We start from the raw sequence: 54,173 nt of genomic DNA on the forward strand, positions 1-54,173 counted from the left end.
GCTGCGGGTGAAGGTGCTTATCGAGCAGCCGGACGGCGGCGTCATCATCCGCTCCCTCAACCGGGAAGAGTACCAGGACGAGCATCTCAGCTATCAGCAGCGCAAAGAGCAACTGGTGGTGCTCGGCCGCGTCTTCTGGTCATCTTCGTCCTGGTAACGGACCACAGCGTCGGGCGCCCAGGGCGCCCGGCGGTTATTTGAAGTCCACCACCATCTGTTGCTGAATGGACAACCCGCGGGTCGACTGCACGCAGCCGGCGATGTAGTCGGTGAAGCGCGGCGGTTTCGGCATGCCCAGCTTGAGGATTTTCTCGTTGCTGAAACGCACGTTGAGCATGGCGAACGATCCGTACAGGCGCATCGCTTTGAGCATCAGCCGCTCGTTGCACGGGCCGAAAATGTCTTTCAGCTGACGGCGCATTTTCACCAGCGCGTCATACGTCACCTGCGCATACTCATCGCCCACCGGCGCCTTTTCCAGCGCCGCCGCCATGGCGCGGTCGATTTCGGCAAAGCTGACGCTGCTCTCCTCACCGGCGGAGATATGATAAACGTCGTTCTCGAGCGTTTCGCTGTTCATCAACATCACCAACGCATCCGCACAGTAGTCCGCCGGGATCACATCGATATTGTCCTGCAGCGAACACATGAACTTGCGCAGCATCAGCGCCATGCCGAACACCCAGAAAATGCTGCTGGAAGGCTGGCAGCCCAAGCGAGTGTGGCCCACGACGATCGACGGACGGGCGATGGTCAGCGGCATGTGCGGGCAGCGCTGGCGCATCAGCTGTTCGATGGTGGATTTGGAACGCGTATATTCCACCAGGTGCTCGGCGTCTTCCTCAAACTCGCCGCTCTCCGACACCAGCGAACCCGGCTCCGGCGAACAGGACATGGCGGTACCGACGTGCAGGAAGCGTTTTAATCCCGGCACCTGCGCCATTCTTTCGGCAAAGGCCAGTGTGCCTTCTACGTTTACCTTCCAAATGAGCGGGTTATTACCGAAAGAAGCAACGGCCGCGCAGTTAATAACGTGCGTGACTTTGTTAATGCGTGCGTCAGTTAAAAAGTCGGCTGGCTCGGAAAGGTCGCCCAACAATATATTTTCTATCGTAATTTTAGACAGCAGATTCGCGTCGATATTAAATTTTTCCATATTCGCGCGAATACGGGCCAGCCCTTGCTGCGCATCGTCGGCGCGCACCAGTAAAAGATAATTAATAGACTGATTTTCAATCAATAATTTTTCAAGAACCGCACCACCGAGAAAGCCGGTAGCGCCGGTCAACAGCAGCGTTTTCATAATTGTCACCCACATTGGCATTGAATGTGGAAGATTGTATCTGCGGATAATTAAACAATTATTAAATAGAATTACGGCGCCCTTAAACACTTTTCTTAATATTATCTTAAGGAATCTTTTGAAACATCCATCATGGGTTTAGTAACAAAAGAGTCGGGACAAGATTACGATTAATCCCTGCTGTTTAAATACCATTGATGTAACCCCTGATTTAATTTAACGGTCAATGTTATTTCTCTTTTCGTCCGTGGAGGACTTATGACCTATAACCAAAAAATCTGGTTGGGGGTTTTGCTGCTATGCACCCTGTTTTGGGTGGCGGTGATCGGCGGCGCCTGTTCGCTGTATCAACGCGTGGATCGCTTTCAGGCACATCACGCAGAGAGCGAGTTCGCCGCCCGTCACGGCCAGGCGCCTTGCGCGCAACCCGGCGCTCAGGCGTCGACTGCCCCCCGGAATGGGTAGGGACAATATCCGCTAACGATCCTATTATGCCCTAAGGTTAACAGGGAGATAACGATGGCTCGAAAGCTGGATAGCTTACCGCAGGCGCAACGCGAGAAAATAGAAACCGATTTGCTGGCCATCAGCGTGATCTACAACGAACGCTACGGCATCGCCTCCACTCAGGCGGAAACAGAACAACAGGTCCCCGACCACCTGCTCCCCTACTTTCATCAACGGCTGAATTATTATCGCCGTGCGTAATTGCGCGCATTTCGCTAACCGCCGCTTGGCATCGCTCCCCACGCCGTTACAATAGAGGCATATTGTATCCGCCACTGAAGAGACGCGATTTTGAGCAGCAAGGCAACGGCCACATTTTACATTCACGATTACAAAACAATTAATTTAATATACTGATATTATTGATTTTTTATTTAAAAAAAATTCATGTGGTACGCAATTTTGTACACATCATTTTCTTCAATTCACCTCACGAAACCGGTTATTGCTTGACGTACACGAGTTCATCGAACAACATTACTGTATATGCATACAGTTACTCGGAGGTGCGAATGTTCGTAGCGCTGATTTTTGACCAACGTAATGTTAAAGGTTTGCCTGACGCGGCAGAGATAATCAAAGCAGAACTGACAAGACGGGTACATCGGGTGTTCCCTGATGCAGAGGTGAAAGTAAAGCCGATGCAAACGAACGGACTCATTAGCGACGCTAACAAAAGCGACAGAGAAAAGTTAAATCGGCTTCTTGAAGATATGTTTGAAGAGTCAGAACAATGGCTGATGAGTGACATCTATGGGTAGCATTACCCTCGCCGGGCGGCAGATTTTCGTTCTCAATGAGAATGACAGATACCCAGAGCCACAGCAGAACAGCCCACCTTTTTTCGCAATCCGCGAAGATGAAGAGGGCCAGCACTGGCTTTATGTTTTACATAAGGGAGGCTGGCCGCTCGTATCAGATGTGCCGTTTCAGACTCAAGGTAAAGCCGTTGATGCGGCCATAGCTTTTAATTTTGATGTGCTTTACAAGTGATAGGTGCTGCCCCTGCCGATGTTCAACCGTCCGAACAATACGAGGCCAGCAACGGGGCAGCAGATTTTAGATAGGGTCAACGTTCTCATTTTCAAGAGCTGCGGTTTCCTCCTCGGCTTCCGGTGCAACTTCAACCTCGCGCACAGGCATTTCCAGGCGCAGATCAATCCAACGCCCAGCCGGAATATCCATCGGATCACCGGCCACAATCGCGGCTGTGTCGATGTCAAAACGGCGTTTGCTGACCTTCACATAGATTGTGCCATCCTTGCCGGTGTTGGCTGAGACAAAGCACAGACGGTTGCCGTTCACGTCCTGCGGCACTTCGATGTTCCAGCCATCTTCCGCAAAACCTAAAGCGCCGGTGACTTTGTAAACGCCAACTGAAACACGCTCAGCTGATACTCCTTCCGCCTCACCGTTCACAGCCGCGCAACCAGAGAGTGAAAAACCGCCAGAAAGATAGTCGTCTTGCATTGACTCCGGAGAACTCGCCAACCTGGCGATCGGCGATGCTGCTTTCAGGAATCCGTTACCGTCTACGGTAGCGTTGTAATCTGACCAGGTATTTTTAATGGCGTAAGCTTTATATCCTAGAGGCTGCTCAGCCTGCCATTTGTAATCACCCATTGGTACAACATCCAACATGGGGCTTTCACGAATGCTGCTTAGCAGTGTTATATTTGGCACATTGAATGCCGGACCACAAACCCATAGCTCCCAACGTGAAATTGTATTGTTATATAGGGTGCCAAACTCAATATCACTTACTGAATTTGGTGTTAAACCTAGCGAGAGGATTTCAAGCCCGCGCGCATGTAACGACGTTATAGTTGACCCTCTGCCAGTAAAATACACATATTTAATGTCCATTCCTATAACGCCATAATTTCGACCTCCAATAACGGCAAAATGCACTGCGGTGGCTCCGGTTGAAGATATGGGGCATTCTGCAATTTTACAATAACGTCGCGCACCTATTGGACCATTAATTCGTGGAGGAACAATCTGACCATAACCACCATTTTTTATAGCGCTGGCAAGAGTTCCCGCCGCATTGTTTTCGCTAATTTTTGCCGCCGCTGCCGATGCCGCTGATTTATCTGCTGACAACGCTGCATCGGCACGCAGGCGATCGACCGTCTGCACAATTTCCGGTGTAATGTCATCTTCACCAGGGCGGCGCAAGAAGTCATTGAGCGTGCCGGGTAGGGAGTCGGTATAAACCTCTATCGTGCCTACTCGCTCCGGTTGTGCGCCATAAACTGACACAATCACCTCGTAGGCACCAGGCTCTACATTAAGCGAATAGCGGCCCGTATCATCGGTGACAGATTGCGACTTTGCCAAATTCAACACCGTGGATGATGTTTTCATTGAGCGCATAGTAATAGTTACGCCAGAACGAGAATCACCGTAAGGCCCCTTTAAAACTCCGCTGATTAATACCATTTAATAATCCCCATGCTTTTTATTTTTTCAGGTTATCCATTGCAGCTTCCAGTCGTTCTATTTTTTCCATCAACGCAAGAATCGCTTCGTGATGTAGTCCAGCTGAAACACCTGAACTGTCTGGGGCTAGAACGTCTTTTACAATCGTGCCGTCACTCAACTCCATGTCGCCGGAAATAAACACTGATTCTGGAAACACTTCTTGTATTTCTTGTGCAATAAAGCCAACACCTGCGCTTCCATTAGATTTAAGATTCCACATATAGCCGCGCAGCTTTTTCATTTTCCCAAGTGGGTCTTCTATGAGGCGAACATTATCCTTAATTCTTATATCTGAACTCTCTACCCATTTTCCGTTCGCAGCATAGGCATTCCCATCAGATGACATTGAAAATGCCACTACCAGCCCGCCTGTTGCATTTGCGATACGGTATCTGAACCCCCCAGTTCCCTGTCCTCGGTTATTGACGAATTCACTGACGCCATTGGAACCATCCCAGCCTATCGCCGTGCACGCATTCGATATGATGCTTCCCGTTCCCTGAATTCGTACTGCACTGGTAATCAGCCCGCCGGTTTTATTGTCTATGGTCCCCAGCCTCACATCATCACCAGCGGCAACAGTCCCTGATGTTGTGCCGATGTTTCTGGTCGCAGAGTTGCCAAGGCCAAGATTTGTGCGTGCAGTAGCAGCGTCTTTTGCTCCCGTGCCTCCCTGCGCAACTGTGATTGCTGTGCTCAATGCCTTCAGCTGGGTTATATCGTTGTTTAACCCTTTAGCGGCTTTATTTTCCAATGCAGCGGTAAAACTATTCCAGGCCGGGCCGGTGTAAGTGCTGCCGTCAGGTAACGTCACCGTAATGTTTCCGGTGCCGCTGAATACCTGTTGCCAGTTGTTTTTATCGAGGTTCAGCCCGCGTAGCGCTTTCGCCGTCTCTGCGGCCAGCTGGGCGGTGATGGTGTTCATCGCGTCGCGCGGTACGGCATACCATGCTGCACCCGCCTGCGTTGGGCCGTCATAGGCTTTAATCAGCGTCGCCTGTGTGGCGCTATCAACGGTTTTCACCGGTAGCGTATAGGTTACGCCGCCGACAACGCTCACGATGAAATCACCGGCTTTCAGCTCGGTATTGAACGCTGTCCCCGTACCTTTCACTACGGCGGAGTTGTTCGTTAGGGTAAGAGTGCCTGCGGGCATGATGCTCTCCTAAATCGTTGCATAAAAAAACCGGCTCAGTGGCCGGTTGTTAGAAGTAATGGGCTGCGTTTATAACCATGAGCGGCATCTGTGACGAGTACCATCGGTTTGAGGTATTCCACTGGGTCTGTATTTTTCTCCCTGATTCAGAACGCCAGAATTGGACGGCGCTGCCGTTAAACCGATAGCCGCAGCTGTAGTAGTTATAAACCCCGCCGCTACCTTGAGAATCGCCACGCATAAATGCATTAACGGCCAGGGGGATCATTGGCTTGGCTATCCCCGTATCGACCAAATCCTCTGGGTTCCTGCCGACATTAACCGAGCGACCATCCCAGACTAACGGCTCTGTATCGCTGGTGAATGTGTTATTACCGGCAGCGTTCTTAATCACCATTCCGTAACCGCGTGGCGTCGGTGGGTAATAACCGCTGTTCATAATGACCACTTTCACATTGGCTGTGGTTAACACCGCTTCACCCGAACCATTATCACGCGATACCGTTAATTCGTTATATTGCACAGCATGGTAAATAGAAACGCCGGGGTCATCGCACCGTACAAAGACAACCTTGGTATTATCGTTTTGAACGACTGGCAATGTCCATTTGCCGTTAATCGTCACTTCCCCTTTCCAGGCAACAAAACCCAGCCTGGACGAACTGTTAATGCTCATCCAGTCCACCGAGTTTTGAATCATTATTCCATACGTACCGGAAACTGATTGCGGCGGTTGAACCTGGTATATGCTGAACTCGGTAAAGAAGGCCTGCTGATTTGCATTGGTAAAATCAACAATTATCCTACTCCCATCAGTTCGCCATCCAGTAACCCCGCCGTAAGACGGGGGAGTTGTCTGACTGCCGAATATATACCCGGTCTGACCAACCAGAAATACCGGGTTCCCAGCGACGTAATCAGGCGGGGTGTAAACTTTTTGTTTATTGCCATCCGCCCAGGGTTCTTTATCGTTGACTAATAGTGAAATGCTATTAACCGCCGCCAGCTCTTTGCCATTCATCCACAGGCCATACGCCACGCTACAACCTCCCCATTCTCACCCGCAGATTACCGCCAGCGTCATAAACATTGATCTGGTCGCCGCGTATCTCCATGCGCCCGTTACCGTCGCCGCCGTTAATCTGGATTTGACCAGCCCCTGCGCCGCTTTTATCTAAGCGCCAACCACGAACGCCTGCAACATAATCATCTGACTGAATGAAACCACTGATTTTTGCATTCACAATGGCCCCATCCTTAATATGAGCAGTGTCAATGGATGCATATTGAATAAACGCATCACTAAGAAATGCTTGGCCATTAATCACTGCGAACGGCGAGTATTGCGTGTCGCCGCTGCCGCTCATCAGCACGAACTGATTGGCGTTAAATCCGATGCGCGTGATAACGGGTTTGCCGGTTTCCGCCAGCACGGCGATCGACATGCCCGCGTTGTAGAACACGCCGTTAACCCTCACACCAGCTTTCAGTGTGTGGATTGCCGTTGCGCCGTCGGCATCAACCGTGGCCGTCAGCTTGTCCTCCAGTACCGCTGTAACGTCATCAATTTGCGCCTGCACCTGCGTAGACAGTTCGGCCATTGCCAGATCGACTTCCGCAATCGTGGTTTTCACGATGAGGATGTCAGCCCGCACCGTGCCGTACTGCGCCCACTGGTGTTCAACCGTCGCGTTGTTGGCCAGCGCGTTCTGTAGTTCAGCCTCAATGTTTGTGTTTATATCACTGGTGAGGCGGTCGCCGTCCTTGTCGGTCAGGAACCCATCGCCAATGCTCTCCAGGTAGTCACCGGCGTTAGCGTTCGACTGCCCCTTAATCCAGCCAGTCCAGTCGCCTTGGTTGCCAGTACGGTCTTGCAGACGAGCGCGGAACCAGAACTCCTGCCCCGCCTTCAACCCGGTCATGGTGTGAGTGTGCAGCGGATACGGGATATCGGCCAGCAACATCGCGTTATTCCCGGCGGCGTTATCTGCATACTGAATTTCGGTTTTCAGCGTGTCCTCGGCCCCGTCTGGGAATCCCCAATCGAGCTGGATACCCCAAAGTAACGGAGAAGCCTTGAAGCCGACCGGCACCGGCGGCTTGCCTTCTTTCCCTTTCAGGTAGGTTTCCATCGACGTCGCCCAGACAGACGATACGTCACTGGCGTTGATGGCCCGCACGCGCACCAGGTAGCGCCCGGCGTAAATGCCTGGCACCTCGAATCCCAACGCAGACGTGCGCGGCATCGATACCCAGTTACCATTATCTTTCCGCCATTCCGCCTCATACGCTATCGCGTTATCCACTGCCCCCCAGGCGGCGCGCATGGTGGTAATGGCGATACCCTGGCTCACCGAGGAGTAGCTGTCGATGGTGATGTTTTTCGGCGGGGCTTGCACGCCAGGAGGAATAATTGATATCGGGCGATCGTCGATACGCGCGCCAGTATCGATACGAGCGTATTTGTTCGGGTCATGCTCGGTTGCATTAATGGTAAAGGTGTTGTCGCCATTGTCAGCGATACCCACCACGCGGTAGAGCTGCACCGCCAGATCGTCAGCGTCGATAGACCAGGCAGACTCCGGCACGGGTATCTCGCTATAGGCAGTGGTAACGGTCACCACGCGATCATTCACCGCCTGCACGGTGCGTGCCTGCGCTTTACCTGAAGGCAGGTTAACGATCAGGCGGTCGCCGACTTTAGCGCCTGGCTTTCTGTCCAGCTTCAACTTGCGACCGTCCACCGCACTGATACGGCCACCGATCACCCGACCGGCAACCATCTGATCGGCCACGCCGACGATATGCCCAGGCATGGGGATCATGCCATCGAGGCCAACAGAGAAAGTAACCGTGCGGTCTTTGCTGTTGGTCAGCAATGCCCAGCGGCCCCGGCGGTTTGCCTCGCTCTGGCGGGTACAACCGATCGCTGTCAGCTCGGTTTGGTTCACGTCGTACCGGCGCACCAGGTCGCTATCAAATACGGCCTCTATCGCATCGGCGTAGTGGTTCGCCGGATCAGACCAACTGACCATCGCGGTGCTGTAGCGGGTGCGCTCGCTGGCCGACGAATAGGTAAACTTGCCGTCGATAACGTTGGCACGAGTATAGGTGAAGTCCATATCGCGCGGCATATCCGCCAGGGCGACCATTTGGTTTTGTCCCCAATAGGTCATGCCACGGAAGATACCCGCCAGATCGCTCAGCACCGTCCAGGCATCCTCGCGGGATTGAATGTAAACGTTGCAGGTAAAGCGTGGCTCCATGCCATCACCGCCGCGACCATCTGGCACCGGCTGATCGCAATACTGCGCGATGCGGTACAGTTCAGACTCGGATACCTTGGTTGAGTCGATGCGATCGCCCAGGCCAAAACGGTCAGCCAGAATAATGTCGTAGAACACCCAGGCCGGATTATCGCTGTAGGCCCACTTAAAGCCCCCCGACCAAACGCCGGTATAGCTTCGCGTTTCCGGGTCATAATTGTCAGGCACGCGGATAACCCGTCCGCGAGGCGCACAGCTGATCTTCGGGATATTCGGAAACTGTTTGGAGTCGAACTCAACGTACAGCAGCGCTGTGTTTGGGTAACGCAGCTTGGCGTCGATAATTTCGGTCAGCGCCTCGATGTTCATACGGTCGGCGATCCGGGCGCTGTTGGCGTTAGGCGTCAACCGGCGAACGCGTACCTGCCAGCCCGTAGTGGCCTTCGGTAAGTTGATGCGGTGAGAACGCTCATACAGCGAGGTGGTTTTATCGTCGATTGCTGCCGTTAACATTTCCTGATAGCTGCCGCCATCGGTGGCCACATCAATGGCGTATTCGATGCGGTAGCCGTTAACGTCGCCGTTGTCCTCTTGCTTTTGCAGCATCGGCCAGCCAAAGCGCAGACGCACAGCGGAAAGCTGCAGGTTCGATACTGACCGCACCCACGGCGTGCCGCTTTTCAGTTCTGTGCCGACGGTGATCTCGTTTTCGACAGCAGGAATACCCTGGATATATTCCTGTGCCTGCGTTCCTGGGCGAAACTCCCAGCGGAAGCCGGGGAAATTTTCAGAGCCATCGGCATTAAGTACGGGGGTGCCGTCAGCAAAAATGTTTGTGCCATCCAGCCCACCGGCAAACTCTCCCTCTCCCAGGGCAAATAACATCTTCGCTCTGGCTATCGATTGAATGCTGTCCGGCGATTCTACCGGCGTGTGGCCACCGCCACCGCCGCCTTTGCGGCCTTTTATCGTTACATTGTCCATATTGCACCAATGAAAAAATCCGCGATAAGCGGCGTAGTGAATACACTGATCAAATATCAGGGTTTACGGATAAAATTAAGACACTATCTTGTAATGGCTCAGCCCACCCATGTAGAGGCATGGGTGTTTAAATCAGAGGATGGCTGATTAACTTCAGAGGAAAGATATGAAAGAATATAATTTCGAATCAATTAATACCGATGTACCATCAAATTCTGAGGACACAGCATTTGCTTTGGTTTCTGCATTTGTAGCCCTTGCATCAACCGTAGTTGGTGATTCAGAGGAAAAGAAAGAAGAGTTATTCAGCAAGCTAGATAAGTCGATTGAAAATAACCAAGGGGCAACAAGCCACGTTGAGCTTGCAAGAATTGCCAAGGCTACGAAAGCAATCCTAACCGCAAAACAGTAACTCCTTTTTTATCTACCCAATGTAGAATTTTATGTTCTGCCAGCGGTTTAGACTCCGCTGGCTTTTCCTTTCCATTTTCTCCAATATGGTTTTTTCTCATATATCCTCCTGCCTCTCAGTTTACTGTTGTTCTTCAGTGTAAATACCAGCAGAGATAATAGCTCCGCCTATCTCGCGTGTGCCGTATAGCACACCAACAGGATTACCCTGTGCCGTTGTGTTCACCGGCCCTCCAAAGGCATAACTCGGTTTGTTGTCCTGGTCTTGGCGCATGCGCAATCCGCCCATTTGAGGGGAGAGCATTTGGACAATGCCGCCGAGAGCCATTGCAGCGCCACTCATTGCCAACACTCCACCAAACGTACCAGTAGAGCCAAAAGCCGCCCATCCAGCAGGGCCGGTTAGCATCGCGGCCCCAATCAACGCGACACCTAAAATAGTTTGGAATAAGCCAGCGCGCTTACTACCAATCACGACGGGAACAAGGTGAATATCTTCAGACCCTTTGGTGAACGCCAGCTCATCCTGCCCTACATTACGTTTACCGACGAAAATAGAAAATGTCAGGCCGCGTTTGTGTGCTTCAAGCATATAGCGTTCAAAGCCGGGCAGGAGATTTTTCATGGCATCAATAGCCTTTGGTACATTGTGAGCACGATATTCAAATTTTTTTCCAAAGATGCCGACCATTGGGCCATGAAATCGTACTGTTCGCAATGGTATATCAATAAAAGACATAACGCCTCGACTTATTATTTTCAAGACCCTATAAGCAAGATTTAATCGCTTTTAAGGTAACTTTTATTCTTCGCTCAGGGAAAAGAATAGACTTTGTCCCTTCCCCATAATAAACAACTTCCGTTCCAGCATTACTTTTAATTAAATCGATAAACTCTAACCCCGCCAATGGAACTAAAGTCACTCCATTTTCTAAAGGTTTGACTGTTGTGTTAATTGCAGGCCCGTTATAAGTTTCACTGTCTAACTTTGGAATTAAACATGTTTCCATTTGCTCCAGAGATTTAGTGGTCGTAAAGGTTTGCGTTGGATTTTTTCTAATATCTGAATAATTCATCGCACACCCCGTCAAACCCAGTGCCACTAACCCAATCATTAAATTTCTCATAACCCTTTTCCTTAAGCTGAAAAGTGGAATGATAGCATCACATCAGTTCTTTGTGGCGCAGCACCTTCACAGTTCGCTCCTTCCAATAGCCACCGTAAGGCACCCGCTGGCTAAGCATGCCGTACATGTGGTGCAGTAGCATGCCGTCTTCGAGCAGAATACCGGCATGGTTCGCCACCGGTGCAGAAACCTGCATAATCACCATGTCACCCGGCATCGGTGGGCCGTCGAACTCCCGAAAACCGCAGTCGTGCCAGTTGTCCACGTAGAGATTTTCGCCCCGCTCCCACCACGGATAATCAACGCGGTAATCCTGGAGCGCTATGCCGTGCTCCTGCCGGAAATAGCTCATAATCAGCCCCCAGCAGTCGGTATGCCCCAGCACGAACTGGCGACCTATCAGCGGCAATTCCCCGCGCGGCATGATCGTTCTCAAGTCACCCTCCGGCCAGCTTGCAATCGCCCAGGGCAACTCCATCGCGTCGCACTGGGCTTTGTCCAGCTCGCTCGGCTGCGTGGTGGCATCCGGGTGACTGTGCACAATCATTGTGATCGTCCCCCACTCGGCAGCGGTCACATAATCCTCTGGTGACAGGTGAAACTGCTCGGTGGGATTATCTGCCAAATTACGGCAGGGAAAGTAACGCTCAACGCGGGATTTCTGCGCCACGATGCCGCAGCACTCGCGCGGATACTCTGCCTCGGCGTGCGCCATAATGGCCGCTATGGTTTTCTCTTTCATAACTCTACCTACTGCTTAATCAGCGCTGCGCCGGGGAAGCCGCCAAACGGTAAAGGCTCAGTCTCACCAAAACGTTTTTGGCAATCACTCAGCAGCCCACCGCACCGATCTTTACTTGGGTCATCCACCGGATTGCCCTTGTCGTCAAAGTATCGCGTGCCTGCGTAATCGCAGCCCTTACCGGTGCGATACAATCCACGCGAACACCAGGTGCACAGGCTGTGGATTTGGCGTGTCGGGATGCGCAATCCCCGCAGGTCTGCCGGGCTGGAGAGTTCGAACTCCACCGCCTCATCGCTCTCCGTCGCTTTGCGATCGATGTAGAACACCTGTAGCTTTTCCTGCACCGGGTCGGCCGTTGGGTTCCCTTCTGGAAAATTTCGGGCATCAAGGTAATGCACCAGCGTATCGTGGATCAGCACCTTGGCCTGTGCCATATCTTCAAACTGAAGGCAAATCGCAGTGATCAGGCCGTTGATATTGGCAACCGTCAATTTCGGCTCCGTGCTTTGGCTGTCGGAGGATATTTCCAGCCCCTCAACGGAAAACGGCCACGGCCCGTACTCCTTGTCCTGCCACCAGATCGATTTTGCTGGTAGTTTCGTTTCGTCCCCGCCAGCAGCGGCAAGCTCTTCCGGCGTATAGGGAAGCGTGTCGCTGTGAAAGCGCAGAATATCAGCGCCGAACTTTGTCCCGTCCACTTCAACAAGGCGAACGCGGTTGCCCGGCTCCAACTTCTGCAGGTCTGTATTCAACATGATTAATCTCGGTTAAACGTGGAAGGCCTCGGTGAACGTGGCCGTCAGTGAATAATTATCGCCGCCCATTGCAACAGGCTTATAGCCTTCGCAGCGGTATAGGCCGGGAACGTTGTTCGGTGGTGTCCACTGGAATGACTTCACCCCTTGATGATCTTCAAGAAAGGTGATGATAGACGTGATGTAGTTGTACTTACCGATAAAGGTCAAATCCCATGAGCGAATGATCGGGTTGATACCGTCACCGGAAACCTGCATATAGCCATCGCCGAACTGTGCTTTCCTGATACGAAATCGGGTATCACCGGCGGCATTGACGCGCGCCGGATAGTTGAATGTCTGAATGGCCATTACATCCCCTTGATTGCTTTCCAGATAGGCTGGCCAGGCTTCAGGTTCCGGTTGATGACCTTCTGGCTTTCCTGCGCGGCGATGTTGCCCATCTGCTTACCGAACTCTTCCCAGCCCTGATCGGCCTGCGTATTAACATTTCCGCCACCTTCAATGGTGATATAGACGTTCGGCGCAGCAGCAGCCTGCTGTGGCATACCAATAGCCCGCACACCCAGCGAACCGTCCGCCCCACGTTTGAGTGGCATGATCGCCTCCGGGCCAGCCTCGCCCATCAGGCCAGCGCCCTTAGCGAATGCAAACATGGTGGGATTGCTGACGATCTGGCCGCTGTACGCGCTCAGTGACGGCGACGAATAAACGCCGCCTTTTGCGTTGGCGAACATCGGTACTTGCCCTGGGTCATTGCCGGAGGGTGCGAAGAAGTTCATTCCGGCTTTCAGTGCGTTGAACATCGCCATCTTGATCATCATGCTGGCGAGATCGGTCAGGACAGACTTGGCGAAGTCGTTAAAACTGGCTTTGCCTGTGGTGACAAAGTTGGCCAACATACCGGTCATGCCGTCAAATGTTCGGGTGGTAGCGTCTTTCACCTGTCCATAAACGTTACCGGCATTGGCTGACCAGTCCATCATTCCCTTTTTCAGCCCTGCGGTGTAATCGCCCTCGATAGCCGCTTTTTCCTGCGCAGCATTACGGACAATATCGAGTTGCCTCTGCTGCTCACTGGCGAGAATGGCCGTCTGTTGCATGTACTGCTCGGACGTTTTGTCCGTCACTTCCTTGTCCAACTGCATACGGTGTTGCTGGAAAGACTGCCGGATTTGCTGCTCAGCCACCATCTGATCGTAGGCATCAGTTGACATGGTCATCTGCGCATTACGGTTGGCGTACTCCTGCTGTTTCGCGGCCGTTTCCATCACCAGGCTACGGGTTTGTTCCAACAGTTTTTTGCCAATCTCCCTTTCGCGGTTTGCCTTTTCCAACGCCACATTTTCGGTTAATTGCGCCCTGATCTGGTCTTGCATGGACAACAAGCTTTTTTGACCGGCGGTCAGCTTCTTACCCTGAAGCCCTGCAATCTCCTGATCGAAGGCCACCAGCTTTTTCTGTGACTCGGTCAACTTGTCGGTATCCTGCGCCTGCGCGCGTAGCACAGAGGATTGTTGCTGCAACTGTTGCAGACGCCTTACCCCTTCACTATCGCTATACGCTGCCCCTTTAGACTTTGTGCCATACTGCTTGTTAATGCCCTTCAGCGCCTGCGCATATTCGTCTGCAGTCAGTTTCCCGGCCTTAAACTGCGCCGATACAATCCCCGTTAGGCGGGCTTGTTCCTTTTTAGGATCAGCACCAGCCTTAATAGCAGCGGATACTTCATTCTGTAACTTAAGCTCTTTCCGGGCGGCTTCCTGTTCCTGTTGCCGCCGTTTGTACAGCTCTTCGTTGGTTTTCTTCACCTCGTTAGCGGTATCGTTGCTGATATCCAGCTTAACGCCCTGTGCCAGTGCCTGCGCTTGGCCGGTTTTCATGTGTGCCTGACCGATGATATCGAACGCGGACGCTACTTCATTTTTCAGCGACTTCCAGATAGACGCCAAGCCGCTGACGCTGTTCTCCTGCTCGGTGACTTTGGCTTTCACATCATCAAGGTATTTCTGCTGAAGTAACGCCGTCGCTTCACTGGTTTTGCCCTGCCTGGACAGCGTGGCGATGTGATCGATAAACGTGGTGTTGAGCTGAACGCCCTGATTGGTCAATGCCTCCATTGCCTTTAGAGGTTCACCGCTCAGGCTTGATAGCGTCGAAACAAGATCATCGGATGACATACCCAGCTCGTTCATCCGTGTGCCGGTTTCAGCTATGTCCGACAGCATATTGCCACCGAATCCTGCGCCGGCGGCGCTGGTGACAGCCTTAACCGCATTCTCTGTGCCGCCGAGCGTCATCGTCAGCATGCGCAGATCATTCACCGTCATAATGGCCTGAAGCCCTGACTTTTGAAGCGCTGCGGTATATGCCTTGGTCTCTGCCTCCCCTTTTTGGAACGCGGTATACAATGCTGTGGCACCGGCAACCGCCGCCATGATGCTTAAGCCTACCGGGCCACCCAGCAGCGCCAACGCACTTTTCATCAGGTTGGTGCTGACCGCTGCCGCGCGCGCCGTAAAGGAAACTTCCTTGTTGGCCACACTGATTTGGTTCAGGGAGGAAAGCAGATTGGTTTTGCCCTGGGATTCAGCAATGTCCGCCGCCAGCACCGCTTTTGATGCCTGCGCCATTTTTTCCTTGGCACTGACCTCGGCGAGATCAGCCTCGCGCACCTTGCGGTGAATATCGGCGTACTCTTTCTGGTAGCTGACCGAAAGACCGTAGAGCTGGTTTTCCTGATTTTTGGCCGCATAGAAGCGCGCCATTTCCTGCGCCTGCTCGCGGGAGGCTTGCGCCTGTTCACGGGTGCGCTTAGCCGCGTCGAACTGCGCCTGAGCTTGCTGGCGTGCAGATTGCGCCTGTTCAATCTGGCCCTGCGCCGCCTTGTTAAACTCAAGGGCAGCAGCCTTTGCCGCTTCGCGTTGGGCTTCCCAGCCGCTAGTCAGTCCCTTAAAACCGATGAAAGTGCGATCGAGCGTCGGGATTAACGTATTGGCCAGCGTGCTGACCGCGATGTTACTCCCACCGGCCAGACCGCTGATCACACTTCGCAGCCCTTCGAAGCCGCCCTGGCTGGCGCTGAGCGCACCACTCAACGAGTTAAGCTGACCGCCGGTGCGCTTCGCCTGATTGCCTATCTGGGTCAGCGCTTCGGTGGTTTTCTGGCTTTCCTGCTGCGCCTTGCCCGTGAAGTTTTTTGACGCGGTTTCTGCCGTTCTGAATGAATCGACAATTTGAGATTTAAAACTGGCGGAATTCAGGTGCAGCGCTACCGCCAGAGTAGCTACATCGGCCATTACATGAGCGCTCGCATAACGGCAGCACACTGTTCATCAACATCAGATGCGACAGGGGCTGACAGATTGACAGGTGGCGGAGTAGCAGTATCGGACGTTGCCTTATCCACCAGCGAATAGAACGCCTCCCAGTGCTGGATAATGGAGGCCGGGAGGGCTGCAATTTTTCTGACGTCAGGCTCACCGAAGCGATCGGCCAACTGATAGATCAGCCATAGCCACGGTGAGTGGGTCAGTTTTTTTCGGCTTCCTCCAGCGTGCCGTAGCTGTGGCTCTGGATAGCGCGGATTGCATCAAATAACGCCGCGTTATCATGAGCGGCCAGCAGTTCTGCCGGTGAAGGCAAATCAGACGCAGGTACTGATTTACCCTGCTCGTCAACCAGTGCAGAGAGGATCAACTGAGCGCCCAGCAGTGTTGCTGCCTTTTGGTCACTCTCTGCCTGTGCCTTTCCAAGCCCTTCATCGTAATCCATCAGTTCACCGGCGGTCAGGCGGCGGATATGTACCGGTACGCCAAACAGCGTGTGCGGCACCGCCGTATTGATGGGTTGAAGCAGCGCGGTCTTGAGGTTGATTTTCTTCTGGTTCATGCCATGTCCTTACTTAATCGTTACGGTTGCGGTTGCGCTGTTGACAGTGTCTGACCGCTCGGCAGACAACACCACGTGATAAGCGCCTGCATCCGCCGCCACAACTGAGTTTTTGATATAGGTGGCAGAGGTTGCGCCGCTGATATCAGTGCCGTTTTTCTGCCATTGGTATTTAACGGGCTTGCCGTTACTGGAGGTAGCCGCAACAGTCAGGGACAAATTGCCCCCGACTGCCAGATCAGCGCTCTTCGGCTGGGTAGTCACGCTGATCACACCTTTGGGGCCACAGCTCCCCAGGTGTTGCTGTTCTGCTTGCCTTGCACCGTGATCTGAATGACTTCACTCGCCGGAGCGGTGATTTCGTTCATCTTCCAGCCGGACAGCGAGAGGATCGAGGTGGAGGTGCGGCCGTTCGGCAACTCAACATAGAACTGAACGGTTTCGCGGTTGTCCGCTGCGGTCAGGAACGCCGCAAAATCGGTATTGGATGGATCGTCGATAAACCCGATCGACTTCTCCGCGCCTTCCGGCAGGTCGGAGATAAATTGCTTTGTGGTGTCGATAAGGGTCGTGCAATCGACAAAACTGCCGGTCTGCCCCATCTCGCCCACAGCCTTACAGTTAACCAGCGCCTTCATGGCCGTCGGTGCTGCGCCGACAGCGCCCCACTTAACAACCGTGCCAGCCGGAAGCATGGCGTACTCTGGCGACGTTTTATCAGCCATAATTTCCCTCACTTAATGATTGTGGCAGCGGTCGCTACCGGTTTTCGATGCCGTAGCGGAGTTCTGCCGCCAGGATGCGTAATACGCGGGTTTTGTTGTAATCCAGCGCCGGGCGGATAAACGGTGCGGCAACCTGCTTAACCGTGCCGAACTCCTGCGCCAGTGCCTTCATATGATGCTTCTTGCTCGGGCCGACCTTGAATGTCATTACCGTCAAATAGCGGGGATCGTTCATGCGGCTCGTACTGCGGATTTTTATGTCGTCCCGCATGTGCGGCCCGGTGCTGCTCTCATCAAATCCGGCATGCTGTTTCATGTCTTCCAGCACCGGCTCCAGCGCCGCTCGCCCGGCATCTCGCAATACCTTGACCGCTTCATCCCCCATCGCCTTTAGCTGGCGCTCCAGAGAATCAAGGCCCGTAACGTTTACGCTGATCATGTGGCGTCCTCCGGGTAACAGATGACGTAATCACGCACCAGCCGGTACTGAACGCTGTTGTTGGTGAGAGTGGTTGCCCCCTGTTGCATCGTGCCGCGTGTCACCGTCTGAACGGGCCAGCGCCCAATATGCCCATGCTGAATGCTCTCCCAGGCGGCGCAAATAGCCTTATCCAGTTCAATGAGGCGCACGTAATCGCCGATGACATAAAGCGCGACCTGAAAGCGCCCCTGAATCAGTGCCGTGCTGGCTAGCCCGGTATCAACTTTCGGGTTGCTGACCTTCTGATACGTCACGCCTTCCTGTTCCGGGTCAGGCAATAGCAGCGGGTATGCTGGCAGACTCGTTAGCGCCTCAAGTGACGCTTTGATTTCATACTCGATCATGACGAATATCAGCCTCCGCCGTAATTAACAGCCGGTCTCGCTGCGAACGGTCAGGCGCACGAACGGTAAAGGTTCGCTGTTGAAAGACCACCTGCCAATCAACGGTAATTTCGTCCCGTGGCCGCAGCGTGAACAGCATGGTCTCCACCACCTGCCCCTGTTCACCCGTGCGAATTTTTCGGTTGGAGATCGGCTCCGCATCCGCCCAGACCTCGGCGACAAATTCAAAGGATTTGACCGGTGCGCCGGTCTGCTCATCACGAACCGTAACGGGGCGAAGAAGCTTGATGCGAAACTCCAGCGAACCTGCGCGTAATGATTTCATAAGCCGTAAATCCGATAGGGTTGAAGTAAAGACTCAACAGCCAGCGGCAATTTTGATGCCGACGCGCCAACAATCGCGGCCTCACGGTTCGCGTACCAATGCCCGATACAAAGCAGCATAGCCGTGCGTACATCATCATCCAGCAGCAGGTGATCTTCGTCGGCATCGTATCCGGGGTCGGATTCGCTGGCGTAAAGGGTGCGGCGGGTATACATCTCAACATGCTTTTTCGCCGCACCGATGTAGACGCCGATTAGGGTGTCATCCGCACTGAAATCAGGTTCCAGGCGGCAATGCTCTTTCACCAATTCCAGCTTTAGCATGGCTCACCTTACTTTTTGCTTTTCTTGACTGGCTCTGGCTGCTCTGGCTGCTCTGGCTGCTCTGGCTGCTCTGGCTGCTCTGGCTGCTCTGGCTGCTCTGGCTGCTCTGCAGGATTGTCATCACTCACCTGCTCGGCATAGCCTTTTTTGATCAGCTCGCGCCCGTGAAGCTCCTGCGTTTCGAACAACTCGCCGTCATTCACCACCCGGCTACCGAACAAGATTGGTACAAGTGCTTTAACCTTCATGGGTATCTCCTCTAAAGCGGCCCGAAGGCCGCTATGCGGTGCGGATAATTAACCGCCGGTTGGTGGGGTTGGCACGGTGAAGGCACCGGTAACAAACGCTTCAGGTCGTTTGACCGCCAGCGCCACACGCTCTTCGCAACGAATCGAGATCATGTTCTTCTCGAAGTCGTCGGCGTTCTCGGTACTGATCACAACGTTTGCCTCTTCACGGTCAAAGAGCTGTGCGCCCGCGCTGAAAGCACCGGTCAGGAATTTGCCCAGGAACGCCGAAGACTCCGTCGCGACAACAGGCAAGCCCCAGAGAGTCGGGCCGGTTAGCGCGGCTGGATTGGCGAGGATATAACGCCCCAGCGTATCCTTGATCAGCTCAATCTTGGCCCAGTCGATGAAGTGCAACACATGGCCGGTGGCAGGGAAACGTGCCAGTTGTGCCTGCAACATTGCTAAGCGCAGATCGTCAATGCCGTTTTGCATAGCGACTTCAAACGCCGCCTTATACTTCGACGCCTGCGGCATGATGCCTTCCAGGTGTGCGCCAGTGCCGTCACCGAACAGAATTTCCTGCTCTTCGACATACTTCAGGCCGTAACGCATTTCTGCATCAACGGTCGATTGCAGCTGCGGAAAGTCATCCAGAATCTGCTTGGAGGCTTTGAACAGATGCGCCAACGTGCGAACCGGCGTGATTTTTTCAGCAAACTGGATATCGCTGTACGGCTTAGGCGTGTTTTCAGGCACGGCAGCAGCCTTGTTGGTGAAGCCGGTTTGTTGCACCCAATAAATCGTGTTGGAGCCGGTGGTGCCTGGTGCGATCAAGTCGCGAATAAACAGGCGTTGTTTCGGCGCGGTATCGATACCCGGCAGGCGTTGTGGGGCCACAATCTGCCCTGGAACATCGGTAGAGATGAGCGTCGCGTTAACCGGAATGCTCAGCCGTTGTGAGGCCTGAATACCGGATGCAAAGTCTTTCAGCGCTTCCGCAGAAATCACCTGCTGCCCGACCGATTGAACCACTTCAGCCGCGCGGTTCAATGGCATTTGCGCCACGTGCTGCTCCAGCTCACCCAGCGCGGCCTTCAGCGTTTTCTCTGCTGCCTTCATGGCGTTCAGTTCGGTCGCCATTTTATCTACGGCGTCCTTAGTCTCTGCGGACAACTCGCCTGATTTTTTCGCCTCTTTCAGGGCGTCCTCTGCCTTGGCGTTAAATTTGCTGGTTGCATCTTCGATAGATGCGGTGACTTTTTTCAGAATCTCATTAACTTCAGACATAATTTCTCCAAATAATTAGCACGCCGCGCACAGCCCGCTTAATGCGGCGTTCAGCTTGGCAAGGATTTCAGGGGATGGTTCGGTAGCGCTCGGCGTACCCGTCGGATCGGTAACAGCGCTCGGCGTGCTACCTGTTAAGGCTTTCAAAAGTTTTCGGCGTTCTGACCGAGGGGTATTAGCCTTGGCCAGTATGGAATCCAGCTTGCGCAATGCTGCCGCCGGTGAGTCTTCATCACTGCTTACCGCATCGGATGACAACAGGCTATCGGCCAGCCCTTTCTCGATGGCATCACTGCCGCCGATGTAGCTTTCGCCGTCCATCAACTGCTTAACGGTGTCGCTATCGAGTCCGGAGCGGGCGGAGTAAATATCCGCCATTGCGTTATCGAAAGGTTCGAGGTACTCAACCATTGCAGCAAAGTCATGACGATTACCGATCGCCACCACCCAGCAGTTATGGATCATCAGGAAAGCACCGCGGCCAATTTGAATCTCGTCACCGGCCATCGCAATGATTGAGGCTGCGCTTGCAGCCAGCCCCAACACTTTTACGGTTACTTTGCCCTGGTACTCTCGCAGCAGGTTGTAAATCGCCAGCCCCTCAAACATGTCCCCGCCCGGCGAGTTAATGTTTACGGTAACGTCAGCGCCATTCATTGAGCGCAGCGCACCGGCGATCCGTTTCGCTGTAACGCCTTCGCCCCAGTAATCCTGGCCGATAACGTCGAACACCGAGATAGAATTGTCGTCAGAGGCAGCGGCCTTTAGACCGCCATTCCATCTTTCGAGCGCCGAAGGCAGCGGCTCACAGGTAACGCCCGCGCAGGGACGCCCCGCCGGTGCGACCGGAAGTCGTTTTTTTGTCATGGGGGATTGCTCCTACGCCGCTTTTTTCAGCGGTGACTGGTCTTCAGGAATATCGGGGAAAAGATAATTGTGCAGCCGGGTGATAGTGACAGCCTGAGCGCCGAGGTTGTTCTGTTTCAAGTCCTCAAGCGGGGTCAGGTTAAGCTGCACGGTATAGATTTCACCGCCTGGAATTGGCGGCAGGTTTTCAAGTCGGCGAACATCGTTGCGACTCATCCAGCCATTCTGCAGGGCGGTGGTGTAGTACGCAGCGCGGCCAACACTGTCGGCACGCAACAAACCTTCCACCGAGAACTCAGCAAAGTAATCTTCATCGCTATCGAGCAGGCAACGTGAGATTTCTTGCTCGATGTTCACCAGCAGTGGGCGTAGCGTGTTGGTCAGGAAAATCAGGTTCATCCCTTCAACACTCGATGCCCAGCTACTCTGCTTAGTCACATGCCCCACCATGAAAGGCGGCACCCTGAACCAGCGGCAGATTTCCTCAATACTAAAGGATCGGCTCTCCAGCATCTGCGCGTCTTCAGGATTCATCGTGACATTCTGGTACGATAAATCCCCCTCCAGCACCATCATTTTACCGGCGTTTTTTGAACCGGCGAACGTGGCTAAGTATCGGCGCAGACGCTCTCGCTGCTCTTTATTCAGCGCAACTTTCGAACTGATGTATCCTGACGTTTGCAGGCCGTTTTCAAATATTTTTGCCGCCGACTCATCAACGGCCATCGCCGCCCCAAACACGTCACGGCCCGAACTCAGCGGCATCATGCCGCAGACACCATCCAGACCAAAGCCGCGAATGTGCATCATCCGGTCTACCGGTATCACGCGCTTTTTGCCGTCCTCGGTGTAGGTGTACTGCAACTGCCCGGTATCCAGACGTTTAACCACCATGTTTTGAGGCAACAGCGGATTTAGCGCCACCAGCTTTCTGCCAATCATTTTTTTCTCAATGAAGGCGTTTCCCCGCAAACAGATGCTGGCCACCACCATCAACATGAACCGGGACGGCGTCATTTCGAGGTTCGGACGGCGGCACAACACCTGGTATGCAGGGTGATCCTGCGCCAGCTTACGAGAACCATCCGCCTCACGGCGATAGACTTTCATCGGTAAAGTGGAAACCGATTCGCTGAGTAACCGAATGCAAGCCCATACAGCGGAAAGCTGCATAGCCTTATCGGCAGTGACCACCTTACCGCTGCTGCTGGTGCCGAACCATTCTTGCCAGAATGTCCCGGTAGTGAGACTGATAGGAACACCCAGCCAATTTAAAAGGGCGCTTTTAACGCGCCCAGGTTGCTTGTTTTTGCCCATCAGATACCTACCATGATCGGATCATCGAAAAAGCCATCAATATCGCCGTCATCCTCAACAACGCCGTCAGCAGCACCGACGGCCATCGCCAGCCCTACTACGCCATCTATGCGGCCATTACTGCGCCGTTTGCTGAATACCCGGTTACCGCTTTTATCTTCTTCAATAACCGCGTTTGCCGCGTTCCAGCGCAGACAAGGATTAAACAGGATGGTGATTTCTTTCTCGGTGATGAGTTGCTCGAGCAGCTCGATTGAATGCGGCATCCACAAGCCCGACTCCGCCGATTTGAAGAAGCCTTGCCCATGAGGAACCAACGGTACGGTCACCCCTTCATCCAGCAATTCAGGCTCGAGATAATCCATGTGATAGCGGTCGAAGGCGATCGACCGAATATCAAAGAGTGCTGCCAGCTCGGCGATTCGTTTAGAAACGAAACCGTAATCGATAGCGCTGCCCTTTGGGGCATGCAGGTACTTTTCGCGTACCCAGGAATCATACGGAACGCGGTCATTTCTGGCCCTGTCGTGCAGCGTGTCGCGCGGCGTCCAGAACTCCACCAGCGCCGTCTTAATGCGCGGGAAATACAGCCCCAGCGCTGTCAGGTCACGTTTGCCGGACAAATCCAGACCGCCAAAACACTCTTCCCCTTTTAGGCTCTCTATATCGAATGTTTTTTCACATGCCATCCAGATATCGCCACCGATCCACGGGTTTTCAGCATCCACCCATTCACAGAAATTAAGGCGTCTGACCAGGCTTTCTTTTGACGGCATGCCTCGCGCATCTTCCACCTGCTCGCGTAAATATTCAGGTTGGAACGTATGCCCCATTGAGGGGTTGGCTTTTGCCCAGCAGGACTCATCCTTGAAAGGATCGTCACCCTCATCCAATGAGCAGATGAACGCAAAGAAGGCATCGTTAACTTTCTGACCGGCGGCGAGTTGTTTGCCGTACTGGTGGTACTCGTAGCAGACGCTGGTTTTATCGTGACCGCTGTTTGTGATCATGAAGATGAGCGCTTGCCTGCGGCCTTTTGTCCCGGCGCGCATCATCTCAACCACTTTGTTGTCTTTGTGCTCATGCACCTCATCAATGAGGCAACAGTGCGGACGCGGCCCTGATTGCCCGTCATCAGAACTGATCGGACGGAAGAAGGAACCCGTTTGCAAAAATGCCAGGTTCCATTCTTTACCGGCCCCGCCGGAGGGATCGATACGCTGAGCCAGCGCCGGGGACTGATTCACCATCGCCACCGCATCACGAAACAAGATCATCGCCTGGTCTTTTTTCGTGGCAGCTGCATAAACTTCAGCACGCGGTTCTTTGTCCGCAACGAGGCAGTAGAGGCCAATCCCAGCGGATAATGGCGACTTGCCGGAGCCTTTGCCTGATTCGATATATGCCGTTCTGAATCGACGCGTGCCGTTTGCTTTTTTCCAGCCAAACAGTGAGCCAACAACAAATGCCTGCCATCCAAGAAGGACGAAAGGCGCACCTTCATGTTCGCCGCCGTTCAACTTCAGCACCTTGGCAAAGAAGTCAACCACGCGGCCAACAGCATCAACATCCCAATACAGCCCCCGGCTTTCACCTTCGGCTAAATCATTAAGGTGACGGTTGCAGGCGTTTCGGATATCAGGCCCGGCGATAATTCGCCCTTCGGTAACGTCCAGCGCATATTGCGTGGCTGGATCAGGTGCCGAAGAATTCGGCGAGCGGGTCTTCTTCTTTCTCTCCACCATTTACTTTCACCTTTGACCTGGCGGCAGGCGTAAGACCAAACTCCACCAAATAACTTTTGAAGCGGCGATCGGCGTCTGCCAGCATGGCAACCGCAGGGTTAGCCTTAATCAAAAAGCCCCCCTCCGTTTGAACTGTATAAGTTCGGCCCTCGTCGGCGATCGTGTTGCGCAGTTGCAATATGTCGGCGTAAATATCGCAGAGCCGCTCAAGCGCAAAAGTATCGGCAACGGTCAGAACGCCCATGCCGTCCAGCAGCACAGTCATTTTTCCCCAGGCCGTTTTCCCCCAGTCCGTCAGGTGCGAAGGTGGGCTGGGAATTTCTCTCGCCGGTTGCGGCTCTTTATCATTAAGTTTACGTTTGCCCGGATTGCCGGTGACCACCTTGAGGTGGGACGGTTTCGGGCGTCGTCCTGCCATCGGAACCTCCCAGAAAAAAACTTTTCATTTCGCGGTTGTGCGCACAAATGACAAGCGGCGGTCTTTAAGGGCGAGAGGGGTGAACTCTTACCCCGCCCCTCCCCACCGCGTTCAAACGCCGCTGTCAGCGGTTCCAGTGCGACGCAGGGTCAAGCGGCAGGCCGTCGGGCGAGCACCCTATTACCTTGCCGGTCTTCTCCATACGTTGCTTTGTAGAGTCGTGGTGTGGCTTACATAAGCCCTGCCAGTTCTTGCGGCTCCAGAACAGATGCTGGGCCTTCTTCATTTCCTCGGGAGTCTTCGCTTCTTTCATGCGATGCGGCACGATGTGATCCACCACCGTTGCTGGTTCGATGCGCCCCATCTGCTGACACATGGCACACAGTGGATTCTCCCGAAGGAACACAAGTCGTTCGGCCTGCCATTTGCTGCCATAGGGTTTCTTGTTGCTCATGTTCAATCCCAAAATAAAAAGCCACCAGCAAATGCGGGTGGCTCATGTGGTTTGAAAGATATTATTAATTCATATCTTTCAGATGCTGAATAACCATTTCAAGATTAACTCTGTCAGGGCCATCTGAATAATATGTGTTCGGCTTAGGCTTATTAGCATCAAATAGGCTTTGAATGTTTAAATCAGAATCTATCACCCTGAATGATGAATCGCTGATATCTAACCTATAGGCAATAACCCTGCAAGTCCCCTCCGGCACTTTGTTGTAATAATCAAGGGTTCGGCTTGTGCTATATATTTCATACTTAACAAGCAAGCCGCCTTTTCCTGTTACTAATAAAGTATGTATCAGATGTTCCATTAAAGACCCTCCATATTTTGAAGGGCTAATATAGCATTATCGGCGGCGCTCAGTGAATGCCACCTGTAATGCTATTTGTCCAGTTTCTCAAATGCGTCTCTAATTTCGTCAAATTCTACTTCGCGATCTGAAGCATAAGCGTACTCGCCACGCTCACCGTTAATTAGAGCCTTGCGAATCGGCAAATCTGCACGTTGGCCATCGGGATATTCAAGTCTTAGTGAAGGCAAATGCACTCCAACCTGAATTAAATATGGGGCATCACCATTGAAGAAAACGATAACCTTTCTCATGGAAACTCCGTTAAGGATCATATAAGAAAACCAACCTATCATAGCAAAATGGGCTGATCCTTCATGGTTTTTTATGGGGAGACGGCGGTGGAGGTGGACGCTTTACCTTATCCCCTGGTTTGTACGGCGGTGGTGTTGGGGCTTTTCTTCCCATAATCACCCTCAGCAATCCGCGTCCGGCCGGGCCACCGCGCGGCAGGCCCACATGCAGGCTTCCTGCATCTTGGTGCGGGCGATAGCCAGACAGCGCAGTGCCTCACTGCGATTACTCTCTTCCGGGGAGCCAGCCTCTACCGTCGCCAGCGAAAGGTGTGTGCGTTCGAGGTCGAGTTGCTCGCAAAAATTACGACTGATGTCTTTCAGCTCGTTCATTTGCGCGATATCGTCGGCGGTCAATGTGCGGTATCCCTTCACTGTGCTGCCATCTTGCGGTTTAGCTTCGCTCATATAGAATTTCCTGCTGGTTCGTTGGATATAACCTCGGCGATGTCGTTGAACGTCACGCAAGGATTCAGGGTGTTTATTCTGTCAAAGGCACTCAGCGAATGCCTTTGACAGAATTTTATAAATTTAGGCCAACTGTAGTACGCCGTGCTCTTCCGACTCCGAGTAGGCGATCAGGCCGCTGTACTCCGGCACATGCTGACCATCATCGGCTTCGAATGCTTCAATGGCCCCATGCGTGATGGTGTACGACGGCTGACCGTCTTCAGCCGCGAACCGTGCCAGCTCTTTGATTTGCTCTTGAGTCAGCACAATCTTGCTGACCTCCATCTCTTCCATGCGGCGGCGCTTCTCTTCGAAATAGCGCTTGCGGCGCTCGTAAAACTGCTTGCTCATTTCTCTCTCCCGGCGCTCTGCGCCCACTTGATTAACGCCTCCATGCGTGAGGCACACACCTTCATTTCGCCTTGTTTGGCGTGCAGCGCTGTCACTGCATCACCGAACGTTGTACCGGTGAACGGCGCGTCATCGCACTGTTGCAGCAGCACCGCTGGCGGCAGGACGTAAATCATCTGCGTGCTCTGCGGCTTTGGCCTGTCCGCGCAGGATGTTGAGAGCAGCACCAGGCAGAGGCTTGTTGCTACAGCCGCTCGCGTCCAGAGCCTCGCGCAACGCTTTGTTTTCTGCATCAGCCTTCCCTCTCAGTTTCCGCTCTTTTTCCAACTGCACGGCGCTCGCTTGCCTGTCAGCGTCGGAAGCCTGTTTCATCGCCACCAGCGCCGCGTCTTTGGTATCCAGCTTTTCTACCAGCGCGCCGTTGTCCCTTTTGGATTTATCCAGGTCATCGCGCAGAGAAAGCGTGTAGAGCACCAGCACAGCGGCCAGCAGCGCCACCAGCACAGGCCACGCTTTGATGATTACATCCCACCACCAGCGCCAGCTCATAACAGCACCTTGCAAGCACGTTCGAAGCGTTCGCGCCTGTCCTGCAGGCCGTTTGCCCCGCCGTTAATGCGCCGCGTGGTCAACTCGACATCACCAGCGTTGCGACCACAGTCGTTAGCTTTCCAGTACCAGCCAGCTGAACGCATGCCGTTCAGGTCTTCTTCCAGCAGTTCTGGATGACCAACCAGGTCAAGTTTCAGCGCCGGGCCGCACGCCATGTAGTTTTTCAGGCCGGTCGTTTGCATAGGCCCGCGCCCGCGATACTTCCAGCCGTCACCGCTGGCGCTGTTACCCATTCGGCCACCGTAGACCAGATTGGCAATAGCCTCCTGCTTGGCTGGCTGCTGGGCTGTACGCCCCAACATCCGGCACTGATAGTCAGTCAACCGCTTGGCTTTCGATCTGGGGCCGAATGTAGCGATCAAGCCATCAACGCTGTAGTTGAATGATTCGACCTTGGCCGTGAAGCCGTTCGACTCATGGCCGATTTGAGCGATAAACATCGCCTGCTCTAACGGCTTGTTGATGCCGAATTCTGCAAACGTTACGAGCAGGTGCGGATACCAGCGCGCAGCTAACCCGGCGCTGATACCTGCCGCCCGTTGAAAGTCGTTTTGTGTCATGTTTATGCCTGTGGTTTTGAATCGTTGCCGCCGCCAAAGCGATTACCGACATACCCGGAAAGGAAAGAACTAAGCTTCTTCACGCCAACGAAACCTATGAAACCACCGATTCCAACTGTTAAGGCTTTCGGCACGTCGAAATAATCCAGAGCGGAATAGGTTGTCAGGGCCAACGCCCCACACATCAGCCCTTCAAAAATGGTTTCTTTCCAGCTACTGCCAGAGTACGCCATCCGAAGTACCGCCATGACCACAGCCATTATCACGCCGCCAATCGGCACATCTCCGCGCCACCAGCTCGCAAACATTTCACTTATTTCCGTCCAGTTATGCGGATTGCTTGGCATTCTCATATCCTCCCCCTGTCGGGGCATTCCCCGATCATCGGGCTATAATAGGAAAGCCCACGCATTGCGTAGGCTTTAGTTAATTCAATAACGTAGCGAATGGCATCTATATCTGCTACTGTACGCTCTCTAATGCACCATATAAAAGGATGATTTTATGAGCAATAATGAAACAGTCGCTATTGATCCAGCGGTTCAATCTGCAACAATTATCGCAATAACTATTTTGTCGATTTCTCTTGATGAGGCAGCAAAGGCAAGAGTTAAATCTCACGTTGAAGATATGGAGAAAAATCTGCTTCAAGCTGCAGGTGACAACCCATTAGTGAAGAATCAGATAGCGGCGTTGAAAAATCTTCTCAAGTTGAACTAAAAACATGACTAATTGCGGCAAGGGTAAGTTAACCCTCTGGCCGCCCTTACCATCCCAACAAACATTAATGTGAAGCCCCATCACCACGCTGCCGACGCAACCCTCAGTAGGGACGCCGGTTAATGTTAGATGAGGCTTCGCTTTAATTTTTTCCATAAAAAAACCCGCTTGATGCGGGTTCATTGCAGAGAGGCTGTTAGCGCATCTCTAATCCATCTGCAGTGTCGGGCTTCCATTGTTTCAGACCTATCTACTGCGTCAATAACTTCCCGAATAACATAATTAGCTAATCGGCCTCTATACACTGATCTGCTATTGGTGAATAGCGCATCGCGCACCTCAGTCAGATTAAACGCAGTCTGAGTTTCAACACAGTCTACTACTGAATCATGATCTAAAAAGTCATGATCCGCTTTCGGCACATCAACTTGACAATCTAACAACTCTGGGCGGCTTTGGACAAATCCATTCACTTCCGAATTAATAACAAGAACAAGTAATTCTGGCTCGCAACACGCAACCACTAAATATTTATTCTTAGGCGGTGTTGTGAAATTGCAGTGCATGTAGATTACAGCCCCTGCTCTCAAAAGAGTGCCGGTGAGCTGCTCAGCCTGACCAGCACTTAATAGAGATCCCAGATTTGTCATTATACCCCCTATCAGCCTCGGAGGTATTCAACCAAGAGTTCGCCGTCTTTGCAATGACTAGCAATGACTTCTAAGGGGATTTCGTTATTCAGGTCAGCAGAACGCCACACTTCATCATGGCTGATGTCATTGAGCTGTTCAAAACTGAGTGTACCGTAATTTCTGATCGCCTCTTCGATACATTTAATATCGGACTTGCTAAAGAAATCTGAGATGTAGTCTCGTTTAGCGATAACACGGTAGTTGTCAGCTTTCCCGAGAACACTGAGGGAAGCTTTAACATGCTCTCTATCGCAGCCATCAGGGCAACGCTGGCCACTTCTAGTTTCATCCGCAGTTTTGAGGATGTCATATGTCCCAGAAGCAACAGGGCCGTTTTTCATTGCAGTGTACCGATCGCCGCTAATCAAGCGTCCGTACTTTTCCAAATGAATACGGTCTGCGTAGTACAAAATCTTCCCTACGTGGTACAAGTCAGGGATCGGCGCATTGGAGGCAACGTACAGAATGGCCTCAACAGCCTTCTCCGCATCGAATCGTCTCTTAAGCATCTCGGTTTCCTCCTTCTCACATCACGTACAGGCTTTCAAACCACAAAATGTAGTTATTACGCATTGTAATAGTCAGTACCAACATTAGGCAAGGTTAACTTGTTCATTTTAGCGTCTAGTTCCAGCCATTTACATTACGTTTAAGCGGAGATATCAGCACGTTTACCGCATATTACCATTAAGGTAATGCAAGTAGCCGACATGTTCGGTGCATAATCGTGCGTTTTTGTGTGGGACACAGCTAAACAAGCACTTTCCTTTACTCAAGAAAAAACCCGCTCAGTGGCGGGTCATTTTGTTGCATCGCTTGATGGTACAGCTTCGCGAAAGCATACCTGTATTATGCAGTTTCTTTGGCTATTTTCAAGCTATTTTTGCACATTTCTTCATTTTCGATGCAGATAGCCGCATGAACGGCGACGAACACCGCTGAATTGAATATTTCAATGCACCAGCGCACCCGGTCATCAACCTGATCGCGCGTTAGCCAGGGCGCGTAATGATTTTGCATGTACCGCCCCAGCACCGAGACCGTATTGTTCCGGCCCGTGTAGAACAGCTTGCCGATGATGTAGACCGGGTTATCGTGCTTCATCGACGCCAGCACCGCTTTTTCCATGAAGTCGCATTCCTCGCCAGCGTCAGCAGCCACCAGCATCGACTCAAGCGAACGTTGCGGCCAAAGAATTGTGGTTGCCTTCTTCAACTGCTCCTCCCCGCGATACCCAAGTGTGCGCAGGTCTCCCAGCACCTTCACAATTCGCGCCGCGCTTTCGTCGTCCCACTGCTCAGGCATGATTTGCCCCCATACACCGCTGCCGCCGCTGCACTTCAACTTCCCATCGGTGTTTCCGCCGTACATATCGCCCCAGGCGTTCAGCAGCGAAGTGATCCACAATGTTTGCAGCCGGGTCAGGCGCTGGTATTTACCCAGGTATTTCTTGCGAGGAACACCGGCAACAGTCGTCCAGGCGTTGTGTTTGATTTCTCGTTTCTGTTTTGGGGTCATCATGCTGCCTTCTCCTGCTTCAATGCTTTGCGTTTGGCTTTATACATGTCGCGGATGCGCTCATAGTCACTGCGGCCCAGCTTGCCGACTTTCGGCGGTGGCCCCATTAACCGGTCAAAACGTGCCTGCCCGATTTTTGCTATCAGGTTAGGGCGGTACTCGCTCAGGTTCGCGGATTTGAAGTTGTTGCAGACCGAGCACTGCTTGTGGCAGTTATCTTCATCAAAGCGCAGCTCCGGATGACTCCCGACGGTGCGGTAATGCCCTGCGTGATATTGGCCTGTGTGGTAGCGCCCACAGCTGATGCATGGCTCGTCGGCGTCGCGCTCGCGGATGTAAGCGTTAAATTCGGTCTGCGCCTGGTTGATGAAGTAGCGCAGCGGCTTAACTGACAGTTTGCGAATTTTCAGTTTGTCCTTGCGTTCCCTTTCCTCAAGACGCTTACGCGCGTCACGCTGGTATGCGATAGCGCAGAGCGGGCCACAGACCTTTTGCAGGTACTTCACCGGCGTGAACGTTTCACCGCATTGGGCGCACTTTTTCGCCTTGTACTGCTTCGGCTTAGTTGGTTTTTTCATTGTTTTCCTCGCGTGGGAATACCCACTCGTAGACCTCTGAGCCGTTAAGCAGCAGATCGTTAAAGTCGCCGGATTGCGGCCAGCGGATAGATACTTGTTTAAGATCGTTCTTTGCCAGCAGGTTGGCGCGGGCGCACTCAAACGCCGCTGCGTGACCGGATGCGTTCTTGTCAGCGTCGGCAAAGATGATTAGATGTTGCACTCCACGCGGTACTCGGAACTTCTTCATGAATGTGGTGTTCAGCGTCGCCCATGTGTTGCACTGCGTGATTTGATGGCAGGACAGCGCGGTTTCGATGCCCTCGGCGATGCCAAGCGTTGATGACGGCGGGAACATGCGGATAGCGACCGAGCTGGCGTGTTCCAGATAGCTGTCCTCCTGTAGCTTCATCATCTTTTTCGGCGCACCAGCTACCGTGGCTTTCTTGTCCCCGTCGAGCAGGGTGCGGTGCAGGTAGCACAGCTCGCCTTTATCGTCCGTTGCCAGCGCATAGATGGATTGGTATTCGCCACCCGCTGCGCGCTGCCGGTCGCAGTAGCGCACGTTGTCTTGTGGCAGACTGGTGATGCCGCGCAGCTTCAGGTAACGGTCTGCGCCGGTGCCTTTCAGACTGGTCAGCGATGCAAACTTGCAGCTCACGCGCTGGCGTTGCGAGGCTATGCCAGATGAAGGGCCACCAGCTTGATAACCCTCTTCCGGCGAGTAGACGCGGCCAATCAGCTTATCGACCTCTGCCGCCAGCGTTTTAAAGTCCTTGCCGGTTGCCCCGGTCAGCAGCGCCCAACCGTCACCCGCGCCGCATGCGCAGATGTAAGAACCGGTGCCGTTCTTGTCGTCGCAACGATATTTGCCCTTGCGGCCACACAGCGGGCATTCACCCTTAAAATGTTTTTTCCCAGTTACCGGGGGGAGGCCGTAAAACTCGAATATTTTCGGCCAATGGCCGATAGCTGCCTGTTTGGTATTCATGCGGCTTTCCCTTCGTTTTGCTTAGATTTTGCGTAGGCGATCTGCGTTGATTTGATGAAATTGCTCACCACTGGTGTGATGGCCATCGGTGCGTGATACAGCCCTTGCGGCCATACCCCGAATTTTTTGCGGTAGACATGCGAGCACCAGCCGTCACTGACCGGTTTGCCTTGGGCGGCGCGCATGCGTTGGTAGTAGATGATTTGACTCCACCAGGCTTGTTTCACTTCTTTGGTGACAACCTCCTTGGCTTGCTTCACTTTTTTCAGGCCGCGTGATTTATCGGTTTCTACGTCCTCGCCAGCGATCGGCTTGAAGCCGCATTTCGGGCAGATGTAGACGCCGACCGGTTTCACGTAGTGGCATTGGGTGCATTCTTTCGGCAGGCGCTCAGGCTGGTCAGTCTTAACCACGCGCGCGGGCGTTTTCTCCATCCCGTCAGAACTGGCGGGCAGGTAGTCATATTCGATATCGTCGGGATAGCCGAGCTTATGCACGGTGCCTGTGTGGTCGAAGATGAGGCAGTGCTCTTTACCGGGCGCAGTGCGCAGGCCACGACCAAGGCATTGCAGCCAGCGGATTTCTGATTTCGTCGGGCGGGCGTAGATGATGCAGCGGACATCGCTATCAAAACCGGCCACCAGCACGCCGACGTTGACGATGATCTTCGTGATGCCCTGCTCAAACCGGCGGATCGTCATCTGGCGGTCTTCGTGTGGCGTCGCCGCCGTCATCACTTCAACGGTCACACCCACTCTGCTGAATTCAACGGTCACGTAATTTGCGTGGGCCACGTTGACGCAAAAACAAATGGTCGGGCGGTCTTCCCCGTTCTCCAGCCAGTTCTTAACGATATCGCCCACCAGCGTCGGGTCACTCATCACATCTGCAGCCTGCTGTTCTTTGTAGTCGCGGCCATAGCCTGCTTGCTCTGACGTTTCTACTTTGCTCAGGTCTGGGTGCGATGGGGCGTAAAACTCGTATTTGCTCAGCGCGCCGATAGCGATCAACTCTTTCATCGTCGTCGGCTTGATCAGCTTCTGGTAATACGTCCCCAGCCAGGCCGAGAACGGAGTACCGGACAACCCGATCACTTTCACGCCTTTAGCGGTCAGCTCGTCGATGAATTCCAGCATTTTTTTGCGCTTCAGGTGGGCTTCGTCGATGATCAGCAGATCGATGTTGTCGGGGAAGTCACGGCGGATCAGCGTGTCGGCTGATGCGATTTGAATAAGGCGGCTCGGGTCATAGGCCGGATGGTCGCGCCAGATGTAGCCAATTTCTTCGGCTGGCAACCCGTACTCAATAAAACGCGTTGCGGTCTGGTCGAGCAGGACGGTATACGGGGCCACAAACATTATGCGCATGTTGCGGCTGATGAACCCGCTGGCGATCAGCGCCGCGATTGCGGTTTTGCCGAACCCGACCGGGGCGTACATCATGAATGAGGCGTACTGTTTCCACGCCGCGCGCAGCATGTTCAGTGCAACTATCTGTTTTTCGCGTGGCTGGATTGTAAGCGTCATCGTTATCTCCTCGTTTAATCGTCTAGCCGTCTAAATGTCCGTTTGGCGTTTTTAAACACTCGATCCCTTAAAGATCTTCTCTCTGGTAAAGCCCGTTCCTTCCCCCACACCCCAACCCGATCACCCCCCTTTCCCCCCTCTTACCCTTCCCCTCTCCCCCGTTTAAAAAAACACCGGCTGAAAAATTCATGCCGCTACCCTGTTTTGCCCCACCAGCGGTGGCGCGGTTGTCATGCCCTGGCCTGCCCGCGAATACCGCTCGACGTACAGCCGCAGGCGCGTGTTAGCCGCTTTGCGGCCTGCGTTCTCCTGCCGGTAAGAAACCTCCTCGGCGTCAAACGCTGTGCGGTAAGCCTCCTCGTAGGCGTGCGCAATCTTCCCGCGCTGCCCGTGCGGTAACTTACCGAGCTGGTCTTGAATCCATGCGGCATCCTCGCGGCAATACACCGCAGGCATGGCGGTTCGAACAAACGATGCAGGCTGCATACGCTTACCCTCCGGTTGTGAAATACAGCAGTCCCTATGTCATAGGAGCGCGCCACTTCGCTGTGTGGATTGGGGTTACTTCCGCCGGGCAGAACACGCTATAGAGCAACAGGATGTGCTCCTGGAATGTCGCGATCAGGCGGTAGGAATTGGCGTCCAGCGCGTTACGCTCGTCGGCGTCTATCTCGCCGTCTTCGGTAAATTTGCGGACAAGTTCGGAGTGCTTGCCGATGTACTCAATCGCTTCCATCAGCTTGGCGTTGATGTCGTCTCGATCGATGTCTTCAACTTCGGGAAGAGGCACATTCACGCTGCGAGACTGACGGGATACAGCGTCGGCAAAGTGGGTATTGCCACCAGCCCGCTGTAAAACCATGAACCAGCCGATCGGGAAAATTTGGTTGCTGTTTGGGCGAAGACGGTTAAACAACGCGTCTTCCGTAACCCCCAGCCACTGTGCAGCCTCAGCATAGCCGCCAGGCAGACCAGTGATGATTTTTCGGGCGGAATTGACCACCCATTCAGGCTGTTTTTCTGCCTGCCAGTCCGGCGCTTTATGCTGTGACACAGTTGTACTCCTCGGGCTGTGGTTACTAAGCCTTGAAAATTGCGTAATACTTTCCCCATCAAATTGATGGGCTTGTTTCACGGTGGTTTGTTGGGGGGAAAACATCATCCAACCCAACAGGCTCGCCAAGCTTGTTAAAAATCGCCACGAAACTGCGGCAAGTTTGTATATCCATGCTCCGTCGTCCGGCCTCGTAATGGCCTATTGCACCCGGCGTGCATCCAGCAAGTTGAGCCAGCTCTGACTGCGTAATTCCCAGGCGCTTGCGAATCACTTGTATGTTGTTCATGGTGCCTCCTATTTCGACGAAGTATACATATCGTATTTATTGATCACAAGTGAAGTATACAAATTGTGTCTCGATAGTGGTTATACAAACCGTATAATTCAGGAATGAATATGAAATGGTATGAAGCAGCCAAGGCCAAAATGAAGGAATCGCGCATTGGCCAAGAGCAACTCGCAGAGCACCTTGGGGTTACCAAAGGTGCCGTCAGTCACTGGCTAAACGGCAGAAGGGAGCCAGGGATAGAAATCATCGCCAACATAATGAATTTTATTGGTTTGAAAGATTTTGTTGTTAACCCTGGCAATTCTCAGCCAGCTTCGCACCACACCGAAACCTCAAACGTTAAATTTGCTGGGCCTTATAAAAAAGGCAGGGAGTATCCGCTGATCAGTTGGGTTCAAGCGGGAGCTTGGGCTGAGGCAATGGAGCCGTATACCGTCGATGAGATCGATGAATGGCTCGAGTCTGATGCAAAAGTTTTCGGTAAGGCGTTCTGGCTACGTGTCGATGGCGACTCTATGACAGCGCCAACAGGGATCAGTATCCCTGAAGGGACATTAGTCCTAATAGATACGGGTCGTGAGGCCGTCAATGGTAGCCTCGTTATAGCCAAGATGGTTGACGCCAATGAAGCCACATTCAAAAAACTCATCATCGACGGCGGGCAAAAATACCTTAAAGGTCTGAACCCAGCATGGCCGATGAAAGAGATCAACGGCAACTGCAAGATTATCGGAGTTGCAATCCAAACCATGATGCGTTTGGTTTAATCAACGCCCGGCACAATGCTGGGCTTTCTCTTAATTCCTGATTCCCTCCCTCAAAGAAACCCCCTCTCCCTCACTCTAGGGCGAATTCTGCACAAATAATTTTTCAATAAAAATCACTACGATAAGTATACTTCTGCATTTTGTGTATACATTTCGTATTGAAAGATAAAAATACAATTCGTATACTCACCCCATCAACCCGGAACGCCACCAGCAAAACACCGCCACAAACGTTACGGGAACGGCAGGAAGCCAACAGGCAACACGCCAAGGGGTGAGCGATGCAATCACTCCCCGGCCCCGAGAGGGATCGACCGGTAATGTTCTTTAAGGAAAGAGTGGATTTACCCTGCCGCTGCCAGTGTGGGGCGGTAGGCATAAAACCACTGAGGAGCAAAACGATGAAAGAACTTGTGTTTCAACCTGCTAGCGCAGTCCCGTTGAGCACTGGCCGTAGACAATCCTTTTTAGTTATACACCCGAGCGATGGCTATTGCCTTGGCAGAGCTTTTTTTGACGAGCTTAATGAATTTGTCTGTTTCCTTATCGATGAAGAATTTGGAGAAACAGCAGAAGCACTCCATCAGGGCCAATACTTAGCGTGGGCTTCCTTGCCCAGCGAGAGAATTATTTTAGAGAGTTTATAAAGTCGTTATAGAGTCCTAAGTCCTTACGACTCACATTGTCCATTGGAAACATTTGATGGTATAGAGGTTTTAGGTTCTTCTTACGCAGGAATTTAATAGCCGATTCCTGCAGTTCTTTCGCCCTGGCGATACGGGCATCTAGCATGGAAGCTCGACGCCCTATATTAGTGAGTTGACGCCGAGATATTGCATTTAAATCCACATTTTCAAGTGCCGTCAAAACCTGTGATATCTCTTTCTCATAGAGATCTCTTAAGCTGTTATCGGAAGCTAAAATCTCTATCTGCTGTATCTGCCCAATAACTACAAGCACCGTTTTATATTCAATTGGTGCATCTTCGGCGGGGTTATTGTATTCGTTTTTATCCTTGGGTACAGATTGCGGGCTCAAAACCTTAGTGTCTCGGTTGGAAGCCATGCGCGATAACTCAGTCGCGGCGTAACGTCCGACGACAAGCGGATCTTTAATTTGCTCTATTTTTTCCGCTAATTTTAGTATTCCGTTCGGGCCACTGGTCAACTCGGCCGCTTGTTGCCAATATTCAAAGACTTTCTGCTTTTTGCTAGCAACCGTTTCTTTGTAGATTTCGAGGTTAACTTCACTTTCCATCCTTTGAGCCAACACTTCGAATTTTTCTTTAAAAATCGTAGTACCGCATATGTGGCCTATGCATGTTTCCAAACCATCTTCAGTTCTTACAATGAAGCCCTTTTTATGGCCAGCATGACAATTTTTAAGGCCACAAGCTCTTGATGGTTCGTTTTTGTAATAACCAAAGACCTCATTCAATACTTTACCTTTTGAATCGATATCCACAACATAATTTGGCCGCGTATAAACTTGTTCCCAATTATCAAGCTTTATCAGAACACCGCCTTCTTTCACGTAAAGCATGCTTTTCCCTTCTTGGATTGTGGAGATCGGATAGTACCACATCAATAAGGTCAGTATGCAACCAATAACTGTATACATACCCAGCAAGTTATCCACAGGCGAAGGAGCACCAGATGACAATCATTCTAACCACGCGTGAACGCCGAAGAGCACGGCGGGAAATGCGCTCAATACGTGCTGCCGCTATTCGCAAGTTCGGCAATAGCGACGTCACCAGCTACCTAAACCGTCTGGTGCGCTGGTACTTCTGAAATAAATAGCCCCGGCTGCAGACGCCAATCTTTGCCGGGGCCTGACCAGTAGAATGGAGATTCAACATGATCAACCACAATGCTAACACAATCGTTGTAGACGGTATGCGCGTTGTCCCATCCGTGCAGGCCGTTCGCCTCACCTTCTTTGCCCGTCTGCGCAAAATCCTATGCCAGAAAGGCCACCCGCTCTGAAAACTTACCGTGTGTAGTCTTTGGCGGCCAGATCGAACTTCAACCAATAAGGGGTGAAGATAATGTTCATAGGCTGGTCGCCCTTTTTCATAGAGAGAAGAATTCAGGCATCCATTTAACCGTGGAGGGCGTCACCCGGCCCGAGTTCTTCTCTCTGTGATAACAAATAATAGATTAAGAGGTGTTTATGGCAACTTTAAGCCAGCGCTATTCTGCGAAGGAAAAAATTGGCTCAGATATCACTACCCGTAAAACGTTTCTGGTTCCACTCAATGAAATTTATGCTGAAGATGGCTATAACGTTCGCGAATTAAATCAGGCGCACGTTGAAGAGTTTAGGGATGCGTTTATTGCGGGGGAATATATACCACCGCTGGCGGTTGAAGTAACTGAGCAAGGCGTGAAGGTTATCGACGGTCACCACCGCTTCCACGGTGCGCTGTTGGCAAGTGAAGCTGGCCATGAGGTAATGCGCCTTGAGTGCAAGGATTTTTTGGGTACTGAGGCCGATAAAATCGCCTTCATGGTCACCAGTTCGCAAGGTCTGGCACTTACCCCTATCGAACGCGGCGCGGCCTACCAACGCCTGGTTAATCAGGGTTGGACTAACGCGGAGATCGCAAAGAAAGTTAAGCGTTCTGAGTCCGATATCCTCCAGCACCTGCAATTGCAGGAATGCAGCCCCTACATCAAGAGCCTGGTGCGCGCTGGTTCCATTAACTATGCCCTGGCTATTCAAATTAACCGCGAGCATGGTGTATATGCCGACCGTGAAGCCGCGCGCTTGATGAAAAAGGCCGAAGAGTCCGGCAAGAAAAAAATCACTAAGAGCGTCGCCCAGCCACAATTCAACGCTACCCGCGCCCGCCGACTCTGTGAACTGCTCTATGATGCTGCGCCAATGGTTCGTGAAGAGGGTGACGTTCTACTGCTCCTTCCTGGAACCCGAGAAGAAATCAACACCATTCTCAACGAATACCGCCAGCAACATCCCCAGGTTGCGAGTGGTGAAGATCAATGAGCATCAACCTGAATAATGCGCCTTTGTGGATTACTGCGAAGGCGCTGGAAAAATTAAAACAGTTCCGCGCCGGTCGATTATTCCCCAAGAGAACCTATGGCAAAAAATACCTGACCTTTCGTGTAAATAAACGCTGGCGCTTACTTTCAAAAGACGACGGCCATAATTGGCAGTTGATTACCCACAATGATTACAACTGCGTGATCGATAAATAAAGTGCTAAGGAGGTGGTACTTGAATAGATTCACGCAAACCTTCATCCCGCGTCGCCAGTTTAAACACAACTCCGATCGCTTCAATGTGCTTTCCAGCGGCGGCGGAACGCAGAGTAACGCCATTATCTGCCTGATACATGCAGGAGCACTACCAAAGCCTGATGTGATCGTAATGTCAGATACCGAGCGCGAGGCAAGCAACGTATTTGCATATCAAGCCAAACATATCAAAACGCTGTGCGATGAGATTGGCGTTGAGTATCACATCGTTCCGAAAAGTCTTTACGCGACTTACGACATCGTCGGGCCTAACGAAGACGAACCACTGCCAGGATACTTCTCCACGCGGAACGGCCGTGACAAGGACGGTTGGTGCGCTGGCAGGAAGCCTGCGTTCTGTAGTGACAAGTGGAAGCGCGAGGTAATTCAGCGATTCCTCAATGAAAAGTACGGCGAAAAATATCTCACAAAGCGCGGTGTTGATATGTGGATGGGGATCAGCATCGAAGAAGCAGCGCGCCGCATGAAGGTCACTGATGGGAAATGGCGTCGCCGGTACCCGCTAATCGAAATGATGATGACAAAGCAGATGTGCATTCAGTGCGTGGAGGATTACGGCCTGCCAACGCCACCAGCTTCTCTTTGCTGGATGTGCCCAAACCGCGATGACGATCTGTGGTTGTTCATGAAAGAGAGCGTTCCTGAAGACTTCCAGCGAGCCTGCGACCATGAAAGGGAAATCCAGAAAACGTGGCCGTGGTTATGGCTGACAAAATATGGTGTCCCACTTGCTGAGGCACCACTAAAACCAAGCGGCGGCAAAGGCGCTCAGATGGATTTGGTGCAGTTCTGTGATTCGGGAATGTGTTTCGTATAGTGCTTCCAATGTGCGTATGCATAACAGTAGAATAGTCATCACAGATCACAGGTTAAGTTTAAAGTAATATTGTATAATCCCCACGGTTGTTATACTTAAAGACCTGTAATGGTTAACTGTGGTGGTGATAATATGTCAATAAATAATCTACATGATGAGCAAGAGTTATGGGCGATGGGTATCTTAAAGGATACAGGTGTTTTCACAAACTGTAGAATACATAAAGATGCAGTGTTAGAAGGTGGCAATGATATCGAAGCTGCCTATAAGTATGCAAACTCTATTTTTACTAAAAACCCAAACAATGTTCCTTTTGAAAACCGTATTGAAATGACTGATTCTATTAAATCAGTTTTTGAAGAATACTGTGGGTGTGATATTTGTCCATCATGTGAAAGTAACTTCTAATTATTTCTTTTACACACCTTATTTTTAACATCACCCGCTATATGCGGGTTTTTTTATTGTCTGGAGAATAGTTGATGAACCACCTAATGCTTGACATTGAAACGTTGGGTAAGAAGCCCAGCGCCCCTATCTTGACTATCGGCGCTGTGCTTTTTGATCCGCGCACCGGCGAGCTTGGCGAGCAGTTCTACACCGCCATAGACCTGCAAAGCGTCATGGCCGGTAAGGCGACACCTGACGCCGATACGATTATTTGGTGGATGAAGCAAAGCAGCGAAGCCCGCGCGGCTATCTGCGTTGACGGTGCGCCGTCGTTGCTGTCAGCGTTGTATGACCTGAATAAGTTTATCCGGGCCAATGTCGCCAATCCTCGTAACCTGCGCGTATGGGGGAACGGCGCTGTATTCGATAACGTGATCCTGCGTGAGTCTTACCAGCGTGAATGCGTTCCGTTGCCGTGGGAGTGGTACAACGACAGGGACGTGCGCACTATCGTTGAGCTTGGCCGCGAGGTTGGCTTTGATCCTAAGCGTGATATGCCGTTTGACGGCGAGCGCCACAATGCCTTAGCCGATGCTATCCACCAGGCGAAGTATGTTTCCGCAATTTATCAGCGCCTTTTTCCAGCAGCTGAATAACCCACCAGCTTTCCCGAGGTAACTATGCAAGATATCAACCTGATCCCTGAAAAGGAGGTCATGGCGAAGCTTGGCATTTCGTCACGATCGACCATGTACACCTACCAGAACAAACACTGTTTCCCTAAGCCGGTTCGCACTCACCCGAAAGCATATTTAGAGAGTGCGGTTAATCAGTGGATACTCAACGGCGGAATCAATCAGAAAGCTGCTTCTTAACATGCCAGAAAATCTTATCGGCATGTATCTCATACCCTTCCTTTTGCCCTTCTATCCAATCGTGCTTGTTGTAGACAGCCATCACCCCACCCAGCTCATGCCCCAGCATTCTTTCCGTAATGTGTGGGGCTATCCCTTCCTCTGAAAGGCGTGTCACCAACGTCCGCCGGAAATCGTGCGCACGCCAATACCCTATATCCAAACCTTCCCGAATGCGTTTTATGTAACGATTGGCCGCAGAGATCGTTAGAGGTTCCGTGATCAGATTCCCTGGGAAAAGAACCTTGTCATACGTCAGCATTGCCTTTTCCAGCAACGGCTCAATTTGCTTGAAGATCGGACGCCGGATTTCCTTTCCTGTTTTACTGTGCTCTTTTGGTACAGTCCAGATCATCTCCCTCAGATCAAACTCATGCCGTTCAGATAACCTCAACTCGGACAACCGCGCTCCCCAGAGCATGAGCATTTGGTGCAAAAGCTTATTTGAAGTTGACGCCCTGCTGCGCTCTATTGCGATCCAAATTTCTGCCAGTTCAAAGTAAGTAAGAATTCTATCCCCGGTTTCAGAACGGCTCCCTACGTCACGAGGCTCAACCTTCATTACTGAGCAATCGGGTATAAAATGCCGACGGATACACCACCCCATCGCCGAGCGCAACTGGACAAGTAGTTGACGCGCCCGCCTGCTGTTTTCCCTTTCCTCTTGAGTAAACAAATCAACCCATTGCTTAACGGTAATCTCTGCTACTGGACGCCCTTCAAAAGCATCACTTAAACGTTTAATGACAGTCGATTTATACAGCTCTCTACTGTTCTCACGAAGCGAGACATCAACGTAGTTTTCCTTCCAATAATTCAAACAGTCCTTCACCGTTGCCCTGTTGCCGATATCTCCGCTTTTATCAAAATATTGGCGCGGGTCTATCCCTCGGTCATAGAGGGTGCGCAGCTCTGATGTGATTGCACGAGCCTCTTTCAAAGCGACGGCAGGATACCTACCAATCCCTAATCGTTGGGCTTTACCATGCCACCGGTATCGATACTGAAAGTTGATTACCCCTTTGGGCGAAATGCGGGCGCTAAGCCCATCAGCATCGGATACTTCAGGACTTCCCGAATATGGTTTACCATGTAGTGAGCGCAGTTTTGTATCGCTGAGAGCCATAATAATTTTTTGTACGCAGTTGATTTAAGGTTATGTACCAAACCTGTACACAATAGCACATGGACGAAGGCAAACAAGTGAATACAGTCTTATGCAAGAATGGACAAACAAGGCAGTTAAAGCGCTAGAAAACACTTTTAAATCGGTACGTTAAACAACAGACGCGGACAAACCCAGACAGTGAAAGACAACGATAGACAGAACACCTTCTACATTCACGATTACGAGACCTTCGGCAAGAGCCCGTCGCTGGACCGCCCGGCGCAGTTCGCCGGCGTGCGCACCGATATGGATTTCAACATTATCGAAGAGCCGCTGGTCATCTACTGCGCCCCGGCCGACGATTACCTGCCGGAACCGGAGGCGGTGATGATCACCGGCATCACGCCGCAGGTGGCGCGCGCCAAAGGCGTTAACGAAGCCGAATTCACCCGCCAAATCCATCAGGCCTTCAGCGTGGCCGGCACCTGCATTCTCGGTTACAACAACATCCGCTTCGATGACGAAGTGAGCCGCAATATCTTCTATCGCAACTTCTACGATCCCTACGCCTACAGCTGGCAAAACGGCAACTCGCGCTGGGATCTGCTGGATGTGATGCGCGCCTGCTACGCTCTGCGCCCGGACGGCATCGTTTGGCCGGAAAACGAAGACGGTTTCCCCAGCTTCCGCCTGGAACACCTGACGCGTGCCAACGGCGTCGAGCACACGCAGGCTCACGACGCGATGTCGGACGTTTACGCCACCATCGCCATGGCCAAGCTGGTCAAGCAGGCGCAGCCGCGGCTGTTCGATTTCCTGTTGCAGCACCGCAATAAACACAAGCTGAACGCCCTGATCGACGTCGCCGACATGACGCCGCTGGTGCACGTCTCCGGCATGTTCGGCGCGGCGCGCGGCAATACCAGCTGGGTGTCGCCGCTGGCCTGGCACCCGGACAACAAGAATGCGGTGATCATGTGCGATCTGGCCGGCGACATGACGCCGCTGTTGACGTTGAGCGCCGAGCAGCTGCGTGAGCGGCTGTACACCCGCCGTGACGATCTGGCGCCGGATCAGGCGCCGGTGCCGATCAAGCTGGTGCACATCAACAAATGCCCGGTGCTGGCGCCGGCCAAAACCCTGCTGCCGGAGAACGCCGAGCGGCTGGGCATCGATCGTCAGGCGTGCCTGCAAAATCTGCAGCTGCTGAAACAGCATCCGGAAGTGCGCGAGAAAGTGGTCGCGCTGTTCGCCGAAGCCGAGCCGTTCAAAGGTTCCGAGGACGTCGACGCCCGCTTGTACGACGGTTTCTTCAGCGACGCCGACAAGGCGGCGATGAGGATTATCCAGCAGACCAAGCCGCAGAACCTGCCGGCGCTGGATCTGGCCTTCAGCGACGGCCGCATGAAAGAGCTGCTGTTCCGCTTCCGCGCGCGCAACTACCCGAATACGCTGGACGACGCCGAGCAGCGCCGCTGGCTGCAACATCGTCAGGAAGCCTTGAGCGCGGAGCGCGTGCAGAGCTATCTGCTGCAGCTCGAATCGCTGTATAACCTGCACGAAGGCGACAAAGAGAAAACCGCCCTGCTGAAAGCGCTGTTCGATTACGGCAAAGAGTTGGTGGGATAAAATCCGCCGCAGCAGAAAAGGAAAAGGCCGCGAAAGCGGCCTTTTTTGTGGCTGAGGAGACGGCTCGCGTTTAGGCGGCGTCTTCGCTCGCTTGCGGCACCGGCAGACGGAAGCTGCGGGTGACGAAGGCCAGGTAGATCAGGCCGATGGCAGCCCAAACCAGGCCCAGCGTCATCGAGCTGGCTTCCAGGTTGATCCACAGCGCGCCGACGGTCAGTGCGCCCATCACCGGCAGGATCAGGTAGTTGAACGTGTCCTTCACGGTGCGGTTCATCTTGTCGCGAATATAGAACTGCGAGATCACCGACAGGTTAACGAAGGTGAAGGCCACCAGCGCACCGAAGTTGATCAGCGCGGTCGCGGTCACCAGGTCAAACGACACCGCGGACAACGCGATGGCGCCTACCAGCAGCACGTTCAGCGCCGGGGTACGCCACTTCGGATGCACATAGCCGAAGAAGCGAGTCGGGAACACGCCGTCGCGGCCCATCACGTACATCAGACGCGAAACGCCCGCGTGCGCCGCCATGCCCGACGCCAATACCGTCACGCAGGAGAACACCAGGATCACCGACTGGAAGAACTTGCCCGCCACGTACAGCATGATTTCAGGCTGCGACGCGTCCGGATCCTTGAAGCGCGAAATGTCCGGGAAGTACAGCTGCACGAAGTAAGACACCACGATAAAGATGATGCCGCCGATCAGCGCCGTCAGGAAGATGGCTTTCGGGATCACTTTTTCCGCGTCTTTGGTCTCTTCGGACAGCGAGCTGATGCCGTCGAAGCCCAGGAACGAGAAGCACAGGATGGTCGCGCCGGTAATCATCGGCACCACGTGAGCGTTATCGGACCAGAACGGGCGGCTGCTGACCAGCGTACCGGCGCCTTCGCCGTGGTAAATGCCGTTGATCACCAGGCCGAGGAACACGATCATGATCGCCACCTGCACCACCACGATGATGGAGTTCAGGTTAGCCACCAGCTTGATGCCGCGCAGGTTGAAAATCGTCATCAAGCCGACCAGCACCGCCACGAAGATCCAGGACGGTACGCCCGGGAAGATCGCTTCCAGGTAAATCTTGGCCAGCAAAATGTTGATCATCGGCATGAACAGGTAGTCCAGCAACGATGACCAGCCCACCATAAAGCCGACGTGCGGGCTGATGGCTTTCTGGGCGTAGGTGTAGGCGGAACCGGCGGAAGGGAACTTCTTCACCAGCTTGCCGTAGCTCAGGGCGGTAAACAGGATCGCCAGCAGAGCGAAGGCGTACGCGGTCGCGACGTGACCATCGGTCAGGCCGGATACGATGCCGAAGGTATCGAAAATGGTCATTGGCTGCAGGTAAGCCAAGCCCATCATCACTACCGGAACTAAAGTCAGGGTTTTACGCAGCTGAGTGCGCTGAGCCGGAGCGGCGTTGATGGTGTTATCGGACATTGTTCAGCCCCCCCTTACCTTGAGCCTTGCGGATGGCGGACACGCCAAGACTTAAGGTTGCGGGGAAACTTCGCAACGAGCGACTTAATTCTAAAAGAAGGGGGTTGTAAGCTGGATAACGGGTCGAGGTAACCTCGGCTGCTCCATAGTCGCTGCGGCCACAGCGGAAACCGGCGGGCACCGGCGCTAAAGTGAAAAATTGCCCCATCTTTCTAATCCTCATGAGTCACGACCATAAAGTTTTGTTTGATCGTGCACGAAACTATTTATCTATCCGGATCGGTGTCCGGCCTCGCTTGGTGTATGAAACGCTACGTTGGTAAAACATAATGCAAAAAAAATAACCGACGCTTTCAAAACGTCGGCTATCTGCATTTGAGATATTTTGCACCAGAATGCCTCCGAATGACAAGATCCGGAAACCCTCAAATACAAATTCTTTTTGTCGATCGCACGGAAAACCAGCCCGGCAGGCGAATTAATCCGCTGCCGGCAGGCCAGTCGCCCGCACATACCTCTTACTTTATACGCCTATTCAGGCATTTTTCAACATCCAGTCGATCTCGGTTTCCGTCACTCGCCGTTCAAACTGCAGCAGTTCGTCGGTCTTGCAGGCGTGATAAACGCGGGTAAAACGCTCGCCGAGATAGTGCGTCAGCGCGTGCTGATGTTCAAACTCGTACAGCGCGTCGCTCTGGCGGATCGGCAGCGGCAGCCCCTCTTGCTCCAGCCCGTTACCGGTCACCGGCTCAGGCAGCGGCAGTAGGTTGTCCAGCCCGTACAGCATGCCGGCCAGGATCGCCGCCATCACCAGATACGGATTGGCGTCGGCGCCGGCCACGCGATACTCCACCCGATGGTTCTCCGGTTCGCCGCAGGGAATGCGCAGCGCCACGGTGCGGTTATTGTGGCCCCAGGCGGCCTGGATCGGCACATACATCCCCGGCTGGAAACGCCGATAGGCATTGACGTTCGGCGCCAACAGCGCCATCGACGCCGGCATCAGGGTGATCATCCCGGCCAGCGCCTGTTTCAAGAGCGGCGAATCCTCGCCTTCGCCGTCGGCGAACAGGTTGTTGCCCGCGCCATCCTGCATGCTGACGTGCACGTGCATGCCGCTGCCGGCGTAATCCTCATAGGGCTTGGCCATAAAGGTGGCGTGCATGCCGTGGTTCTCGGCCACCAGCCGCACCAGCCGCTTCAGCGCCAGCGCGTGGTCGCAGGCCTGCAAGATATCGTCGGTATGGCGCAGGTTGACCTCGAACTGCCCTGGCGAGGCCTCCGCCACCGCGCCGTCCGCCGGCAGCCCCTGCAGCTTCGCCAGCGCGTCGATATCGTTCAGCACCTCGGCGAAATGGTTCAGGTTATCGACGGAGTACACCTGGCTTTGGGTGTTGCGCTCCTGCGTGCCGGGCGCACACGGCGGTTGCAAATCGCCTTCCGCGTCGCGCTGCCGATCGATGAGATAAAACTCCAGCTCTACCGCTGCCACCGGGAACAAGCCGCGCTGTCGCAGCGCCTGCCACACGCGGTTCAGCACATTGCGGGGTTCAACGTCAAAGGGAGTACCATCTTCATCCAGCATGGTGAGCAGCACCTGGCCGATGTGCTGCGGATCGGCCGCCGACGGCGTCAGCGAACCGGGCACCGGCAGGCATACGCGATCCGGTTCGCCGAGTTCCTGCCCAAGGCCCGCCTCCTCCACCACGTTGCCGAGGATGTCCATAGCGAACACCGACGCGGGGAAGTAGCTGCCTTTTTCCAGTTTTTTCAACCCTGAGACGGGTATGCGTTTGCCGCGGAAGGAACCATTGAGATCGGTGAGAAGGATATCGATATACTGCGTGGCGGGATGGCGTTCCAAATAATGAGCGACCTCATTTTGGAACGCGCTACTTCGCCTCTCTTCATGATGCTGTGCAAAATGTTCAACTGCTGCGCTATTGGTTTGCATACGTCACCCGCCATTATGCTCTTAAGGCGCGTTGGCGCCCGTCCGCCGTTCGATTCAACACATGATTGGATTTCTCGCCAGGTCGCGCCGCTGCGGGCGCTCAAAATAACATCCACAACATGAAACATAGTCTTAACAGAATGGGTTTGCAAATGTTACAATCCTGTTTGATTATTCGCCACCGGCTGCTAAATTGATAAAATATTGACCGAAAAGGCCTTGCCGCCATTTTCACGTCAACTATTTTGTCCGCCGCGCCGACGGTGAGCATGGGCAATATATTTTCCAAACCTACCCTAACTACCGATATCATGCAGCATCGTTATCGACCAGGCAGGCGCCCGATACCGATCGTCATTTCAGCCTGTCGCCCTTACCAGAAGGAAGTACCGCTATGAGCGAAGCCAGCTTGGCACCGGGCAAACGCCTGTCGCAGATCCGCCAGCAATTGGGTTTGTCACAGCGCCGGGTCGCCGAACTGTCCGGGTTAACCCACAGTGCGATCAGCACCATCGAACAGGACAAAGTCAGCCCGGCCATCAGCACGCTGCAAAAGTTGCTTAAGGTGTATGGCCTGTCGCTGTCGGAATTCTTTGCCGAACCGGAGGCCGTCGACGAGCCGCGCGTGGTGATCGACGCCGAGGATCTGATTGAGATCGGCAGCCAGGGGGTGTCGATGAAGCTGGTGCACAACGGCAGCCCGACGCGCAACCTGGCGATGATGCTGGAAACCTACCAGCCCGGCACCACCACCGGCGAAAAGATCAAGCATCAGGGCGAAGAGATAGGCACCCTGCTGGAGGGCGAGATCGTGCTGACCATCAACGGCCAGAGTTACTGCCTGACCGCCGGTCAGAGCTACGCCATCAACACCGGCATTCCGCACAGCTTCAGCAATACGTCGGCGCGCATCTGCCGCATCGTCAGCGCACACACCCCCACCACCTTCTGACCGTTTATCGCTCCGGCGCAGCCTGACGCGGGTTGCGCCCCTGTCCGCCCACGCTTTCATCGCCGTTATGCCATTTTGTTGGTTGCCAACGGCGCAATCTGTGTTACAACAGAGCAAAACAGCCATCTAAACATCTAAACGGCCTCACTACGCAATGTCAACCGCAACGCCTTCGCGCCTCGAGATGCGCAATATCTCGATCGCCTTCGCCGGCTTCAACGCGCTGCAGGACGTGGACTTCACGCTGCACGGCGGCTCAATCCACGCGCTGGTCGGCGCCAACGGCGCGGGCAAGTCGACGCTAATGGCGATCCTCTCCGGCGCCCACGATCACTACCGCGGCGAGATCCTGATCGACGGCCGGGCAGTGGAAATTCATTCCCCGCTGCAGGCGCGCCGCCACGGCATCCACGTGGTACAGCAAGAGGTCGACGTCGCGCTGATCCCCACGCTGTCGGTGGCGGAAAACATCATGCTGGACTGGCTGAACGAACCGGGCCACTGGCTGAACTGGGCGGAACTGCACCGCCGCGCCGCACAGCTGCTGCAGCAATGGGCGCTGCCGCTCAACCCGCGCAGACGCCTGGCGGACTGCACGCTGGCGGAAAAACAGCAGGTGCTGCTGGCGCGCGCGCTGTCGCACCGCTGCCGTTTTCTGGTGCTCGATGAACCGACTGCGCCGCTCGATCGCGCCGAGAGCGAGCGCCTGTTCAACGTGGTGCGCCGCCTGCAATCCGAAGGCATCGGCATCGTATTCATTTCTCACCGCATCCACGAACTGAGCGACATTTGCGATCGGCTGACGGTGCTGCGCGACGGCCGCCGCGTCAGCGAAGACGCCATGCGCGGCCTCGGCGGCGAACAGATCGTCGAGAAAATGCTCGGCCACCGGCTGGACGACATTTTCCCGCCGCCGCGCCCGCCGCACGCGGAGCGTACGCTGCTGCAGGTGGAGGGCTTGCGCGATCGCCATAAGCTGCGCGACGTTTCGCTGCGGCTGCATGAAGGCGAGATCCTCGGCATCGCCGGTCTGGCCGGGGCCGGGAAAAGCGAGCTGTGCAAGGCATTGTTCGGCGCCGGTGCCGCGCAGCTGGAACGCGGCGAACTGCGCGGGCAGCCCTGGGCGCCGCATGCGCCGCATCTGTCGGTCGAACAGGGGCTGGCGCTGGTGCCGGAAGAACGCCGCAAAGAAGGCATTTTTATCGATGAGGCGATCCCGATGAACCTGAGCGTCAGCGCCGATGACAGCTTCTCGCGCTGGAGCCTGTTCAGCCGGCGGCAAGAGCTGCGCTGGGCGCGCGAGATCATGCAGCATCTGAACATTCGCGCCTCCGGCCCGCAACAGCGGCTGGCGCGCCTGTCCGGCGGCAATCAGCAAAAAGTGGCGATCGGCAAGTGGCTGCGCGGCGACGCCGACGTGCTGATCTTCGATGAGCCGACCAAGGGCGTGGACATCAAGGCCAAACAGGAACTGTTCAGCCTGATCGACGGCCTGGCCCGCGCCGGCAAAGGTGTGATTTACGCCTCCGGCGAGTTCGCCGAGCTGGTTGGCCTGTGCGATCGCATCTGCGTGCTGTGGGATGGCCGCATCGTGGCGGAGCTGAACGCCGCCGATACCGACGAAGAAACCTTATTGCTCTATTCCACCGGAGGAACCCCTGCGTGAGTAAAGAATTTGCCTTGCGGCCGGCGCTGCCCTGGCGCCAACAGCTGTTTGATTTCCTCTACAAGTGGGGCATGCTGCTGACCGTCGCGGCGCTGGTCGCCCTGTTTGGCCTGGCGTCGGACAACTTTCTCGATGCCAACAACATCATCAATATCCTGCGCTCGATCGCCATCGTGACGGTGATCGCCATCGGCGTCTCTATCTCGCTGTCGGTCGGCGGTTTCGATCTGTCGGTCGGCTCGACCGCCTCACTGGCCAACGCGCTGGTGATTTCACTGTTCGTCTGGCACGGGTTCGGCACCGCCGGCGCCATGGTGGTGACGCTGTTGCTGTGCACGCTGGTCGGCCTGTTCAACGCCCTGCTGATCGTGGTGTTCAGAATTCCCGATATGCTGGCGACGCTGGCCAGCCTGTTCGTGATCCAGGGCGTGGCGATGACCTACAGCTACGGCGGCTCCATCACCCAAAACATGGTGCTGCCGAATGGCGACATGGCGGAAGGCCTGATCCCGGAGGTGTTTTCCGTCCTCGGCCAGGTGCCGGTGATCGTGCTGATCATGCTGGCGGTCACCGTGGCGGTACAGCTGTTCCTGTCGTTCACCAAGCACGGCCGCCGCATGTACGCCATCGGCGGCAACCCCGAGGCGGCGCGCCTGTCGGGCATTCGCACCGTGCGTTACAAGGTTGCCGCTTACGTCATTTCTTCCTGGCTGGCGGCGCTTGGCGGCATCCTGCTGGCGTCACGTATCGGCTCTTCGCAGGTCAACGCCGGCGGCGGCTATCTGATGGATGCGGTGGCGGCGGCCTACATCGGCTTCTCGCTGGCCGGCTCCGGCAAACCCAATGCGCTCGGCACCCTGATCGGCGCGGTGATCCTCGGCGTGCTGCAAAACGGCCTGGTGATGCTGTCGGTGCCCTACTACGCCATGGACATTATCAAAGGCCTGGTGTTGGCGCTGGCGCTGGCCATCACCTATATCCAGAAACGCTGATCCTCCCCGGCGCACATCCGCTGCGCCGCTTTTCCCTTTAATTCATCCGGTTACTCTTTCCCGCCAGAATAACAAGCATACAAATGATATGAATTATCATTAGCGTTTACATTCAGTAAAAAATCCTTACAATGGCCTCACGCAACGCTGACGAAGCGACGGATTTCTCAGCGAACGATGAATTATTTCATTAGAAATTCAATTGGTTAATTACTTTCACTTCAATCCAGGAAAGGTTTACCTCATGGAAACGCCACGTTACAGCAAGCTCGCCGCTCTGGTGATCGCCTCACTCAGCGCCACCGCCGCACTGGCCGCGCCGCAGGACGACACCCAAGACACCATGGTCGTCACCGCCTCCGGCTTCCAGCAAAAAATTCAGGACTCCGCCGCTTCCATCTCAGTGATCCCGCGCCAGCAAATTGAAGATAAAGCCTATCGCGATGTGACCGATGCGCTGAAAGACGTGCCGGGCGTGGTCGTCACCGGCGGCGCCAGCAGCAGCGACATCAGCATCCGCGGCATGTCCTCCAAGTACACGCTGATTCTGGTGGACGGCAAGCGCGTCGACACCCGCGGCACCCGGCCGAACAGCGATAACGCCGGCATCGAACAGGGCTGGCTGCCGCCGATGGAAGCCATCGAACGTATCGAAGTGGTGCGCGGGCCGATGTCTTCGCTGTACGGTTCCGACGCCATGGGCGGCGTGATCAACGTCATCACCCGCAAGACTTCCCGCACCGAGTGGAAAGGCTCGCTGCACGGCGACGCCACCCTTCAGGAAAACCGCGATTCCGGCGATCTGTTCCAGACCAACGCCTACGCCTCCGGCCCACTGATTGAAGGCCTGCTCGGCGTGCGGGTCAACGGCCTGCTGTCGCGCCGCGCCGAAGATAAAATCGCCAACGGTTACAACGAACAGCGCATGCGCAGCGGCACCGCGGTGTTCACTCTGACGCCGGACGAGAAAAACGAATTCGACTTCGAAATCGGCCGCTCGCTGCAGGATCGCAACAGCACGCCGGGCAAATCGGTGGTGGCGGAGCGCTGCAGCAAAGGCAAGTGCAAACCTACCTCTCGCAGCGAAAATCTCTACACCCGCACCAACTACGCGCTGACCCACAACGGTTATTACGACTTCGGTAACTCCACCAGCTACGTTCAGCGGGAAGAGACCAATAACCCGGGCCGCAAGATGAAGATGTACAACACCATCTTCAACACCCAGAACCAGTTCGAGCTGGGTGCCCACATGCTGAACCTCGGCGGCCAATACCGCTATGAGAAACTGGGCGACAGCGGCAACCAGCTGAGCTCGGCGCAAGACGTCAACCAGCTGACGCGCTGGAGCTGGGCGCTGTTCGCCGAGGACGAATGGGCGCTGACCAACGACTTCAGCCTGACCAGCGGCATCCGTATGGATCGCGATCAGAACTTTGGCAGCCACTGGTCGCCGCGCATGTACGGCGTCTGGCACCTGACCGAACAGTGGACGATGAAAGGCGGCGTCTCCGCCGGCTATCGTTCGCCGGATCTGCGCCAATCCTCCGCCAGCTGGGGCCAGGTCACCGGCGGCGGCGTGCGTAACGGCATCATCGTCGGCAACCCGGATCTGCAGCCGGAGAAGAGCCTGAGCGAAGAGATCGGCCTGATGTGGGACAGCCTGGAAGGCGTCAATGCCGGGGTGACCGTCTTCAACACCGACTTCAAGAACAAGATCACCGAAGTGCGCCGCTGCGAAGACACGCCGGACTGTAAGATCGGCAATGACGTCTACGACTTTATCAGCGATCGCGTCAACGTCGACAAAGCCAATATGCGCGGCGTAGAGGCCACCTTCGGCTGGCAGATCAATAAAGACTGGAAGTGGAACGCCAACTACACCTACACCGCTTCCGAGCAGAAAAGCGGCGAGTTCCAGGGCAAGGCGCTGAACCAGATGCCTAAGCACATGATCAACACCGTGCTGGATTGGCAGGCTACGCAAGACCTCAGCCTGTGGTCGCGCGTTAACTTCCGCAGCCGCACCTCAGACTACCTGAGCCGCACGTCGATGGAGACCAGCACCCCGTCCTATACCTTCGTCGATGCGGGCCTGAGCTACCAGGCGGCGAAAAACCTGCAGCTGACCGGCGGGGTCTACAACATTCTCGACAAGACCGTGGATTACGATCACTACCGCACCACGCTGGACGGCCGCCGTTACACCGTCGGCATGACCTACAACTTCTGATGCCCCCGGGCGCGCGCTGCGCGCCCTTTTCATTCCATCACCGAGAGGAAGCTCCATGAGATTACGCCGCTCCCCCCTGATGATCGCCCTGCTGGCCGCGATGGCGCTGGCGGGTTGCCACAGCAAAACCGACGCGCCGGCGGCCTCGGCCACCGTCAACGTCCAGCACCTGAACGGCAGCACCGAGGTGAAGAAGCACCCGCAGCGCATCGTGGTGCTGGATTACGCCTCGCTGGAAACGCTGCAGCTGCTGGGCGTCGAGCCGCTGGCGCTGCCCGGCAACCGCAAGAACTTGCCGGATAACCTGAAGCGCTATCAGGATGACAAATACCTCAATGCCGGCACCCTATTCGAACCGGATATGGCCGTGCTGCGCGCCGCCAAACCGGATCTGATCCTGATCGCCGGCCGGGCGTCCAAAGCCTATGACGAGCTGAACACGCTGGCACCGACGTTGAACATGTCCGTCGATCAGCAGGATCAGTTGGGCAGCCTGAAACAGCGCACCCGCCAGTTGGGCGAGCTGTTCGATAAACCGCAACAGGCGCAGGCGGCGATCGATAAGCTGGATGCGCAGATCGCGGCGGTCAAACCGCAGGCCGCCCAGGCCGGACGCGGGCTGGTGGTGCTGTTCTCCGGCGGCAAGATCAGCGCTTACGCCCCCAAGAGCCGTTTCAGCTTCGTCTATGACGCTCTCGGCTTCTCGTCCGCGCTGCAGTCCGATGAAAAAGACGTGCGCGGCAATAAGCTGACGCCTGAGCAGGTCGCCAAACTGAACCCGGACTGGCTGTTCGTCATCGACAGAGATGCCGCGACCGGTCGGCCGAACGCGGTGGCGCCGCAGAAAATCCTCACCGGCACCGCG

The 54,173-nt window shown here is 54.0% G+C and carries 68 protein-coding genes (2 of these 68 only partly in view); 22 read left to right on the plus strand and 46 right to left on the minus strand.

The annotated features are described in order from the left end of the window. Positions 1 to 157: the 3' portion of a S24 family peptidase gene (locus tag HWW83_RS06040; RefSeq protein WP_033643785.1), read on the plus strand. Its footprint begins 590 nt before the window's first position; only the last 157 of its 747 coding nucleotides appear in the window; the start codon falls outside the window, past its left edge; the stop codon is at positions 155 to 157. A 36-nt stretch (positions 158 to 193) separates the two neighbouring features. Here the strand turns inward: HWW83_RS06040 and HWW83_RS06045 are convergent, their stop codons facing one another. Next, complete coding sequence (locus HWW83_RS06045) at positions 194 to 1,303, minus strand: SDR family oxidoreductase (RefSeq protein WP_033644325.1); 1,110 nt, start codon at positions 1,301 to 1,303, stop codon at positions 194 to 196. A 258-nt stretch (positions 1,304 to 1,561) separates the two neighbouring features. Between HWW83_RS06045 and HWW83_RS06050 the strand changes: the two genes are divergently transcribed. The 4 genes from HWW83_RS06050 (at position 1,562) to HWW83_RS06065 (ending at position 2,803) form a co-directional block, all read left to right on the plus strand. Then, positions 1,562 to 1,768 carry a hypothetical protein gene (locus HWW83_RS06050; RefSeq protein WP_033643786.1) on the plus strand — a complete coding sequence of 69 codons (207 nt, stop codon included), beginning with the start codon at positions 1,562 to 1,564 and terminating at the stop codon, positions 1,766 to 1,768. Between the two features lie 54 nt (positions 1,769 to 1,822). Then, a complete protein-coding gene (locus HWW83_RS06055; protein WP_033643787.1) occupies positions 1,823 to 2,011 on the plus strand; it encodes a DNA polymerase III subunit theta in 189 nt (62 codons plus the stop codon). Between the two features lie 311 nt (positions 2,012 to 2,322). After that, a complete protein-coding gene (locus tag HWW83_RS06060) occupies positions 2,323 to 2,571 on the plus strand; it encodes a DinI-like family protein (RefSeq protein WP_176589088.1) in 249 nt (82 codons plus the stop codon). Further along, entirely contained in the window at positions 2,564 to 2,803 is a 240-nt protein-coding gene (locus HWW83_RS06065) for a hypothetical protein (RefSeq protein WP_070914444.1), read from the plus strand. Before HWW83_RS06060 ends, HWW83_RS06065 begins: the two co-directional genes overlap by 8 nt. A 66-nt stretch (positions 2,804 to 2,869) precedes the next feature. Here HWW83_RS06065 and HWW83_RS25675 read toward each other — a convergent pair whose 3' ends face one another. Genes HWW83_RS25675 through HWW83_RS06085 form a run of 4 tightly spaced genes read right to left on the minus strand, consistent with a single transcriptional unit; the run spans position 2,870 to position 9,703 of the window. Further along, a complete protein-coding gene (locus HWW83_RS25675) occupies positions 2,870 to 4,255 on the minus strand; it encodes a phage tail fiber protein (RefSeq protein ID WP_255326649.1) in 1,386 nt (461 codons plus the stop codon). Between the two features lie 19 nt (positions 4,256 to 4,274). Continuing rightward, positions 4,275 to 5,453, minus strand: coding sequence for a tail fiber domain-containing protein (locus HWW83_RS06075; protein ID WP_176589089.1), 1,179 nt, complete (start codon positions 5,451 to 5,453; stop codon positions 4,275 to 4,277). 49 nt (positions 5,454 to 5,502) lie between these two features. Beyond that, the gene (locus tag HWW83_RS06080; RefSeq protein ID WP_176589090.1) at positions 5,503 to 6,492 is read right to left on the minus strand and encodes a DUF6453 family protein; all 990 of its coding nucleotides are present in this window, start codon (positions 6,490 to 6,492) and stop codon (positions 5,503 to 5,505) included. 1 nt (position 6,493) lies between these two features. Then, on the minus strand, positions 6,494 to 9,703 hold the full coding sequence (locus HWW83_RS06085; RefSeq protein ID WP_176589091.1) for a TipJ family phage tail tip protein: 3,210 nt from the start codon (positions 9,701 to 9,703) through the stop codon (positions 6,494 to 6,496). A 166-nt stretch (positions 9,704 to 9,869) separates the two neighbouring features. On the opposite strand from HWW83_RS06085, the gene HWW83_RS06090 reads away from it, so the two are divergent. Then, positions 9,870 to 10,115, plus strand: coding sequence for a hypothetical protein (locus tag HWW83_RS06090; RefSeq protein ID WP_072022521.1), 246 nt, complete (start codon positions 9,870 to 9,872; stop codon positions 10,113 to 10,115). A 120-nt stretch (positions 10,116 to 10,235) separates the two neighbouring features. On the opposite strand, the gene HWW83_RS06095 is transcribed toward HWW83_RS06090, so the two are convergent. From HWW83_RS06095 to HWW83_RS06225, 28 genes are all read right to left on the minus strand, one after another. Then, positions 10,236 to 10,853 (minus strand): tail assembly protein, encoded by a 618-nt coding sequence (locus HWW83_RS06095; RefSeq protein WP_176589092.1) that lies wholly within the window; start codon positions 10,851 to 10,853, stop codon positions 10,236 to 10,238. A 28-nt stretch (positions 10,854 to 10,881) separates the two neighbouring features. Then, positions 10,882 to 11,241, minus strand: a complete 360-nt coding sequence (locus HWW83_RS06100) for a hypothetical protein (RefSeq protein WP_146224369.1) — start codon at positions 11,239 to 11,241, stop codon at positions 10,882 to 10,884. Positions 11,242 to 11,278: 37 nt separating this feature from the next. Next, positions 11,279 to 11,983 (minus strand): C40 family peptidase, encoded by a 705-nt coding sequence (locus HWW83_RS06105; protein ID WP_176589093.1) that lies wholly within the window; start codon positions 11,981 to 11,983, stop codon positions 11,279 to 11,281. 8 nt (positions 11,984 to 11,991) lie between these two features. Further along, the gene (locus HWW83_RS06110) at positions 11,992 to 12,744 is read right to left on the minus strand and encodes a phage minor tail protein L (protein WP_176589137.1); all 753 of its coding nucleotides are present in this window, start codon (positions 12,742 to 12,744) and stop codon (positions 11,992 to 11,994) included. 9 nt (positions 12,745 to 12,753) lie between these two features. Then, positions 12,754 to 13,092 (minus strand): phage tail protein, encoded by a 339-nt coding sequence (locus HWW83_RS06115; protein ID WP_101453728.1) that lies wholly within the window; start codon positions 13,090 to 13,092, stop codon positions 12,754 to 12,756. Continuing rightward, the gene (locus HWW83_RS06120; protein ID WP_176589094.1) at positions 13,092 to 16,040 is read right to left on the minus strand and encodes a phage tail tape measure protein; all 2,949 of its coding nucleotides are present in this window, start codon (positions 16,038 to 16,040) and stop codon (positions 13,092 to 13,094) included. Before HWW83_RS06120 ends, HWW83_RS06115 begins: the two co-directional genes overlap by 1 nt. Positions 16,041 to 16,272: 232 nt before the next feature. Further along, a complete protein-coding gene (locus HWW83_RS06125; RefSeq protein ID WP_176589095.1) occupies positions 16,273 to 16,632 on the minus strand; it encodes a phage tail protein in 360 nt (119 codons plus the stop codon). Positions 16,633 to 16,641: 9 nt separating this feature from the next. Beyond that, positions 16,642 to 16,896, minus strand: coding sequence for an immunoglobulin domain-containing protein (locus tag HWW83_RS06130; protein WP_343926978.1), 255 nt, complete (start codon positions 16,894 to 16,896; stop codon positions 16,642 to 16,644). Between the two features lie 5 nt (positions 16,897 to 16,901). Beyond that, complete coding sequence (locus HWW83_RS06135) at positions 16,902 to 17,357, minus strand: hypothetical protein (protein ID WP_033655098.1); 456 nt, start codon at positions 17,355 to 17,357, stop codon at positions 16,902 to 16,904. Between the two features lie 34 nt (positions 17,358 to 17,391). Next, entirely contained in the window at positions 17,392 to 17,796 is a 405-nt protein-coding gene (locus HWW83_RS06140; protein WP_176589097.1) for an HK97-gp10 family putative phage morphogenesis protein, read from the minus strand. Next, entirely contained in the window at positions 17,793 to 18,182 is a 390-nt protein-coding gene (locus HWW83_RS06145; protein ID WP_176589098.1) for a hypothetical protein, read from the minus strand. The genes HWW83_RS06140 and HWW83_RS06145 overlap by 4 nt, the downstream gene beginning before the upstream one ends. Then, on the minus strand, positions 18,169 to 18,507 hold the full coding sequence (locus HWW83_RS06150; RefSeq protein ID WP_048796895.1) for a phage head closure protein: 339 nt from the start codon (positions 18,505 to 18,507) through the stop codon (positions 18,169 to 18,171). Before HWW83_RS06150 ends, HWW83_RS06145 begins: the two co-directional genes overlap by 14 nt. Continuing rightward, entirely contained in the window at positions 18,504 to 18,830 is a 327-nt protein-coding gene (locus HWW83_RS06155; RefSeq protein ID WP_049272269.1) for a head-tail connector protein, read from the minus strand. Before HWW83_RS06155 ends, HWW83_RS06150 begins: the two co-directional genes overlap by 4 nt. A gap of 8 nt (positions 18,831 to 18,838) precedes the next feature. Then, positions 18,839 to 19,078, minus strand: a complete 240-nt coding sequence (locus HWW83_RS06160; protein WP_060437487.1) for a DUF7210 family protein — start codon at positions 19,076 to 19,078, stop codon at positions 18,839 to 18,841. A 48-nt stretch (positions 19,079 to 19,126) separates the two neighbouring features. Beyond that, entirely contained in the window at positions 19,127 to 20,347 is a 1,221-nt protein-coding gene (locus HWW83_RS06165) for a phage major capsid protein (protein ID WP_106046318.1), read from the minus strand. Positions 20,348 to 20,362: 15 nt separating this feature from the next. Further along, a complete protein-coding gene (locus HWW83_RS06170) occupies positions 20,363 to 21,214 on the minus strand; it encodes a head maturation protease, ClpP-related (RefSeq protein WP_033655091.1) in 852 nt (283 codons plus the stop codon). Between the two features lie 12 nt (positions 21,215 to 21,226). Then, positions 21,227 to 22,531, minus strand: a complete 1,305-nt coding sequence (locus tag HWW83_RS06175) for a phage portal protein (RefSeq protein ID WP_176589099.1) — start codon at positions 22,529 to 22,531, stop codon at positions 21,227 to 21,229. After that, complete coding sequence (locus tag HWW83_RS06180) at positions 22,531 to 24,276, minus strand: terminase large subunit (protein WP_176589100.1); 1,746 nt, start codon at positions 24,274 to 24,276, stop codon at positions 22,531 to 22,533. The genes HWW83_RS06175 and HWW83_RS06180 overlap by 1 nt, the downstream gene beginning before the upstream one ends. Next, entirely contained in the window at positions 24,227 to 24,694 is a 468-nt protein-coding gene (locus HWW83_RS06185) for a phage terminase small subunit P27 family (RefSeq protein ID WP_047574388.1), read from the minus strand. Before HWW83_RS06185 ends, HWW83_RS06180 begins: the two co-directional genes overlap by 50 nt. A gap of 124 nt (positions 24,695 to 24,818) precedes the next feature. After that, the gene (locus HWW83_RS06190; RefSeq protein WP_171403201.1) at positions 24,819 to 25,148 is read right to left on the minus strand and encodes an HNH endonuclease; all 330 of its coding nucleotides are present in this window, start codon (positions 25,146 to 25,148) and stop codon (positions 24,819 to 24,821) included. 64 nt (positions 25,149 to 25,212) lie between these two features. Beyond that, entirely contained in the window at positions 25,213 to 25,509 is a 297-nt protein-coding gene (locus HWW83_RS06195; RefSeq protein ID WP_176589101.1) for a hypothetical protein, read from the minus strand. A 71-nt stretch (positions 25,510 to 25,580) separates the two neighbouring features. Beyond that, positions 25,581 to 25,802, minus strand: a complete 222-nt coding sequence (locus tag HWW83_RS06200) for a hypothetical protein (protein WP_060437575.1) — start codon at positions 25,800 to 25,802, stop codon at positions 25,581 to 25,583. Between the two features lie 162 nt (positions 25,803 to 25,964). Further along, positions 25,965 to 26,249 carry an Acb2/Tad1 domain-containing protein gene (locus HWW83_RS06205; protein ID WP_176589102.1) on the minus strand — a complete coding sequence of 95 codons (285 nt, stop codon included), beginning with the start codon at positions 26,247 to 26,249 and terminating at the stop codon, positions 25,965 to 25,967. Between the two features lie 123 nt (positions 26,250 to 26,372). Next, complete coding sequence (locus tag HWW83_RS06210; protein WP_147824239.1) at positions 26,373 to 26,576, minus strand: hypothetical protein; 204 nt, start codon at positions 26,574 to 26,576, stop codon at positions 26,373 to 26,375. Between the two features lie 62 nt (positions 26,577 to 26,638). Next, positions 26,639 to 26,818 (minus strand): Rz1-like lysis system protein LysC, encoded by a 180-nt coding sequence (lysC, locus tag HWW83_RS25845; protein WP_425563774.1) that lies wholly within the window; start codon positions 26,816 to 26,818, stop codon positions 26,639 to 26,641. Next, complete coding sequence (locus HWW83_RS06215) at positions 26,772 to 27,191, minus strand: DUF2570 family protein (protein WP_176589103.1); 420 nt, start codon at positions 27,189 to 27,191, stop codon at positions 26,772 to 26,774. The genes lysC and HWW83_RS06215 overlap by 47 nt, the downstream gene beginning before the upstream one ends. Further along, positions 27,188 to 27,814: a glycoside hydrolase family 19 protein gene (locus tag HWW83_RS06220; protein WP_176589104.1), complete on the minus strand. Its 627-nt coding sequence runs from the start codon at positions 27,812 to 27,814 to the stop codon at positions 27,188 to 27,190. The genes HWW83_RS06215 and HWW83_RS06220 overlap by 4 nt, the downstream gene beginning before the upstream one ends. 2 nt (positions 27,815 to 27,816) lie before the next feature. Further along, on the minus strand, positions 27,817 to 28,167 hold the full coding sequence (locus HWW83_RS06225) for a phage holin, lambda family (RefSeq protein ID WP_060430641.1): 351 nt from the start codon (positions 28,165 to 28,167) through the stop codon (positions 27,817 to 27,819). A gap of 151 nt (positions 28,168 to 28,318) precedes the next feature. Between HWW83_RS06225 and HWW83_RS06230 the strand changes: the two genes are divergently transcribed. Next, a complete protein-coding gene (locus HWW83_RS06230; RefSeq protein WP_176589105.1) occupies positions 28,319 to 28,534 on the plus strand; it encodes a hypothetical protein in 216 nt (71 codons plus the stop codon). 179 nt (positions 28,535 to 28,713) lie between these two features. Here the strand turns inward: HWW83_RS06230 and HWW83_RS06235 are convergent, their stop codons facing one another. The 9 genes from HWW83_RS06235 to HWW83_RS06275 form a co-directional block, all read right to left on the minus strand. Beyond that, complete coding sequence (locus tag HWW83_RS06235; RefSeq protein ID WP_176589106.1) at positions 28,714 to 29,184, minus strand: hypothetical protein; 471 nt, start codon at positions 29,182 to 29,184, stop codon at positions 28,714 to 28,716. 11 nt (positions 29,185 to 29,195) lie between these two features. Next, positions 29,196 to 29,735: a Panacea domain-containing protein gene (locus HWW83_RS06240; RefSeq protein WP_176589107.1), complete on the minus strand. Its 540-nt coding sequence runs from the start codon at positions 29,733 to 29,735 to the stop codon at positions 29,196 to 29,198. Positions 29,736 to 30,075: 340 nt separating this feature from the next. Further along, the gene (locus HWW83_RS06245) at positions 30,076 to 30,747 is read right to left on the minus strand and encodes a hypothetical protein (protein WP_176589108.1); all 672 of its coding nucleotides are present in this window, start codon (positions 30,745 to 30,747) and stop codon (positions 30,076 to 30,078) included. Further along, entirely contained in the window at positions 30,744 to 31,322 is a 579-nt protein-coding gene (locus HWW83_RS06250; RefSeq protein WP_176589109.1) for a recombination protein NinG, read from the minus strand. Before HWW83_RS06250 ends, HWW83_RS06245 begins: the two co-directional genes overlap by 4 nt. Beyond that, positions 31,306 to 32,292: a toprim domain-containing protein gene (locus HWW83_RS06255; RefSeq protein ID WP_049269897.1), complete on the minus strand. Its 987-nt coding sequence runs from the start codon at positions 32,290 to 32,292 to the stop codon at positions 31,306 to 31,308. The genes HWW83_RS06250 and HWW83_RS06255 overlap by 17 nt, the downstream gene beginning before the upstream one ends. Beyond that, complete coding sequence (locus HWW83_RS06260; protein WP_176589110.1) at positions 32,289 to 33,818, minus strand: DEAD/DEAH box helicase; 1,530 nt, start codon at positions 33,816 to 33,818, stop codon at positions 32,289 to 32,291. Before HWW83_RS06260 ends, HWW83_RS06255 begins: the two co-directional genes overlap by 4 nt. Before the next feature lie 186 nt (positions 33,819 to 34,004). Further along, positions 34,005 to 34,304 (minus strand): hypothetical protein, encoded by a 300-nt coding sequence (locus HWW83_RS06265; protein WP_033653818.1) that lies wholly within the window; start codon positions 34,302 to 34,304, stop codon positions 34,005 to 34,007. A 34-nt stretch (positions 34,305 to 34,338) separates the two neighbouring features. Further along, positions 34,339 to 34,872, minus strand: a complete 534-nt coding sequence (locus HWW83_RS06270) for a YmfL family putative regulatory protein (RefSeq protein WP_176589111.1) — start codon at positions 34,870 to 34,872, stop codon at positions 34,339 to 34,341. A gap of 58 nt (positions 34,873 to 34,930) precedes the next feature. Further along, complete coding sequence (locus HWW83_RS06275) at positions 34,931 to 35,161, minus strand: helix-turn-helix transcriptional regulator (RefSeq protein WP_072008241.1); 231 nt, start codon at positions 35,159 to 35,161, stop codon at positions 34,931 to 34,933. Positions 35,162 to 35,265: 104 nt separating this feature from the next. Between HWW83_RS06275 and HWW83_RS06280 the strand changes: the two genes are divergently transcribed. Continuing rightward, complete coding sequence (locus tag HWW83_RS06280; RefSeq protein ID WP_176589112.1) at positions 35,266 to 35,931, plus strand: LexA family protein; 666 nt, start codon at positions 35,266 to 35,268, stop codon at positions 35,929 to 35,931. 401 nt (positions 35,932 to 36,332) lie between these two features. Next, positions 36,333 to 36,578, plus strand: a complete 246-nt coding sequence (locus HWW83_RS06285; RefSeq protein WP_176589113.1) for a hypothetical protein — start codon at positions 36,333 to 36,335, stop codon at positions 36,576 to 36,578. Here the strand turns inward: HWW83_RS06285 and HWW83_RS06290 are convergent. Further along, complete coding sequence (locus HWW83_RS06290) at positions 36,559 to 37,569, minus strand: hypothetical protein (protein ID WP_176589114.1); 1,011 nt, start codon at positions 37,567 to 37,569, stop codon at positions 36,559 to 36,561. The two genes, HWW83_RS06285 and HWW83_RS06290, sit on opposite strands and share 20 nt — an antisense overlap. Before the next feature lie 17 nt (positions 37,570 to 37,586). Here HWW83_RS06290 and HWW83_RS06295 point away from each other — a divergent pair, with 17 nt between their 5' ends. The 7 genes from HWW83_RS06295 (at position 37,587) to HWW83_RS06325 (ending at position 41,297) form a co-directional block, all read left to right on the plus strand. Then, complete coding sequence (locus HWW83_RS06295) at positions 37,587 to 37,724, plus strand: hypothetical protein (RefSeq protein ID WP_176589115.1); 138 nt, start codon at positions 37,587 to 37,589, stop codon at positions 37,722 to 37,724. A gap of 382 nt (positions 37,725 to 38,106) precedes the next feature. Continuing rightward, on the plus strand, positions 38,107 to 38,940 hold the full coding sequence (locus HWW83_RS06300; protein WP_176589116.1) for a ParB/RepB/Spo0J family partition protein: 834 nt from the start codon (positions 38,107 to 38,109) through the stop codon (positions 38,938 to 38,940). Further along, positions 38,937 to 39,155: a ParE family toxin-like protein gene (locus tag HWW83_RS06305; protein ID WP_176589117.1), complete on the plus strand. Its 219-nt coding sequence runs from the start codon at positions 38,937 to 38,939 to the stop codon at positions 39,153 to 39,155. Before HWW83_RS06300 ends, HWW83_RS06305 begins: the two co-directional genes overlap by 4 nt. Before the next feature lie 19 nt (positions 39,156 to 39,174). Beyond that, positions 39,175 to 40,032, plus strand: a complete 858-nt coding sequence (locus HWW83_RS06310) for a hypothetical protein (RefSeq protein ID WP_176589118.1) — start codon at positions 39,175 to 39,177, stop codon at positions 40,030 to 40,032. A 132-nt stretch (positions 40,033 to 40,164) separates the two neighbouring features. Beyond that, on the plus strand, positions 40,165 to 40,440 hold the full coding sequence (locus HWW83_RS06315; protein WP_176589119.1) for an Ea8.5 family phage-derived protein: 276 nt from the start codon (positions 40,165 to 40,167) through the stop codon (positions 40,438 to 40,440). Between the two features lie 74 nt (positions 40,441 to 40,514). After that, positions 40,515 to 41,078: a 3'-5' exonuclease gene (locus tag HWW83_RS06320; RefSeq protein ID WP_176589120.1), complete on the plus strand. Its 564-nt coding sequence runs from the start codon at positions 40,515 to 40,517 to the stop codon at positions 41,076 to 41,078. A gap of 24 nt (positions 41,079 to 41,102) precedes the next feature. Beyond that, positions 41,103 to 41,297, plus strand: coding sequence for a helix-turn-helix transcriptional regulator (locus HWW83_RS06325; protein WP_072008405.1), 195 nt, complete (start codon positions 41,103 to 41,105; stop codon positions 41,295 to 41,297). On the opposite strand, the gene HWW83_RS06330 is transcribed toward HWW83_RS06325, so the two are convergent. Further along, positions 41,275 to 42,462 (minus strand): tyrosine-type recombinase/integrase, encoded by a 1,188-nt coding sequence (locus HWW83_RS06330; RefSeq protein WP_176589121.1) that lies wholly within the window; start codon positions 42,460 to 42,462, stop codon positions 41,275 to 41,277. The two genes, HWW83_RS06325 and HWW83_RS06330, sit on opposite strands and share 23 nt — an antisense overlap. Before the next feature lie 180 nt (positions 42,463 to 42,642). Here HWW83_RS06330 and sbcB point away from each other — a divergent pair, with 180 nt between their 5' ends. Continuing rightward, positions 42,643 to 44,073 (plus strand): exodeoxyribonuclease I, encoded by a 1,431-nt coding sequence (gene sbcB / locus HWW83_RS06335; RefSeq protein WP_046687509.1) that lies wholly within the window; start codon positions 42,643 to 42,645, stop codon positions 44,071 to 44,073. A gap of 70 nt (positions 44,074 to 44,143) precedes the next feature. On the opposite strand, the gene HWW83_RS06340 is transcribed toward sbcB, so the two are convergent. Beyond that, entirely contained in the window at positions 44,144 to 45,511 is a 1,368-nt protein-coding gene (locus HWW83_RS06340; RefSeq protein WP_025303526.1) for an APC family permease, read from the minus strand. Between the two features lie 535 nt (positions 45,512 to 46,046). Next, positions 46,047 to 47,465, minus strand: a complete 1,419-nt coding sequence (locus HWW83_RS06345) for a glutamine synthetase family protein (RefSeq protein WP_033643789.1) — start codon at positions 47,463 to 47,465, stop codon at positions 46,047 to 46,049. Between the two features lie 394 nt (positions 47,466 to 47,859). On the opposite strand from HWW83_RS06345, the gene puuR reads away from it, so the two are divergent. The 5 genes from puuR to HWW83_RS06370 all read left to right on the plus strand — a co-directional run. After that, positions 47,860 to 48,417, plus strand: a complete 558-nt coding sequence (gene puuR, locus HWW83_RS06350; protein ID WP_016927000.1) for an HTH-type transcriptional regulator PuuR — start codon at positions 47,860 to 47,862, stop codon at positions 48,415 to 48,417. 154 nt (positions 48,418 to 48,571) lie between these two features. Continuing rightward, positions 48,572 to 50,083 carry a sugar ABC transporter ATP-binding protein gene (locus tag HWW83_RS06355; RefSeq protein ID WP_176589122.1) on the plus strand — a complete coding sequence of 504 codons (1,512 nt, stop codon included), beginning with the start codon at positions 48,572 to 48,574 and terminating at the stop codon, positions 50,081 to 50,083. Further along, a complete protein-coding gene (locus HWW83_RS06360; RefSeq protein ID WP_176589123.1) occupies positions 50,080 to 51,075 on the plus strand; it encodes an ABC transporter permease in 996 nt (331 codons plus the stop codon). Before HWW83_RS06355 ends, HWW83_RS06360 begins: the two co-directional genes overlap by 4 nt. A gap of 244 nt (positions 51,076 to 51,319) precedes the next feature. Continuing rightward, a complete protein-coding gene (locus tag HWW83_RS06365) occupies positions 51,320 to 53,308 on the plus strand; it encodes a ligand-gated channel protein (RefSeq protein ID WP_046687513.1) in 1,989 nt (662 codons plus the stop codon). 55 nt (positions 53,309 to 53,363) lie between these two features. After that, positions 53,364 to 54,173 carry the 5' portion of a siderophore ABC transporter substrate-binding protein gene (locus HWW83_RS06370; RefSeq protein WP_033643794.1) on the plus strand. Its footprint extends 138 nt past the window's final position, so only the first 810 of its 948 coding nucleotides appear in the window; the start codon lies at positions 53,364 to 53,366; its stop codon lies beyond the right edge, outside the window.

It is taken from the genome of Serratia ureilytica (assembly GCF_013375155.1).
In the GTDB taxonomy this organism is placed as follows: domain Bacteria; phylum Pseudomonadota; class Gammaproteobacteria; order Enterobacterales; family Enterobacteriaceae; genus Serratia; species Serratia ureilytica.

What these genes read in the sequence shown, in the direction of transcription:
- HWW83_RS06045 (WP_033644325.1), bottom strand. Translation starts at nt 1,303, where the DNA reads ATGAAAACGCTGCTGTTGACCGGCGCTACCGGCTTTCTCGGTGGTGCG.
- HWW83_RS06050 (WP_033643786.1), top strand. Translation starts at nt 1,562, where the DNA reads ATGACCTATAACCAAAAAATCTGGTTGGGGGTTTTGCTGCTATGCACC.
- HWW83_RS06055 (WP_033643787.1), top strand. Translation starts at nt 1,823, where the DNA reads ATGGCTCGAAAGCTGGATAGCTTACCGCAGGCGCAACGCGAGAAAATA.
- HWW83_RS06060 (WP_176589088.1), top strand. Translation starts at nt 2,323, where the DNA reads ATGTTCGTAGCGCTGATTTTTGACCAACGTAATGTTAAAGGTTTGCCT.
- HWW83_RS06065 (WP_070914444.1), top strand. Translation starts at nt 2,564, where the DNA reads ATGGGTAGCATTACCCTCGCCGGGCGGCAGATTTTCGTTCTCAATGAG.
- HWW83_RS25675 (WP_255326649.1), bottom strand. Translation starts at nt 4,255, where the DNA reads ATGGTATTAATCAGCGGAGTTTTAAAGGGGCCTTACGGTGATTCTCGT.
- HWW83_RS06075 (WP_176589089.1), bottom strand. Translation starts at nt 5,453, where the DNA reads ATGCCCGCAGGCACTCTTACCCTAACGAACAACTCCGCCGTAGTGAAA.
- HWW83_RS06085 (WP_176589091.1), bottom strand. Translation starts at nt 9,703, where the DNA reads ATGGACAATGTAACGATAAAAGGCCGCAAAGGCGGCGGTGGCGGTGGC.
- HWW83_RS06090 (WP_072022521.1), top strand. Translation starts at nt 9,870, where the DNA reads ATGAAAGAATATAATTTCGAATCAATTAATACCGATGTACCATCAAAT.
- HWW83_RS06095 (WP_176589092.1), bottom strand. Translation starts at nt 10,853, where the DNA reads ATGTCTTTTATTGATATACCATTGCGAACAGTACGATTTCATGGCCCA.
- HWW83_RS06100 (WP_146224369.1), bottom strand. Translation starts at nt 11,241, where the DNA reads ATGAGAAATTTAATGATTGGGTTAGTGGCACTGGGTTTGACGGGGTGT.
- HWW83_RS06105 (WP_176589093.1), bottom strand. Translation starts at nt 11,983, where the DNA reads ATGAAAGAGAAAACCATAGCGGCCATTATGGCGCACGCCGAGGCAGAG.
- HWW83_RS06115 (WP_101453728.1), bottom strand. Translation starts at nt 13,092, where the DNA reads ATGGCCATTCAGACATTCAACTATCCGGCGCGCGTCAATGCCGCCGGT.
- HWW83_RS06120 (WP_176589094.1), bottom strand. Translation starts at nt 16,040, where the DNA reads ATGGCCGATGTAGCTACTCTGGCGGTAGCGCTGCACCTGAATTCCGCC.
- HWW83_RS06125 (WP_176589095.1), bottom strand. Translation starts at nt 16,632, where the DNA reads ATGAACCAGAAGAAAATCAACCTCAAGACCGCGCTGCTTCAACCCATC.
- HWW83_RS06135 (WP_033655098.1), bottom strand. Translation starts at nt 17,357, where the DNA reads ATGGCTGATAAAACGTCGCCAGAGTACGCCATGCTTCCGGCTGGCACG.
- HWW83_RS06140 (WP_176589097.1), bottom strand. Translation starts at nt 17,796, where the DNA reads ATGATCAGCGTAAACGTTACGGGCCTTGATTCTCTGGAGCGCCAGCTA.
- HWW83_RS06145 (WP_176589098.1), bottom strand. Translation starts at nt 18,182, where the DNA reads ATGATCGAGTATGAAATCAAAGCGTCACTTGAGGCGCTAACGAGTCTG.
- HWW83_RS06150 (WP_048796895.1), bottom strand. Translation starts at nt 18,507, where the DNA reads ATGAAATCATTACGCGCAGGTTCGCTGGAGTTTCGCATCAAGCTTCTT.
- HWW83_RS06155 (WP_049272269.1), bottom strand. Translation starts at nt 18,830, where the DNA reads ATGCTAAAGCTGGAATTGGTGAAAGAGCATTGCCGCCTGGAACCTGAT.
- HWW83_RS06160 (WP_060437487.1), bottom strand. Translation starts at nt 19,078, where the DNA reads ATGAAGGTTAAAGCACTTGTACCAATCTTGTTCGGTAGCCGGGTGGTG.
- HWW83_RS06165 (WP_106046318.1), bottom strand. Translation starts at nt 20,347, where the DNA reads ATGTCTGAAGTTAATGAGATTCTGAAAAAAGTCACCGCATCTATCGAA.
- HWW83_RS06170 (WP_033655091.1), bottom strand. Translation starts at nt 21,214, where the DNA reads ATGACAAAAAAACGACTTCCGGTCGCACCGGCGGGGCGTCCCTGCGCG.
- HWW83_RS06175 (WP_176589099.1), bottom strand. Translation starts at nt 22,531, where the DNA reads ATGGGCAAAAACAAGCAACCTGGGCGCGTTAAAAGCGCCCTTTTAAAT.
- HWW83_RS06180 (WP_176589100.1), bottom strand. Translation starts at nt 24,276, where the DNA reads ATGGTGGAGAGAAAGAAGAAGACCCGCTCGCCGAATTCTTCGGCACCT.
- HWW83_RS06185 (WP_047574388.1), bottom strand. Translation starts at nt 24,694, where the DNA reads ATGGCAGGACGACGCCCGAAACCGTCCCACCTCAAGGTGGTCACCGGC.
- HWW83_RS06190 (WP_171403201.1), bottom strand. Translation starts at nt 25,148, where the DNA reads ATGAGCAACAAGAAACCCTATGGCAGCAAATGGCAGGCCGAACGACTT.
- HWW83_RS06195 (WP_176589101.1), bottom strand. Translation starts at nt 25,509, where the DNA reads ATGGAACATCTGATACATACTTTATTAGTAACAGGAAAAGGCGGCTTG.
- HWW83_RS06200 (WP_060437575.1), bottom strand. Translation starts at nt 25,802, where the DNA reads ATGAGAAAGGTTATCGTTTTCTTCAATGGTGATGCCCCATATTTAATT.
- HWW83_RS06205 (WP_176589102.1), bottom strand. Translation starts at nt 26,249, where the DNA reads ATGAGCGAAGCTAAACCGCAAGATGGCAGCACAGTGAAGGGATACCGC.
- HWW83_RS06210 (WP_147824239.1), bottom strand. Translation starts at nt 26,576, where the DNA reads ATGGAGGTCAGCAAGATTGTGCTGACTCAAGAGCAAATCAAAGAGCTG.
- lysC (WP_425563774.1), bottom strand. Translation starts at nt 26,818, where the DNA reads ATGATTTACGTCCTGCCGCCAGCGGTGCTGCTGCAACAGTGCGATGAC.
- HWW83_RS06215 (WP_176589103.1), bottom strand. Translation starts at nt 27,191, where the DNA reads ATGAGCTGGCGCTGGTGGTGGGATGTAATCATCAAAGCGTGGCCTGTG.
- HWW83_RS06220 (WP_176589104.1), bottom strand. Translation starts at nt 27,814, where the DNA reads ATGACACAAAACGACTTTCAACGGGCGGCAGGTATCAGCGCCGGGTTA.
- HWW83_RS06225 (WP_060430641.1), bottom strand. Translation starts at nt 28,167, where the DNA reads ATGAGAATGCCAAGCAATCCGCATAACTGGACGGAAATAAGTGAAATG.
- HWW83_RS06230 (WP_176589105.1), top strand. Translation starts at nt 28,319, where the DNA reads ATGAGCAATAATGAAACAGTCGCTATTGATCCAGCGGTTCAATCTGCA.
- HWW83_RS06235 (WP_176589106.1), bottom strand. Translation starts at nt 29,184, where the DNA reads ATGACAAATCTGGGATCTCTATTAAGTGCTGGTCAGGCTGAGCAGCTC.
- HWW83_RS06240 (WP_176589107.1), bottom strand. Translation starts at nt 29,735, where the DNA reads ATGCTTAAGAGACGATTCGATGCGGAGAAGGCTGTTGAGGCCATTCTG.
- HWW83_RS06245 (WP_176589108.1), bottom strand. Translation starts at nt 30,747, where the DNA reads ATGATGACCCCAAAACAGAAACGAGAAATCAAACACAACGCCTGGACG.
- HWW83_RS06250 (WP_176589109.1), bottom strand. Translation starts at nt 31,322, where the DNA reads ATGAAAAAACCAACTAAGCCGAAGCAGTACAAGGCGAAAAAGTGCGCC.
- HWW83_RS06255 (WP_049269897.1), bottom strand. Translation starts at nt 32,292, where the DNA reads ATGAATACCAAACAGGCAGCTATCGGCCATTGGCCGAAAATATTCGAG.
- HWW83_RS06260 (WP_176589110.1), bottom strand. Translation starts at nt 33,818, where the DNA reads ATGACGCTTACAATCCAGCCACGCGAAAAACAGATAGTTGCACTGAAC.
- HWW83_RS06265 (WP_033653818.1), bottom strand. Translation starts at nt 34,304, where the DNA reads ATGCAGCCTGCATCGTTTGTTCGAACCGCCATGCCTGCGGTGTATTGC.
- HWW83_RS06275 (WP_072008241.1), bottom strand. Translation starts at nt 35,161, where the DNA reads ATGAACAACATACAAGTGATTCGCAAGCGCCTGGGAATTACGCAGTCA.
- HWW83_RS06280 (WP_176589112.1), top strand. Translation starts at nt 35,266, where the DNA reads ATGAATATGAAATGGTATGAAGCAGCCAAGGCCAAAATGAAGGAATCG.
- HWW83_RS06285 (WP_176589113.1), top strand. Translation starts at nt 36,333, where the DNA reads ATGAAAGAACTTGTGTTTCAACCTGCTAGCGCAGTCCCGTTGAGCACT.
- HWW83_RS06295 (WP_176589115.1), top strand. Translation starts at nt 37,587, where the DNA reads ATGACAATCATTCTAACCACGCGTGAACGCCGAAGAGCACGGCGGGAA.
- HWW83_RS06300 (WP_176589116.1), top strand. Translation starts at nt 38,107, where the DNA reads ATGGCAACTTTAAGCCAGCGCTATTCTGCGAAGGAAAAAATTGGCTCA.
- HWW83_RS06305 (WP_176589117.1), top strand. Translation starts at nt 38,937, where the DNA reads ATGAGCATCAACCTGAATAATGCGCCTTTGTGGATTACTGCGAAGGCG.
- HWW83_RS06315 (WP_176589119.1), top strand. Translation starts at nt 40,165, where the DNA reads ATGTCAATAAATAATCTACATGATGAGCAAGAGTTATGGGCGATGGGT.
- HWW83_RS06320 (WP_176589120.1), top strand. Translation starts at nt 40,515, where the DNA reads ATGAACCACCTAATGCTTGACATTGAAACGTTGGGTAAGAAGCCCAGC.
- HWW83_RS06325 (WP_072008405.1), top strand. Translation starts at nt 41,103, where the DNA reads ATGCAAGATATCAACCTGATCCCTGAAAAGGAGGTCATGGCGAAGCTT.
- HWW83_RS06330 (WP_176589121.1), bottom strand. Translation starts at nt 42,462, where the DNA reads ATGGCTCTCAGCGATACAAAACTGCGCTCACTACATGGTAAACCATAT.
- HWW83_RS06340 (WP_025303526.1), bottom strand. Translation starts at nt 45,511, where the DNA reads ATGTCCGATAACACCATCAACGCCGCTCCGGCTCAGCGCACTCAGCTG.
- HWW83_RS06345 (WP_033643789.1), bottom strand. Translation starts at nt 47,465, where the DNA reads ATGCAAACCAATAGCGCAGCAGTTGAACATTTTGCACAGCATCATGAA.
- puuR (WP_016927000.1), top strand. Translation starts at nt 47,860, where the DNA reads ATGAGCGAAGCCAGCTTGGCACCGGGCAAACGCCTGTCGCAGATCCGC.
- HWW83_RS06355 (WP_176589122.1), top strand. Translation starts at nt 48,572, where the DNA reads ATGTCAACCGCAACGCCTTCGCGCCTCGAGATGCGCAATATCTCGATC.
- HWW83_RS06365 (WP_046687513.1), top strand. Translation starts at nt 51,320, where the DNA reads ATGGAAACGCCACGTTACAGCAAGCTCGCCGCTCTGGTGATCGCCTCA.